This is a genomic window from Streptomyces sp. NPDC085937, assembly GCF_044540535.1.
GTDB lineage: Bacteria > Actinomycetota > Actinomycetes > Streptomycetales > Streptomycetaceae > Streptomyces.
The window spans coordinates 111,883-157,453 of the sequence record NZ_JBITSH010000015.1 but is presented as its reverse complement, the minus strand read 5'-3'; the positions used below and the strand labels follow the sequence as shown (position 1 = coordinate 157,453).

General features: G+C 71.7%; 42 protein-coding genes (1 of these 42 cut by a window edge). 22 read left to right on the top strand and 20 right to left on the bottom strand.

Translation table 11 applies throughout. The features are described 5' to 3' along the window. Positions 1-258: 258 nt before the first annotated feature. Complete coding sequence (locus ACIF8S_RS27520; RefSeq protein ID WP_400002530.1) at positions 259-1,647, bottom strand: cation:dicarboxylate symporter family transporter; 1,389 nt, start codon at positions 1,645-1,647, stop codon at positions 259-261. Between the two features lie 155 nt (positions 1,648-1,802). Between ACIF8S_RS27520 and ACIF8S_RS27515 the strand changes: the two genes are divergently transcribed. The 3 genes from ACIF8S_RS27515 to ACIF8S_RS27505 all read left to right on the top strand — a co-directional run bounded on the left by ACIF8S_RS27515 (position 1,803) and on the right by ACIF8S_RS27505 (position 5,190). Continuing rightward, entirely contained in the window at positions 1,803-3,461 is a 1,659-nt protein-coding gene (locus tag ACIF8S_RS27515) for an ATP-binding protein (RefSeq protein ID WP_400002529.1), read from the top strand. Then, positions 3,458-4,141, top strand: a complete 684-nt coding sequence (locus ACIF8S_RS27510; protein ID WP_400002527.1) for a response regulator — start codon at positions 3,458-3,460, stop codon at positions 4,139-4,141. Before ACIF8S_RS27515 ends, ACIF8S_RS27510 begins: the two co-directional genes overlap by 4 nt. A gap of 317 nt (positions 4,142-4,458) precedes the next feature. Then, the gene (locus ACIF8S_RS27505) at positions 4,459-5,190 is read left to right on the top strand and encodes an XRE family transcriptional regulator (RefSeq protein WP_400002525.1); all 732 of its coding nucleotides are present in this window, start codon (positions 4,459-4,461) and stop codon (positions 5,188-5,190) included. 54 nt (positions 5,191-5,244) lie between these two features. On the opposite strand, the gene ACIF8S_RS27500 is transcribed toward ACIF8S_RS27505, so the two are convergent. Continuing rightward, positions 5,245-6,270, bottom strand: a complete 1,026-nt coding sequence (locus ACIF8S_RS27500; protein ID WP_024884571.1) for an ATP-dependent 6-phosphofructokinase — start codon at positions 6,268-6,270, stop codon at positions 5,245-5,247. A gap of 225 nt (positions 6,271-6,495) precedes the next feature. Between ACIF8S_RS27500 and pta the strand changes: the two genes are divergently transcribed. The 3 genes from pta (at position 6,496) to pyk (ending at position 11,301) form a co-directional block, all read left to right on the top strand. Next, complete coding sequence (pta, locus tag ACIF8S_RS27495; RefSeq protein WP_400002523.1) at positions 6,496-8,592, top strand: phosphate acetyltransferase; 2,097 nt, start codon at positions 6,496-6,498, stop codon at positions 8,590-8,592. Beyond that, positions 8,589-9,800 (top strand): acetate kinase, encoded by a 1,212-nt coding sequence (locus ACIF8S_RS27490; RefSeq protein ID WP_400002521.1) that lies wholly within the window; start codon positions 8,589-8,591, stop codon positions 9,798-9,800. Before pta ends, ACIF8S_RS27490 begins: the two co-directional genes overlap by 4 nt. Positions 9,801-9,873: 73 nt before the next feature. Continuing rightward, positions 9,874-11,301, top strand: coding sequence for a pyruvate kinase (gene pyk / locus ACIF8S_RS27485; protein ID WP_349791073.1), 1,428 nt, complete (start codon positions 9,874-9,876; stop codon positions 11,299-11,301). 102 nt (positions 11,302-11,403) lie between these two features. On the opposite strand, the gene ACIF8S_RS27480 is transcribed toward pyk, so the two are convergent. The 4 genes from ACIF8S_RS27480 to ACIF8S_RS27465 form a co-directional block, all read right to left on the bottom strand. After that, entirely contained in the window at positions 11,404-12,702 is a 1,299-nt protein-coding gene (locus tag ACIF8S_RS27480; protein WP_400002519.1) for a hypothetical protein, read from the bottom strand. Next, positions 12,692-13,261 (bottom strand): DUF6114 domain-containing protein, encoded by a 570-nt coding sequence (locus ACIF8S_RS27475; RefSeq protein WP_024884566.1) that lies wholly within the window; start codon positions 13,259-13,261, stop codon positions 12,692-12,694. Before ACIF8S_RS27475 ends, ACIF8S_RS27480 begins: the two co-directional genes overlap by 11 nt. Before the next feature lie 116 nt (positions 13,262-13,377). Beyond that, on the bottom strand, positions 13,378-14,013 hold the full coding sequence (locus ACIF8S_RS27470; RefSeq protein ID WP_400002517.1) for a DUF6230 family protein: 636 nt from the start codon (positions 14,011-14,013) through the stop codon (positions 13,378-13,380). Positions 14,014-14,669: 656 nt separating this feature from the next. Beyond that, positions 14,670-15,647 (bottom strand): tetratricopeptide repeat protein, encoded by a 978-nt coding sequence (locus tag ACIF8S_RS27465; RefSeq protein WP_400002515.1) that lies wholly within the window; start codon positions 15,645-15,647, stop codon positions 14,670-14,672. A gap of 236 nt (positions 15,648-15,883) precedes the next feature. On the opposite strand from ACIF8S_RS27465, the gene ACIF8S_RS27460 reads away from it, so the two are divergent. Beyond that, the gene (locus ACIF8S_RS27460; RefSeq protein ID WP_400002513.1) at positions 15,884-16,504 is read left to right on the top strand and encodes a TetR/AcrR family transcriptional regulator; all 621 of its coding nucleotides are present in this window, start codon (positions 15,884-15,886) and stop codon (positions 16,502-16,504) included. A gap of 177 nt (positions 16,505-16,681) precedes the next feature. Here ACIF8S_RS27460 and ACIF8S_RS27455 read toward each other — a convergent pair whose 3' ends face one another. Further along, the gene (locus tag ACIF8S_RS27455; RefSeq protein ID WP_400002511.1) at positions 16,682-18,382 is read right to left on the bottom strand and encodes a methylmalonyl-CoA mutase; all 1,701 of its coding nucleotides are present in this window, start codon (positions 18,380-18,382) and stop codon (positions 16,682-16,684) included. Between the two features lie 95 nt (positions 18,383-18,477). Here ACIF8S_RS27455 and ACIF8S_RS27450 point away from each other — a divergent pair, with 95 nt between their 5' ends. Further along, the gene (locus tag ACIF8S_RS27450; protein WP_400002510.1) at positions 18,478-18,819 is read left to right on the top strand and encodes a DUF3817 domain-containing protein; all 342 of its coding nucleotides are present in this window, start codon (positions 18,478-18,480) and stop codon (positions 18,817-18,819) included. 14 nt (positions 18,820-18,833) lie between these two features. Here ACIF8S_RS27450 and ACIF8S_RS27445 read toward each other — a convergent pair whose 3' ends face one another. The 4 genes from ACIF8S_RS27445 to ACIF8S_RS27430 all read right to left on the bottom strand — a co-directional run bounded on the left by ACIF8S_RS27445 (position 18,834) and on the right by ACIF8S_RS27430 (position 20,723). Continuing rightward, a complete protein-coding gene (locus ACIF8S_RS27445) occupies positions 18,834-19,307 on the bottom strand; it encodes a hypothetical protein (protein WP_400002508.1) in 474 nt (157 codons plus the stop codon). Positions 19,308-19,465: 158 nt separating this feature from the next. Beyond that, positions 19,466-19,975 (bottom strand): MarR family winged helix-turn-helix transcriptional regulator, encoded by a 510-nt coding sequence (locus tag ACIF8S_RS27440; protein ID WP_400002506.1) that lies wholly within the window; start codon positions 19,973-19,975, stop codon positions 19,466-19,468. Between the two features lie 113 nt (positions 19,976-20,088). Then, complete coding sequence (locus ACIF8S_RS27435; protein WP_400002504.1) at positions 20,089-20,382, bottom strand: MTH1187 family thiamine-binding protein; 294 nt, start codon at positions 20,380-20,382, stop codon at positions 20,089-20,091. Then, entirely contained in the window at positions 20,379-20,723 is a 345-nt protein-coding gene (locus ACIF8S_RS27430; protein WP_400002502.1) for a DUF3817 domain-containing protein, read from the bottom strand. The genes ACIF8S_RS27435 and ACIF8S_RS27430 overlap by 4 nt, the downstream gene beginning before the upstream one ends. A 227-nt stretch (positions 20,724-20,950) precedes the next feature. Between ACIF8S_RS27430 and ACIF8S_RS27425 the strand changes: the two genes are divergently transcribed. The 4 genes from ACIF8S_RS27425 to ACIF8S_RS27410 all read left to right on the top strand — a co-directional run bounded on the left by ACIF8S_RS27425 (position 20,951) and on the right by ACIF8S_RS27410 (position 23,606). Further along, entirely contained in the window at positions 20,951-21,583 is a 633-nt protein-coding gene (locus tag ACIF8S_RS27425) for an AIM24 family protein (protein WP_145827408.1), read from the top strand. 1 nt (position 21,584) lies between these two features. Further along, positions 21,585-22,235, top strand: coding sequence for an AIM24 family protein (locus ACIF8S_RS27420; protein ID WP_400002501.1), 651 nt, complete (start codon positions 21,585-21,587; stop codon positions 22,233-22,235). Continuing rightward, positions 22,232-23,032, top strand: coding sequence for an AIM24 family protein (locus ACIF8S_RS27415; RefSeq protein WP_400002499.1), 801 nt, complete (start codon positions 22,232-22,234; stop codon positions 23,030-23,032). The genes ACIF8S_RS27420 and ACIF8S_RS27415 overlap by 4 nt, the downstream gene beginning before the upstream one ends. A gap of 97 nt (positions 23,033-23,129) precedes the next feature. Next, positions 23,130-23,606, top strand: a complete 477-nt coding sequence (locus tag ACIF8S_RS27410; protein WP_024884554.1) for a MarR family winged helix-turn-helix transcriptional regulator — start codon at positions 23,130-23,132, stop codon at positions 23,604-23,606. A 14-nt stretch (positions 23,607-23,620) separates the two neighbouring features. Here ACIF8S_RS27410 and ACIF8S_RS27405 read toward each other — a convergent pair whose 3' ends face one another. Continuing rightward, positions 23,621-25,129 carry a sensor histidine kinase gene (locus ACIF8S_RS27405; protein ID WP_400002497.1) on the bottom strand — a complete coding sequence of 503 codons (1,509 nt, stop codon included), beginning with the start codon at positions 25,127-25,129 and terminating at the stop codon, positions 23,621-23,623. Further along, positions 25,126-25,791, bottom strand: a complete 666-nt coding sequence (locus tag ACIF8S_RS27400; protein ID WP_349791091.1) for a response regulator transcription factor — start codon at positions 25,789-25,791, stop codon at positions 25,126-25,128. Before ACIF8S_RS27400 ends, ACIF8S_RS27405 begins: the two co-directional genes overlap by 4 nt. A 121-nt stretch (positions 25,792-25,912) precedes the next feature. Here ACIF8S_RS27400 and ACIF8S_RS27395 point away from each other — a divergent pair, with 121 nt between their 5' ends. Further along, the gene (locus ACIF8S_RS27395; protein ID WP_400002495.1) at positions 25,913-26,566 is read left to right on the top strand and encodes a PepSY domain-containing protein; all 654 of its coding nucleotides are present in this window, start codon (positions 25,913-25,915) and stop codon (positions 26,564-26,566) included. Positions 26,567-26,666: 100 nt separating this feature from the next. Here the strand turns inward: ACIF8S_RS27395 and meaB are convergent, their stop codons facing one another. Together meaB and ACIF8S_RS27385 are read right to left on the bottom strand one after the other, a co-directional pair. Next, a complete protein-coding gene (gene meaB / locus ACIF8S_RS27390) occupies positions 26,667-27,623 on the bottom strand; it encodes a methylmalonyl Co-A mutase-associated GTPase MeaB (RefSeq protein ID WP_400002494.1) in 957 nt (318 codons plus the stop codon). A gap of 40 nt (positions 27,624-27,663) precedes the next feature. Then, positions 27,664-28,887, bottom strand: a complete 1,224-nt coding sequence (locus tag ACIF8S_RS27385; protein WP_400002492.1) for an acetyl-CoA C-acetyltransferase — start codon at positions 28,885-28,887, stop codon at positions 27,664-27,666. A gap of 147 nt (positions 28,888-29,034) precedes the next feature. Here ACIF8S_RS27385 and mce point away from each other — a divergent pair, with 147 nt between their 5' ends. From mce to ACIF8S_RS27350, 7 genes are all read left to right on the top strand, one after another. Continuing rightward, entirely contained in the window at positions 29,035-29,475 is a 441-nt protein-coding gene (gene mce / locus ACIF8S_RS27380; protein WP_349791095.1) for a methylmalonyl-CoA epimerase, read from the top strand. Between the two features lie 227 nt (positions 29,476-29,702). Then, complete coding sequence (gene scy / locus ACIF8S_RS27375) at positions 29,703-33,584, top strand: polarized growth protein Scy (protein WP_400002490.1); 3,882 nt, start codon at positions 29,703-29,705, stop codon at positions 33,582-33,584. Between the two features lie 183 nt (positions 33,585-33,767). Then, positions 33,768-34,706, top strand: coding sequence for a cellulose-binding protein (locus tag ACIF8S_RS27370; protein ID WP_215211564.1), 939 nt, complete (start codon positions 33,768-33,770; stop codon positions 34,704-34,706). 85 nt (positions 34,707-34,791) lie between these two features. After that, complete coding sequence (locus ACIF8S_RS27365) at positions 34,792-35,745, top strand: ABC transporter ATP-binding protein (protein ID WP_400002488.1); 954 nt, start codon at positions 34,792-34,794, stop codon at positions 35,743-35,745. Positions 35,746-35,747: 2 nt separating this feature from the next. Continuing rightward, positions 35,748-36,521 (top strand): ABC transporter permease, encoded by a 774-nt coding sequence (locus ACIF8S_RS27360; RefSeq protein WP_400002485.1) that lies wholly within the window; start codon positions 35,748-35,750, stop codon positions 36,519-36,521. A 120-nt stretch (positions 36,522-36,641) separates the two neighbouring features. Continuing rightward, positions 36,642-37,868, top strand: coding sequence for an ABC transporter ATP-binding protein (locus ACIF8S_RS27355; RefSeq protein ID WP_400002483.1), 1,227 nt, complete (start codon positions 36,642-36,644; stop codon positions 37,866-37,868). After that, a complete protein-coding gene (locus ACIF8S_RS27350) occupies positions 37,865-38,752 on the top strand; it encodes an ABC transporter permease subunit (RefSeq protein ID WP_400002482.1) in 888 nt (295 codons plus the stop codon). Before ACIF8S_RS27355 ends, ACIF8S_RS27350 begins: the two co-directional genes overlap by 4 nt. A 7-nt stretch (positions 38,753-38,759) precedes the next feature. On the opposite strand, the gene ACIF8S_RS27345 is transcribed toward ACIF8S_RS27350, so the two are convergent. Then, positions 38,760-39,092: a hypothetical protein gene (locus ACIF8S_RS27345; RefSeq protein ID WP_024884541.1), complete on the bottom strand. Its 333-nt coding sequence runs from the start codon at positions 39,090-39,092 to the stop codon at positions 38,760-38,762. 241 nt (positions 39,093-39,333) lie between these two features. On the opposite strand from ACIF8S_RS27345, the gene ACIF8S_RS27340 reads away from it, so the two are divergent. Beyond that, positions 39,334-40,362, top strand: a complete 1,029-nt coding sequence (locus ACIF8S_RS27340; protein ID WP_400002480.1) for an LLM class flavin-dependent oxidoreductase — start codon at positions 39,334-39,336, stop codon at positions 40,360-40,362. Positions 40,363-40,448: 86 nt separating this feature from the next. Here the strand turns inward: ACIF8S_RS27340 and ACIF8S_RS27335 are convergent, their stop codons facing one another. Further along, complete coding sequence (locus tag ACIF8S_RS27335) at positions 40,449-40,841, bottom strand: SCO5389 family protein (protein WP_024884539.1); 393 nt, start codon at positions 40,839-40,841, stop codon at positions 40,449-40,451. A 288-nt stretch (positions 40,842-41,129) separates the two neighbouring features. Here ACIF8S_RS27335 and nucS point away from each other — a divergent pair, with 288 nt between their 5' ends. Beyond that, positions 41,130-41,801 carry an endonuclease NucS gene (gene nucS, locus ACIF8S_RS27330; protein ID WP_316040907.1) on the top strand — a complete coding sequence of 224 codons (672 nt, stop codon included), beginning with the start codon at positions 41,130-41,132 and terminating at the stop codon, positions 41,799-41,801. A 91-nt stretch (positions 41,802-41,892) separates the two neighbouring features. Here the strand turns inward: nucS and ACIF8S_RS27325 are convergent, their stop codons facing one another. The 3 genes from ACIF8S_RS27325 to ACIF8S_RS27315 all read right to left on the bottom strand — a co-directional run. Next, a complete protein-coding gene (locus ACIF8S_RS27325) occupies positions 41,893-44,430 on the bottom strand; it encodes an ATP-binding protein (protein WP_400002478.1) in 2,538 nt (845 codons plus the stop codon). A 262-nt stretch (positions 44,431-44,692) separates the two neighbouring features. Continuing rightward, the gene (locus ACIF8S_RS27320; protein WP_019524073.1) at positions 44,693-45,016 is read right to left on the bottom strand and encodes an STAS domain-containing protein; all 324 of its coding nucleotides are present in this window, start codon (positions 45,014-45,016) and stop codon (positions 44,693-44,695) included. Between the two features lie 153 nt (positions 45,017-45,169). Further along, on the bottom strand, positions 45,170-45,571 hold the 3' end of the coding sequence (locus ACIF8S_RS27315) for a 3-hydroxyacyl-CoA dehydrogenase family protein (protein WP_349791102.1). Its footprint extends 447 nt past the window's final position; the window shows 402 of its 849 coding nt (coding positions 448-849); the start codon falls outside the window, past its right edge; the stop codon is at positions 45,170-45,172.

The window sequence follows — 45,571 nt, the reverse complement described above, 5'->3', positions numbered from 1 at the left end:
CGCCCGCCCTCTGGCACTCCGTCTCCAGTATGGTGTTGTGGGCCTCAAACCCGCAGGGGCCCCCCCCCCCGCGGGGGGCCGGGGGGCCGGGGGGCGGGGGGGGGGCCCCCCCCCCCCCGGCGGCGGAGGCCCTGTCGGGGGGGTGGGCCTCGGTGACCGGCCGGCCGGGGCGACGGGGGAAGTGCGTCCCGGCCGGCCGGGGTACGGGGGGCGGCGCCCCCCCCCCTGCCGGGGGCCCGGGGTGCGGCGCCGGCCCGGTCAGGCCTTGGCCAGCTCCTTCTCGCCGCCCGCCCCGGGCGCCGGGACGGAGTCGTCGCGGCCGGCACCGTGGTCGTCCAGCAGCGTCCGCTCGTCGAACGGGGCGCGCCCGGCCAGCACCTCGGCCACCCGCTCCTTGTCGATCTCCTTGGTCCAGGTGCCGATCAGCACCGTGGCGATCGCGTTGCCGGCGAAGTTGGTCAGCGCGCGGGCCTCGCTCATGAAGCGGTCGATGCCGACGATGAGGCCGATGCCGTCCACCAGGGCGGGCTTGTGCGACTGCAGACCGCCGGCCAGGGTCGCGAGGCCCGCGCCGGTGACACCGGCGGCGCCCTTCGAGGCGACCAGCAGGAACAGCAGCAGCGGGATCTGCTCGCCGACCGACATCGGGGTGCCCATGGCGTCGGCGATGAACAGCGAGGCCATGGTCATGTAGATCATGGTGCCGTCGAGGTTGAAGGAGTAGCCGGTCGGGACGGTGATGCCGACCACCGGCTTGCTGACGCCCAGGTGCTCCATCTTCGCGATGAGCCGCGGCAGCGCGGACTCGGAGGAGGAGGTGGACAGGATCAGCAGGAACTCACGGCCCAGGTACTTGAACAGGCTCCACACGTTCAGCCCCGCGACGAGCTTCAGCATCGCGCCGAGCACCACGAAGATGAACAGCACACAGGTGAGGTAGAAGCCGAGCATCAGCACGGCGAGGCTCTTGAGCGCGTCCAGGCCGGCCGAGCCGGTGACCGCGGCCATGGCGCCGAAGGCACCGATCGGGGCCGCCCACATGATCATGGCGAGGACCCGGAACACCAGCCGCTGGATGTGCTCGATCCCGCGCAGGACCGGCTGCCCGGCGTTGCCCATGGCCTGCAGGGCGAAGCCGCACAGCAGCGCGATCAGCAGGGTCTGCAGCACCTCGCCCTGGGTGAAGGCGGACACGATGGTGGTCGGGATGATGCCGAGCAGGAACTCGGTGGTGTCCTTCGCCTCCGCGTCGATCTGCGCGTGGCCGGTCTCCTTGACCGCGTCGGTGATCGCGAGGCCGCTGCCCGGCTCCAGGATGTTGCCGACGACCAGGCCGATGGCGAGGGCGACGACCGACATGACCATGAAGTAGCCGAGCGCGATGCCGCCGACCGCGCCGACCTTGGCGGCCTTCCGCACGGACCCGATGCCCAGCACGATGGTGCAGAAGATGATCGGCGAGATCATCATCTTGATCAGGTTCACGAACCCGGTGCCGATCGGCTTCAGCTCGACCGCGAAGTCGGGTGCGATCAGGCCGACGGCGATGCCGAGGGCGACCGCGATGATCACCGCGATGTAGAGATAGTGCGTGCGGTCCCGCTTGGCCTTGGGTGCGGCAGGTGCCGTATCGGCGGTGCTGGTCACGGCGGCCCTCCTTGACGTCGTCGTCGGCATCACCGGCGTGCGGCTCACGTCCGGGGGATGGTTCGGGGGAACGCGGTGACTATGTCGCGCCTTGTGAGCGTGGTCACCCTTCCGTTCATTTAGTTCACCGGCGAACCGCGAGGCAGACTGGCGGGGTGCGCTTCCCCCTCCCCCGGCCCCGCAGTCTCGCGGGGCAGCTGTTCGCCATGCAGGCCGTGCTCCTCACGGTCGTGGTGGCGGGGTACGCGCTGGCCACCTATCTGAGCCACCGCGGCGAGGCCGAGGAGGCGGCGGGCCGGCAGGCCACCTCGGTGGCGCTCTCGGTCGCCGACTCGCCGTCCGTGCGGGAGGCGATCCGCTCGCCCGACCCGTCGGCGCGGCTCCAGCCGTACGCGCTGGAGGTGGTGCGGGACACCGACGTCGACTTCGTGACGATCATGGATCCGCGGGGCATCCGCTGGACCCACCCCGACCCCGGCCAGATCGGCCTGGTCTTCCAGGGGCACACCGGTCCGGCGCTCAAGGGCCGCACCTTCACCGAGACGTACACCGGCACGCTCGGTCCGTCGGTGCGCGCCGTCGCCCCGGTACGGGACGGCGACCGGATCGTCGGCCTGGTCAGCGCCGGGATAAGGGTCGAGGAGATCGGCCGGCGTGTGCAGGAGCAGCTGACCGCGCTGCTGGTGGTCGCGGCCGGTGCCCTCGGGCTCGGCGCGATCGGCACGTACGTGATCAACGCCCGGCTGCGCCGTCACACCCACGGGATGAACGCCACCGAGCTCAGCCACATGCACGACTACCATCAGGCCGCGCTGCACGCCGTGCGCGAGGGCCTGCTGATGCTGGACGGGCAGTACCGGGTGGCGCTGATCAACGACGGCGGCCGGGTGCTGCTCGGGGTGGACCAGGAGGAGGACGTGGTGGGCAGATCGGTGGCGGAGCTGGGCCTGCCGGCTCCGCTGACGGGCGCGCTGCTCGCCTCGGAGCCCCGCATGGACGAGGTGCACCTGACGGCCGACCGGGTGCTGGTGGTGAACACCTCGCCGGTCAGCGGCGGCCAGCGGCGCGGCTCGGTGGTGACCCTGCGGGACGTGACCGAGCTCCAGTCGCTGATGGGCGAGCTGGACTCGGAGCGCGGCTTCACGCAGGCGCTGCGGTCCCAGGCGCACGAGGCGGCCAACCGGCTGCACACCGTGGTGTCGCTGATCGAGCTGGGCCGCGCCGAGGAGGCCGTGGACTTCGCGACCGCCGAGCTGGAGCTGGCTCAGGCGCTCACCGACCAGGTGGTGGACGCGGTGGGCGAGCCGGTGCTGGCGGCGCTGCTGCTGGGCAAGACCGCGCAGGCCAACGAGCGGGGCGTGGAGCTGGTGGTGTCACCGGACAGCCGGCTCGACGACGGTCTGCTGCCGTACGCCCTGCCCTCCCGCGACCTGGTCACCATCCTCGGCAACCTGATCGACAACGCGGTGGACGCGGCGCAGGGCGGGGTGCGGCCCCGGGTGACGGTGACGGCGCTGACCGAGGAGGACGGCTCGGAGCTGGTCCTGCGGGTCCGCGACACCGGCCCCGGGGTCGCCCCGGACCGCGCGGAGGACGTGTTCCGGCTGGGCTTCACCACCAAGCCGGCCGGTCCGGGCGGCCGGGGTCTGGGCCTCGCCCTGGTCCGGCAGGCGGTGGCCCGGCACGGCGGCACCCTGTCGGTGACCTCGGGTGAGGAGGGCGGCGCGGTGTTCGACGTACGGATCCCGCTGCGGGACGCCCGCCGGGACGCCGGGCACGCCGCGGTCGCGCACGGCACGGGCGGTGCCGGGTGACCGCGCAGCCCATCCGGGTGCTGGTCGTCGAGGACGACCCGGTCGCCGCCGACGCGCACGTGATGTACGTCGGGCGAGTGCCCGGTTTCGAGGCCGTCGGCACGGCGCACACCGGGGCCGAGGCCCGCCGGATCCTCGACCGCACCCCTGTCGACCTGCTCCTCCTCGACCTGCACCTGCCCGATGTGCACGGCCTTCAGCTGGCCCGTTCGCTGCGCGCGGCGGGCCGTCACGCGGACGTGATCGCGGTGACGTCGGCGCGGGACCTGGCGGTGGTGCGCGAGGGGGTGTCGCTCGGCGTCGTGCAGTACGTGCTGAAGCCGTTCACCTTCGCCACGCTCCGGGACCGGCTGGTGCGCTACGCGGAGTTCCGCGCGGCCGCCGGCGAGGCCAGTGGCCAGGACGAGGTGGACCGCGCGCTGGCGGCGCTGCGCGCCCCGCGTCCGGCCGCGCTGCCGAAGGGCCTGAGCGGCCCGACCCTGGAGCGGGTGACGGTGGCTCTGCGGGACGCGGGCGAGGGGCTGACCGCGACGGGCGTCGCGGAGGCGGTCGGCATCTCCCGCATCACGGCCCGCCGCTACCTGGAACACCTCGTCGACGCGGGCCGCGCGGTCCGCCGCCCGCAGTACGGGACGGTGGGCCGGCCCGAGCTGCAGTACCGGTGGGTCACCGGCCGGTGAGCGGCGCCGGCCGGGGTGGTCGCGGGGTGAGCGGCGGGTTTGCGCCGCCGGCCCACGGGCCGGCGGAGGGGCTGAGGGGGCCCGTGTCTCGTACGCCGATACGAGTGACGGGTGCGCGTTCCGGTCCGTGGGCGTACGGGCCGTCAACGCCGGCTTACGCATATGCCTCTTGAGCTTGCCGTTCGGGTGCGGAGGCGTTCCCCGGCGGGCGCGGTCGCCCCGTGACGCCGAAACCCGACCGGCCGGTAGCCGTACCTTCCTACAACGGGTGATCCTGGCCGAACAGACCGTAGTCACCCCCTGCGTACGGGCCTAGCTTGTGGGCCGTGCGCCGACCTCCCCCTCGCAGCGACCGCCATCCGCCCCCGCCGTTCAACGCCCCCGCCGCCCGGCGGCTGCGTGCCGCGCTGGGCCTGGACCCGGACCACGTGGCCCAGGCGTTACGCGTCTCCTACGACCTGCCGTACGTCACGCCGGCCCTCGTCGCCGCGTGGGAACGCGGGAGGGCGTCCCCCTCCCACCCCGAACTGACCGCACTCGCGGGCGTGTTGTGGTGCTCACCGGGCGAACTCATCGGGCGTCCGCGCACCTTGCGGGAACACCGGGTCGCACGGGGCCTGGCCCCCGAGGACGTCGCCCGCGCCGTCGGACACGAACTCCACGTCTACCTGCGGATGGAGGAGACGGGCCGGTGGCGCGGCACCGAACGCCAGTCGGCCGCCCTGGCCCGGACACTCGGCCTGTCCCTGGCCGACGTCATCACCGTCACCGGCCGCGAGGACCAGCTCGCGGAACTGCTGCGCGGCGCGGCGACCACACGCTGGCAGGCGTACGTCCGGCCGGTGTCGAAGATCGCCCCGCTGGAGCGACGGCTGCTGGAGGGCGTGCTGCACCGGCTCCACCAGGACTACCAGGGCCACATGGCCGCCACCCTCAGCTGGGGCGGCGGCCCCGGCGACGCGGGCGACACGGGCCGCGACTTCCTCGCCCGCATCGTCGACCACTTCTGGCACACGGCGGCGGCCGAGGGCGGCCCGGCGCAGGTGTAGCGACGGCGTCCGTGGGGGCCCGGATGCCGGCCCCCACGGGATGAACGGACCGGACTAGAAGACCGACTCCGCCTCGTCCATGCGCTCCTTCGGGACCGTCTTCAGTTCCGTGACCGCCTCCGCGAGCGGCACCATCACGACGTCCGTGCCGCGCAGCGCGGTCATCCTGCCGAAGTCGCCCCGGTGGGCGGCCTCCACCGCGTGCCAGCCGAAGCGGGTGGCGAGGACGCGGTCGTACGCCGTCGGCACGCCGCCGCGCTGGACGTGGCCCAGGATGACCGGCTTGGCCTCCTTGCCGAGCCTGCGCTCCAGCTCGTAGGCCAGCGCCGTGCCGATGCCCTGGAAGCGCTCGTGGCCGAACTTGTCGATCTCGCCCTTGCCGTAGTCCATGGTGCCCTCGGCCGGGTGCGCGCCCTCGGCGACGCAGATCACCGCGAACTTCTTGCCGCGGTCGAAGCGCTCCTCGACCATCTTGACCAGCTGCGCCGGGTCGAAGGGCCGCTCGGGCAGGCAGATGCCGTGGGCGCCGGCGGCCATGCCGGACTCCAGGGCGATCCAGCCCGCGTGGCGGCCCATGACCTCGACGACCATCACGCGCTGGTGGGACTCGGCCGTGGTCTTCAGCCGGTCCATCGCCTCGGTGGCGACACCGACGGCGGTGTCGAAGCCGAAGGTGCGGTCCGTGGAGGAGATGTCGTTGTCGATCGTCTTGGGGACGCCGACCACGGGCAGACCTGCGTCGGACAGCATGCGGGCCGCCGTCAGGGTGCCCTCGCCGCCGATCGGGATCAGCGCGTCGATGCCGAACTCGTGGATCATGTCGGAGGCGTTCTCGCAGGCCTCGCGGAGCCGGTCGCGCTCCAGCCGGGAGGAGCCCAGTATGGTCCCGCCGCGGGCCAGGATGCCGCTGACCGCGTTGAGGTCGAGGGTGCGGTAGCGGCCGTCCAGGAGACCGGAGTAGCCGTCCTCGAAGCCGATGACCTCGTCGCCGTAGTTGTCCACCGCTCGGTGCACGACCGACCGGATCACTGCGTTCAGCCCAGGGCAGTCGCCGCCTGCGGTGAGGACTCCTATACGCATCGTGCTGTGTCTCCTGGTCGCTGTCTCGATACCGGTGAGCCACTGCCGATTCTTTCACGTCCCCCAGGGCACCGCCGACGCCGGATGCACGGGCGTCTTAACCAGCGGCGAAGGTATTGTCAAGAGGGATCCGCTCACTTGTGTGAGCGGCTTCGTGGCCCGGCCGTTGGCCCCGCCGTCGCCTTCGCGGCCCCCGACGAGCCCTCGACGAAACGGAGAGCGCGCGTGACCCGCAGCGTGTACGTGACCGGCATCGACCGCGGCGACGGCCGTCAGGTCGTCGAACTCGGGGTCATGGAGCTGCTGACCCGGCAGGTCGACCGGGTGGGTGTGTTCCGTCCCCTGGTGCACGACGGGCCCGACCGGCTCTTCGAACTGCTGCGGGCCCGCTACCGGCTCACCCAGGACCCCGCGACCGTGTACGGCATGGACTACGCGGAGGCGTCCACGCTGCAGGCCGAGAGCGGCACCGACGAACTGGTGTCCACGCTCGTGGACCGGTTCCACCTGGTCGCCCGCGACTACGACGTCGTCCTGGTCCTCGGCACCGACTACGCGGACACGCAGTTCCCGGACGAGCTGTCGCTGAACGCCCGCCTCGCCAACGAGTTCGGCGCCTCGGTGATCCCGGTCGTGGGGGGCCGCAGGCAGACCGCCGAGTCGGTCCGCGCGGAGACCCGCAACGCCTTCCGCGCCTACGACACCCTCGGCTGCGACGTGCTCGCGATGGTCGTCAACCGGGTGGCGCGCGAGGACCGCGACGAGATCGCCGAGCGGCTCGCCACCCGGCTGCCGGTGCCCTGCTACGTGCTGCCCGACGAGCCCGCGCTGTCCGCGCCCACGGTCTCCCAGATCGCCCACACCCTCGGCGCCAAGGTGGTGCTCGGCGACGACTCGGGGCTCGCCCGCGACGCCCTGGACTTCGTCTTCGGCGGCGCCATGCTGCCGAACCTGCTCGCCGCCCTGACGCCGGGCTGCCTGGTGATCACCCCTGGCGACCGGGCCGACCTGGTGGTGGGCTCGCTGGCCGCGCACAGCGCCGGCACCCCGCCGATAGCCGGTGTGCTGCTGACCCTGGACGAGGTGCCCGGCGAGCGCATCCTCACCCTCGCCGACCGGCTGGCGCCCGGCACGCCGGTGCTGTCGGTGGCCAGCAACAGCTTCCCCACCGCCGAGCAGCTGTTCTCCCTGGAGGGCAAGCTGAACGCGGCCACCCCGCGCAAGGCGGAGCGGGCGCTCGGCCTGTTCGAGCGGTACACCGACACCGCCGAGCTCACCCGCACGGTGTCCGCGCCCAGCAGCGACCGCGTCACCCCGATGATGTTCGAGCACAAGCTGCTCGAACAGGCCCGCTCCGACCTGCGCCGGGTGGTGCTCCCCGAGGGCGCCGAGGAGCGGGTGCTGCACGCGGCGGAGGTGCTGCTGCGCCGGGGCGTGTGCGAGCTGACCCTGCTCGGTGACGTCGACCTGATCCGCAAGAAGGCCGCCGACCTGGGCATCGACCTCGGCGACACCCAGCTGATCGACCCGGCCGTCTCGGAGCTGCGCGACTCCTTCGCGGAGAAGTACGCGGCGCTGCGCGCGCACCGGGGCGTGACCGTGGAGCTGGCCTACGACGTCGTCTCGGACGTGAACTACTTCGGCACGCTCATGGTGGAGGAGGGCCTCGCCGACGGCATGGTCTCCGGTTCGGTGCACTCCACGGCGGCGACCATCCGCCCGGCCTTCGAGATCATCAAGACCCGCCCGGACGCGGACATCGTCTCGTCGGTGTTCTTCATGTGCCTGGCCGACAAGGTGCTGGTGTACGGCGACTGCGCGGTCAACCCCGACCCGGACGCCGAGCAGCTCGCCGACATCGCGGTGCAGTCGGCGGTGACCGCAGCCCGGTTCGGGGTGGAGCCGCGGATCGCGATGCTGTCGTACTCGACCGGCACCTCCGGCTCCGGTGCCGACGTGGACAAGGTGCGCACCGCGACCGGGCTGGTGCGCGAGCGCCGGCCCGACCTGCGGATCGAGGGGCCGATCCAGTACGACGCGGCCGTGGAGCCGTCGGTCGCGGCGACCAAGCTGCCCGGCTCCGAGGTGGCCGGCCAGGCGACCGTGCTGATCTTCCCGGACCTGAACACCGGCAACAACACCTACAAGGCCGTGCAGCGCTCGGCCGGCGCGATCGCCGTCGGCCCGGTCCTCCAGGGGTTGCGCAAGCCGGTCAACGACCTGTCCCGGGGCGCCCTGGTGCAGGACATCGTCAACACGGTCGCGATCACCGCGATCCAGGCCCAGTCCCCGGCCCCGAGCGAGAAGGCAGCCGCCCAGTGAGCCCCTCCCGTGTCCTCGTCCTCAACTCCGGTTCCTCGTCGGTGAAGTACCAGCTGCTGGACATGGGCGACACCAGCCGGCTGGCCTCCGGTCTGGTCGAGCGGATCGGCGAGCGCACCTCCCTGGTGCGGCACACCCCGCTGGCGTCCGGCGGGGAGACCCGGGAGCGGACCGGCCCGGTCGCCGACCACGACGCCGCGCTGAAGGCGATGGCCGAGGAACTGGCCGCCGATGGGCTGGGCCTCGACTCCCCCGAGCTGCTCGCGATCGGCCACCGGGTGGTGCACGGCGGCAAGTACTTCACCGAGCCGACGGTGATCGACGAGCGGGTGCTCGCCGAGATCGAGCGGCTGATCCCGGTCGCGCCGCTGCACAACCCGGCCAACCTCACCGGCATCCGCACGGCGACGACGCTGCGTCCGGACCTGCCGCAGGTCGCCGTCTTCGACACCGCGTTCCACACGACGATGCCGGAGTCCGCGGCCCGTTACGCGATCGACGTGGAGACCGCCGACGCGCACCGGGTGCGCCGCTACGGCTTCCACGGCACCTCGCACGCGTACGTCTCGCGGGCCACGGCCCGGCTGCTCGGGAAGGCACCCGAGGAGGTGAACGTGATCGTGCTGCACCTGGGCAACGGGGCGTCCGCCTCGGCCGTGCGCGCGGGCCGCTGCGTGGACACCTCCATGGGGCTCACCCCCTTGGAGGGGCTCGTGATGGGTACGCGGTCCGGTGACATGGACCCGGCCGTCATCTTCCATTTGATGCGCGTCGGCGGAATGTCCGCCGACGACGTCGACACCCTTCTGAACAAGAAGAGCGGTCTGGTCGGTCTGTGCGGGGACAACGACATGCGGGAGATCCGGCGCCGGATCTCCGAGGGTGACGAACGGGCGAAGCTCGCCTTCGACATCTACATTCACCGTCTGAAGAAGTACATCGGTGCCTATTACGCCGTCCTCGGACGGGTGGACGCGGTGGCCTTCACCGCCGGGGTCGGCGAGAACGCGGCCGAGGTGCGCGAGGCCGCCGTGGCGGGCCTGGAGGGACTCGGCCTGGCGGTGGACGGCGAGCGCAACGCGGTGCGCGGCGGCGGGGCGCGGCTGGTCTCGCCCGAGGGGGCGAGGGTCGCCGTCGCGGTGGTACCCACGGACGAGGAAATGGAGATCGCACAGCAGACATACGCACTGGTCGGAAAGAACAACTGAGCAGCGACTTTCTCATGTGTACATTCCGCCAGACGGAATATTCCGGAGCGAAACAAACCGATAGGATCGCCCCATGCGCCGTTCGAAAATCGTCTGTACTCTCGGCCCCGCGGTCGACTCCCACGAGCAGCTTGTCGCCCTGATCGAAGCCGGCATGAACGTGGCCCGCTTCAACTTCAGCCACGGCTCGCACGCCGAGCACCAGGGCCGGTACGACCGGGTCCGGGCCGCCGCCAAGGAGACGGGCAGGGCCATCGGTGTCCTCGCCGACCTCCAGGGCCCCAAGATCCGTCTGGAGACCTTCGCCGAGGGCCCCGTCGAGCTGGTGCGCGGTGACGAGTTCACCATCACCACCGAGGACGTACCGGGCGACAAGACGATCTGCGGGACCACCTACAAGGGGCTCCCGGGCGACGTCTCCCGCGGCGACCAGGTCCTGATCAACGACGGCAACGTCGAGCTGAAGGTCGTGGACGTCGACGGCTCCCGGGTGAGGACGATCGTCATCGAGGGCGGCGTCATCTCCGACCACAAGGGCATCAACCTGCCCGGCACCGCCGTGAACGTGCCGGCGCTGTCCGAGAAGGACGTCGAGGACCTTCGGTTCGCCCTGCGGATGGGCTGCGACCTGGTCGCCCTGTCCTTCGTCCGGGACGCCAAGGACGTCGCCGACGTCCACCGCGTGATGGACGAGGAGGGCCGCCGGGTCCCGGTCATCGCCAAGGTGGAGAAGCCGCAGGCGGTGGAGAACATGGAGGACGTCGTGATGGCGTTCGACGGCGTGATGGTCGCCCGCGGTGACCTGGCCGTCGAGTACCCGCTCGAGAAGGTCCCCATGGTGCAGAAGCGCCTGATCGAGCTGTGCCGGCGCAACGCCAAGCCGGTGATCGTGGCGACCCAGATGATGGAGTCGATGATCACCAACTCCCGTCCGACCCGCGCCGAGGCCTCCGACGTGGCCAACGCGATCCTGGACGGCGCCGACGCGGTCATGCTGTCCGCCGAGTCCAGCGTGGGCGCGTACCCGATCGAGACCGTGCGGACGATGTCGAAGATCGTCCAGGCGGCCGAGCAGGAGCTGCTCTCCAAGGGACTTCAGCCGCTGGTGCCGGGCAAGAAGCCGCGCACCCAGGGCGGTTCGGTGGCCCGCGCCGCCTGCGAGATCGCCGACTTCCTCGGCGGCAAGGGCCTGGTGGCCTTCACCCAGTCCGGCGACACGGCCCGCCGGCTGTGCCGTTACCGCGTCGCGCAGCCGATCCTGGCGTTCACCACGGACGAGTCGACCCGCAACCAGCTGGCGCTCAGCTGGGGTGTCGAGCCGTACGTGGCGCCCTTCGTCAACAGCACCGACGAGATGGTCGAGCTGGTGGAGCAGGAGCTGGTCCGCCTCAGCCGGTTCAACGAGGGCGACATCGTGGTGATCACCGCCGGTTCGCCGCCCGGGGTCCCCGGCACGACCAACATGGTCCGCGTCCACCACCTCGGCGAAGCGACCTCCTGACCGGACACCCGGCCCACAGGTCCGAGGGCGCCCCCTGCGAGCAGGGGGCGCCCTCGGTGTGTCGCGGCTCCCGGAAGGGTCCGGTGTGCGGCCCGCGGCCGGTCAGTCGGTGACGTACTGGTGCAGGCCCGGGATGTGCAGGGTCCCGCCGAACTGACCCGCCTGCTGCACCGTCACCTTGGTGAAGTAGATCAGCGGGATGTTCAGCGGCGGCGGGTTCTCCGGGTCGAACGTGATCGGGATCAGTCCGAGCAGGTTGCCGGAGATGCTCTCGGTGTACATCACCGTGTCGCCGTCGCGGATGGTGGACGTCGACCCCTTGGCCGCCTGCACGTGGTACGTCTTGCCGGACTGCTCGTCCTTGACCGTCTGGTGCAGGTCGCCGATGTCGGTGCCGTCGGATATGACGTACTTCAGCACCTTCTTGGTGGTGCCGTTGGCGGTCCGCACCTCGACGATGCCCTTGTAGTCGGCGCCCTTCAGCAGCAGCGAGCTGGCGTTCAGGTACCACGGGTCGTCGGGCAGCGGGACGTTGTTGTCGACCCCGCCCTCGGCGTCGGTGGCGACCGGGCAGTCCTCCAGGTCGACGCCGGACGACTCCGGCGGGCTCGGCGACGCGGTGGCCTCCGGCTCCTCGGACTCCTCCTCGACGGCCTCCTCGGCCTTCTCCGTGGCGTCCTCGACCGCCTCGCCGGTGCCGGCGGTCTCCGCGGCCTGGCCGGAAGGCTTCTGCGGGGACTCCTCGCCCTTGTCGTCCTTCTCCTGCGACCCGCTCGCGGGAGCGGACTCGGACACGGACGGCGTGGGACTCGGGGTCTCCTCCTCCTTGTCGCCCGGGGTGAAGACGTCCTTGATGGCGTCCCCGATCTGCTCCAGCAGATTCCGGTCGGTCTCGGAGGGGGAAGGCGTGGGCTCGGTCCGCTCCGCGGCCTGTCCGCCCGTGGTCGCGGACGGCGTCGGCGTGGGGTCGGGCTTGTCGTCGGAACCTGAATCCGGCGAAGAGTCCGAGCCCTTGTCCGCGTCCTGTGCGGGGGCCGAGGCGGTCGGGTCCGCCGAGGGCTCCTTGTCGTCCTCGGAGGCGCCCTCGCTCGCGGTGGCGGACGGTGTGGGCGACGTGCTCGCGTCCTCGCCCTTCTCCGCCTTCTCGATGGCCTCCAGGCACTCCTTGAACTCGTCGGCCGTGAGGTTCCTCGACGACGGCTGGTCGTCGGCCTGGGCGAGTGTCGGGGTGAAGCCCATCCCCATCAGCACCGCGGTCGGCATCGCCGCGAGGGCTATCGCCTTCCCCGCGGGCATGTGGAACCTGGTGAACAGCGGCTTCTTGGGTGCCGCGTGTCGCGGCCCGGTTCTCACACGGGATGCCTCCACATCAGCCCCGTGGGTCACCTCGTCAGCCGGCACTGTGCCTCCCGTTCGCCCCGTTCGCCGGGCTCGTTCCTGACAGATCCTTCGGCTCACCCGTCGCCGCGGCGCCCTCTGCGGGGCCGGTGACCGTGGTGTCGGGGAGGGCGCCCTCGGGTGCGCCGCCGTACCCGGCCTCGTCCGCCGGCGGCTCCTGCGCCGGCGGGTCGCCCGGCACCCACGACACCGCCATCGCCCCGCCCACGAGGGCGAAGAGGAAGCCGATGAGGAAGCCACCGAGGTTGGACACGGGGATGGACACCAACGCCAGCAGGATCGCCGCGACACCCGCGAACACCCGGATGTGCTTCTGGAACCAGAGGCTGATGCCGAGGACGACGAGCAGCACGCCGATGATCAGGGACCCGGCGCCCGCGGTCGTCGCCATCGCCAGGGTCAGATGACCGATCCGCAGGTTCGCGTACGGGAAGTAGGCGATGGGGAGTCCGCCGAACATGATGAACAGACCGGCCCAGAACGGCCGCTGGCCACGCCAGGCGCGGAACTGCAGCCGTCGGCGGGTGAACTGGCCGGAGGCGGCAGGAGTCTCGGCGCTCATGAGAAACAGCTCCCTGGATGGCGTTGCTGTGGTGGTGATGTGCGCCGCGCGTGAAAGCACGGCGGGAAGGTGGACGGGCGGGGGCGCCACCGGCTCCCCCGCCCGTCAGCGAGTGCTTAGTAGCACTCCTTGACGCCCGTCGAGAGCGACATCTTCAGGCCGCTGAGCTTGAAGGTTCCGGCGGTGGTCGCCCACGCCGTCTGCTTCACGTCCTTCAGCACGGCCTTGTCGGCCTGCTGCGCGAACCCGAAGGGGTTGGCCTGCTCGCCCCCGCCCTTCATGCCCGGACCCTTCTTGGCGTCCTTGGCGGCCACACCGATGTCGATGTTCGTGAACGTCGCGTCGGCGTTCAGTTCGGCGACGTCGATGTACAGGTTCTCGGCCTTGACCGGCTCGGCGCCGTCGCCGGCCCGAAGGATCAGGCTGACGTTGCCGAACACGGGGATGTTCGGGGTGACGACCGACTGGCACAGGCTCTTGATGGTCGCCGTCTTGAACGCCGACACCGCGACGGGGTGAGCCGTCTGCTTGCCGTCCGCGGTGTAGCCCTCGTCGATGGCGCCGTACTGCGAGAAGCCCTCGCCGACGAGCTCCTTCGTGGTCACCTTGAACGACTGGCCGGAAACGCTGAACGACGCCGCGAGGGCGCCCTGCGCGAGAGCGACACCTATGCACGCCGTGGCGGCGACGCTGGGCACCATGACCACAGCGAACCGCTTCCATCTGGTCCCGCCACGCACCTGGGACTCCATATTTCCTCCTTCTCGGACGTACATCTCCTGTCCTGACTCGCCGCCATGAACGGCGGCTCAGCCGGGCAGGGATGGGAGAAGTGCTACGTCCTCGGGAAGGAGAGCGCCCGCACTCGGCGGCGCGGAGAACGCGCCCGAATCACCGGCGATCACCCCCGAGCGACAACCACTGGTCGCGCCTGACACGCATCACGCACAACCCTGCTGGACAGGCTTCACCCGCGGGCGAAGACCCCCCTGTCCAAGGAACGCCGTCCTTGCCGGCGCTCCTGCTCGGTGGGGACCCAGGAGTTCCCGTGGCCCGACCGGCTGTCGGGGTGCGGGTAATGGACCGAGCGTCGCCGATCGTGGTGCATTCTCGCCGCCCGCACAAGGGGGTTCGTTACTCGCTAGTAACGGCCGGATAACCGCGGGGCGACCCGCCGGACCCGAGCGGCGACGCTGGGTGCACCGGCAGGGGGGTACATACCTGTTGATCGCCGGACAGAACCAGACGGATCAACGCCTGCGACTTACTAGCAGTAACAGCGGCCGCGATTACCAAGATTTGGTAAAGCGCGGCCGCTTCGGCCTCCGTCGACCAAGAGGCACCTCGGGTCCCACCGATCCCCGGATCGGGCAGAACGGGGGTTAACGGGCGCCCGGGTGCGGGTGGTTCAGAACAGGGCCCGCGCCAGGGCCCGGCGCGCGGCGACCACGGCCGGGTGGTCGGCGCCTACCACCTCGAACAGCTCCAGCAGCCGCAGGCGCACGGTGTCCCGCTCGTCGCCCGTCGTGCGGGCGACGGTGTCGATGAGCCGACCGAAGGCGTCCTCGACATGACCGCCCGCCAGATCCAGGTCGGCGGCGGCGATCTGCGCGTCGATGTCCTTCGGCTTCTCGGCGGCGTCCTTGCGCACCTGCCTCGGGTCCATGCCCCGCACCCGGCGCAGCAGTTCGGACTGGGCCAGCCCCAACTTCGCCTCGGGGTTGCCCGGGTCGTCGGCGAGCACGTTCTTGTAGGCCTGGACGGCGCCGTCGAGGTCGTCGGCGTCCAGCGCGCGGGCGGCGGCCTCGAGGAGGGCGTCGTAAGGGCCGACGGGGGCCTCGGCGGTGGCCGGAGCGCCGCCGCCCGGCTCGGCGTCGGGGTCGACGACGAGTCCGGTCAGGCCGAAGCGCTCCTCGGCGACCTGCACCAGCTGGTCGAGGGTCTGACGGATCTGCGCCTCGCCCGCGGCACCCTGGAAGAGCGGCAGGGCCTGTCCGGCCACCACCGCGAAGACCGCCGGGATCCCCTGGATCCCGAACTGCTGCATCAGCATCTGGTTGGCGTCGACGTCGATCTTGGCGAGGAGGAAGCGCCCGTTGTACTCGACGGCGAGCCGCTCCAGGACAGGGCTCAACTGCTTGCAGGGCTCGCACCACTCGGCCCAGAAGTCGATGACGACCGGGACCTCGGTGGACCGCTGCAGGATGTCGCGCTCGAAGCCGGCTTCGTCGACGTCGATGACGAGATCGGCCGGGGAGATCGCACCTCCGCCGCCCCGCCGTGCCGTCTCGGCGCGCGCCTGCTCCGCCTTCGCCTTGGCCTCCTGGGCCGCCTTCACCGCGGCGAGGTCGACGACCCCGCTCATGGACATGTTCCGTGGCTGCATGCGTCTATCCTCCCCCGTACTCCGCGCGAGTGTGAAAAGCGCCCGGGAAAGCCAGGCGTACGTGTGGTGCGGTGCGCCGGGTCCCCACCCGGCGCGGTGGTCGTCGCTCGGGCACGCCGGGTCTCCGGCGCGCTTTCGCTACGAGTCGTAGCGTAATGGCAGGGGGCGGGTACGGGGCATCGCTTTCCGGTGATCTCCCTCACCAGCGCACGGAATCCGCCGGTTATGGTCGTGCCATGCAGCGCCGCAACCCAGCCAGCCGCACCGGGCGCCCCCGCAGCGCCACGGCCGACGCCGCGATCCTCGACGCGACCCGGCAGGCGCTGGTGGACCTCGGGTGGTCCAAGCTCACCCTGTCGGACGTCGCGGTGCGCGCCGGGGTCGCCAAGACCACGCTGTACCGGCGCTGGTCCGGCAAGAACGAACTCGTCGTGGACGCCGTCGCGGAGCTGTTCGACGAGCTGACGCTGCCCGACCGGGGGTCGCTGGCCGCCGACGTAGAGGGCGTGGTGCTGCAGTTCGCCGCGATCCTGGCGCGTCCCGAGGCCCGGAGCGGGCTGATGGCGGTGGTCGCCGAGGCCACCCGGGACGAGGCGCTGCGCGAGCGGATCCGGGCGTCGATCGTCGACCGGCAGAAGCGGCTGGTGGTGGCGGGGCGGGCCCGCGCCCAGGAGCGGGGGGAGCTGCCGCCCGAGTCCGACGCGCTGCGGTCCGCCCGCGCGGTCGACCTGATCTTCGACATGGTGGCGGGCGCGGTGGTGCACCGGACCCTGGTCAGCAACCAGCCGGCCGACGAGGAGTGGGTGCACGGGCTGACCCGGGTACTGCTGTCGGGCCTCGCCGCGAGCGCCCGTTGAACGCATGCCGGGCGGGGCGCGCGGCCCCGAATCCGCCACGGTCGGCCGACAGTCGCCTGTCACCCTCCGGTCGCGCGCTGCGACGGTCCTGATCGGGGCGGCCGCCCGCACGCCCTGATCGCGCCGCGCCCCGGCGGGCGGGGGGCCTGCCGGGGCGGTGCGTCGTCCGGGAGCGGCTCAGAAGCCGGCGGGCTCGGTGTACACGCCCCACTCGTCACGCAGGACACCGCAGATCTCGCCGAGGGTGGCCTCCGCGCGCACGGCGTCGAGCATCGGCTCGATCATGTTGGCGCCGGAGCGGGCCGCCGCGACCATGGCGTCGAGGGCGCCGCGTACCTTCGCGTCGTCACGGGCGGCCTTGCGCTCGCCGAGCAGCCGTACCTGCTCGCGCTCGACCTCGTGGCTGACCCGCAGGATCTCCAGGTCGCCGGTGACGGACCCGGTGTTGACGTTCACCCCGACGACCCTCTTGTCACCCTTCTCCAGCGCCTGCTGGTAGCGGAACGCCGACTCGGCGATCTCGCCGGTGAACCAGCCGTCCTCGATGCCGCGCAGGATGCCGGAGGTGATCGGGCCGATGGGGTGCTTGCCGTCCGGGTGCGCCCTGAGGCCCCGCTCCTTGATCTGCTCGAAGATCTTCTCGGCGTCCGCCTCGATCCGGTCCGTCAGCTGCTCGACGTACCAGGAACCGCCCAGCGGGTCGGCGACGTTGGCGACGCCGGTCTCCTCCATGAGCACCTGCTGGGTGCGCAGGGCGATCTCGGCGGCCTGTTCGCTGGGCAGCGCGAGGGTCTCGTCGAGGGCGTTGGTGTGCAGGGAGTTGGTGCCGCCGAGCACCGCCGCGAGCGCCTCCACGGCGGTCCGCACCACGTTGTTGTACGGCTGCTGCGCGGTGAGCGAGACACCGGCGGTCTGGGTGTGGAACCGCAGCCACTGCGCCTTCTCGCTCCGCGCGCCGTACACGTCCCGCATCCACCGCGCCCAGATGCGGCGGGCGGCGCGGAACTTGGCGATCTCCTCGAAGAAGTCGACGTGCGCGTCGAAGAAGAAGGACAGTCCCGGTGCGAACACGTCGACGTCGAGTCCGCGGCTGAGGCCCAGCTCGACGTAGCCGAAGCCGTCGGCGAGGGTGTACGCCAGCTCCTGCGCGGCCGTCGAGCCGGCCTCGCGGATGTGGTAGCCGGAGACCGACAGCGGCTTGTAGGCGGGGATGCCGGCCGCGCAGTGCTCCATCAGGTCGCCGATCAGGCGCAGGTGCGGCTCGGGCTGGAAGAGCCACTCCTTCTGGGCGATGTACTCCTTGAAGATGTCCGTCTGGAGGGTGCCGTTGAGCACGGCCGGGTCGACACCCTGGCGCTCGGCGGCGACGAGGTACATGCAGAAGACGGGCACGGCGGGCCCGCTGATGGTCATCGAGGTGGTGACGTCACCGAGCGGGATGTCCTTGAACAGGACCTCCATGTCGGCCGCCGAGTCGATCGCCACCCCGCAGTGGCCGACCTCGCCCAGGGAGCGCGGGTCGTCGGAGTCGCGGCCCATGAGCGTCGGCATGTCGAAGGCGACGGAGAGGCCGCCGCCGCCGTTGCCGAGGATCATCTTGTAGCGCTCGTTGGTCTGCTCGGCGTTCCCGAACCCGGCGAACTGCCGGATGGTCCACGTCCGCCCCCGGTAGCCGGTCGGGTACAGCCCGCGGGTGAAGGGATACTCCCCCGGCCAGCCGATCCGCTCGAACCCCTCGTAGCTGTCCCCGGGCCGGGGCCCGTACACCGGCTCCACGGGGTCGCCGGAGAGCGTGGTGAAGTCTGCGTCGCGCTTGCGCGCGGCGTCGTACCGGGCCTGCCAGCGACGGCGGCCCTCCTCGATGGCGTCAGCGTCCATACCCACGAATTTACTAGGACGTCCAAGTAAATGACAGTGGGGCAGGCCAGGAGGCGGACACGGGGCGGTACGGGGCACCGGCTACCCTCGACGGCATGAAGAAGAGCGTCCTGACCCGCTACCGGGTGATGGCCTACATCACCGCGGTCCTCCTGGTGCTGCTGACCCTGGGTGTGATCGGCAAGCGCCTGTTGGACCTGAGCGGTTTCGACAGCTTCGTCACCGTGGTCGGCATCGCCCACGGCTGGCTGTACGTGCTGTACCTGATTTTCGCCTTCGATCTGGGCAACAAGATGAAGATGCCCGTGGGACGCCAGCTCTGGGTGCTGCTCGCCGGCACCATTCCCACCGCGGCCTTCTTCGTCGAGCGCCGCGTCACGCGTGAGGCCGAGCCGCTGCTCGCGCGGGAGGCCGGCACCACGCCCGCCGCGGCCTGACCCCGGCGCACGCCCTACCGCGTGATGAAGTGGCACTGCGTGGCGCGGGACTTCCCGTTCACGAACAACCTCGCGCACGCCTTGCCGTAGTGCGGCAGCGTCTGCGGAGCCGCACGCCGTAGCGGCGCCCCTTCGCACTGCGCGCGGGTGCGTCCCCGTGACGTGCGGTACGTCCGGTTGTCGGTGTCGGCGTAGGTGAAGTCGATCCTCCAGTTGCAGAACCTGGAGAACGTGGCCGCGACCCCGACGCAGTCCACCCCGGACAGCTGACTCTCGATCTTCTTGCCCGAGCCCGAGATGCTGTGCGTCAGGAAGCAGCCCACCGGAACCTTCACCGTGGTGCCGCGCAGCTCGTAGGTGAACGTGCCGATGGCCGTGGAGCCCGTGGCACTCGCGTGCGCCGGGGCCGCCGTACCCACGATGGCGAGGGACAGTGCACCGATGGCTGCCGGCATTCCACGCATCAGCTGGCGAAGACGAAGACGCATACCGAGACTCCCACTGGATCGATCCGCCGACGCCCACAGGACGGGGACGCCGGCCGATCAGACTTCCAGCAGCGCGTGTTCGACCAAGCGTTTCTGCAGGTCATCAGGGTGAGAAAACCACCGTGACGAGGGAGCCCGCGGTCGACCGCTGACGCCGCTCACTCCGCCTCGAAATCCCCCGCCGCCAGCCGCAGCGGGCGGAGGATGGCGAAGAGTTCCGAGCATTCCTCGGCGTCGTAGGCGCTCAGGCCGAAGTCCATCGCCATCAGGTCGCGGGTGGCCGACTCGACGACCTCGCGGCCCTTGTCGGTGATGGACGCGAGGGTGCCGCGACCGTCGTTGGGGTTGGGGCGCTTGGCCACCAGACCCGACCTGACCAGCCGGTCCACGGTGTTGGTCACCGACGTCGGATGCACCATCAGCCGCTCGCCGATCTTGGACATCGGCAGCTCGCCGGACTTGGAGAAGGTCAGCAGGACCAGCGCCTCGTACCGCGCGAACGTGAGCCCGTACGGTTTGACCACCGCGTCGACCTGGGCCAGCAGAATCTGGTGGGCCCGCATGATCGAGGTGATCGCGGCCATCGACGGCACGCTTCCCCAGCGCTGCTTCCAGAGCTCGTCGGCACGGGCGATGGGATCGAACGAGAGACTGAGCGGCTTCGGCACGGACCAGACCCTACCGGCGGGTCAGATGCCGGTCAGCCCCGTCTCGCCCTTCGGTCCATGGGGCGGACGGCACGGCGGTCACACCGCTGCCGCCCACCCCACCCCGTACGGGGTCAGTCGGCGAGGTGCCGTTCGACGGTTTCCACCTTGGACGTCAGGCCGTCCCGCACACCCGGGCGGATGTCCGCCTTGAGGACGACGGAGACGCGCGGCGCGCGGGCCTCCACGGCGGCCACGGCGCGCTTGACCACGTCCATGACCTCGTCCCACTCCCCCTCGATGGAGGTGAACATCGCGTCCGTCCGGTTCGGCAGCCCGGACTCGCGCACCACGCGTACGGCGTCGGCGACGTACTCCCCCACGTCCTCGCCGACACCCAGCGGCGTCACGGAGAAGGCGACGATCACGCGTTCACGATCCCTTCGTTACGGGCGCGGGAGGCGATCACCGCGTCCTCGGCCTCACGCCTCAGCCGCCGCTCGGCGAAGAAGCCGCCGGTCGGCAGCACGGACATGACGAAGTAGTACGCCGCGGTGCCCAGCGACCACTTCGCGCGGTTCCAGGCGTCCGCCCAGAAGATCACGTAGAGGACGAACAGGATGCCGTGGACCGCGCCCATGACCGGGACGGCATTGAAGTCGGTGGTCCGCTTCAGGACCGAGCAGACGAGCAGCAGCAGGAACGAGATCGCTTCGGGGCCCGAGACCAGGCGGAGGCGGCGGAGGGCGGAGGCGGTCTTGATGTCCACGGGTCACCTTCGAAAGGGAGAGACGTCGGCGTCGACGTGCGGTCGGCTTGTGAACGCGCGCACAAGCGTAGCCATTGTGGCAAACCCCGTGGGCGATCACCGCAGGGGGTCGGCTGGGTGGGCTCCCTAGGGGGCCACGGTGGGCCCGTGCGGGTCGGATCAGGGTGCGACTCCCCCTCCGGGACCTGTCGGCGGGGCGAAGGGGCCGCTAACGTCGCAATGTGGCGATGTTCCGACTTCAGAGCAGCAAGGTGCTCGCCGTCGACATGACCGGGGACGCCGTGAAGGCGAAGAACGGCTCCATGGTCGCGTACGACGGGCAGATGGCCTTCAAGAAGCTGACGGGTGGCGGTGAGGGCCTGAGGGGGATGGTGACCCGGCGGCTCACGGGCGAGCAGATGACGCTCATGGAGGTGAAGGGCCACGGGACCTGCTTCTTCGCGGACCGCGCCTCCGAGATCAACCTGGTCACCCTCAACGGCGACAAGCTGTACGTCGAGTCCAGCAACCTGCTGGCGACGGACGGCGGCCTGCGCACGGGCACGACGTTCACGGGCCTGCGCGGCGCCTCCCAGGGCAACGGGCTGTTCACGACCACGATCGAGGGGCACGGCCAGGCCGCGATCATGTCGGACGGCCCCGCCGTACTGCTGCGGGTCGGCCCGCAGTACCCGCTGACGGTCGACCCGGGCGCGTACGTCGCGCACCAGGGCAACCTGCGCCAGTCCTTCCAGTCGGGCGTGACCTTCCGCACGTTCATGGGCGAGGGCGGCGGCGAGGCCTTCCAGATCCGCTTCGAGGGCGACGGGGTGGTCTACGTCCAGCCCAGTGAGCGCAACACCATCGCGGGGGACGTCTGACATGGGCTTCCGGGAGATCAACTCCAAGATGATCGAGGCGACGGTCGCGCCCGGCCAGCGGCTGTTCAGCCAGCGCGGCGCGATGCTCGCGTACAAGGGCGAGGTGGGCTTCACCCCGAACCTGCGCGGCGGCCAGGGCGGGGTGATGTCGATGATCGGCCGGCGCGTGGCGAACGAGGACACGCCGCTGATGACCGTCGAGGGCAACGGCACCGTGCTGTTCGGGCACGGCGGCCACCACATCCAGGTGATCAACCTCTCCGGGGACACCCTCCACGTCGAGGCGGACCGGCTGCTGGCCTTCGAGGGGACGCTGGAGCAGGGCACGGTGTTCCTCGGTTCCCAGGGCGGGGTGATGGGCATGGTCCGGGGCCAGGTCTCCGGTCAGGGCCTGTTCACCACCACGCTCAAGGGACACGGCGCGGTCGCCGTGATGGCCCACGGCGGAGTGATCGAGGTGCCCATCACCCCGCAGCGCCCGGTGTACGTCGACCCGCAGGCCTACGTCGCCCATCACGGCGACGTACGCAACAAGCTGTCGACGGCGCTCGGCTGGCGGGACATGGTGGGCCGGGGCTCCGGGGAGGCCTTCCAGCTGGAGCTGAGCGGCAGCGGCGCGGTCTACGTCCAGGCCTCGGAGGAGAAGCTGTGAGCACCTACGGAACGCCGGGCGCCGGGACCGCGGCCTTCGACCCGATGACACTGCCCTCCGACGACAACGTGAACGACTACACCTTCTGCGTGGAGCTCAAGGGCACCCAGTGGTTCATGCAGAAGGGGAAGATGATCGCCTACTACGGCGCCATCGAGTTCAACGGCATCGGGCACGGGCGACTCGACCGACTTGTCCGTACGGCGTTTCATTCGCCACTGCACGCGAGCGACTGGGTGGTGGCGGAGGGTTCGGGCAAGATGCTCCTCGCCGACCGGGCCTTCGACGTCAATTCGTACGATTTGGACGAGGGCAATCTGACCATTCGCTCAGGCAACTTGCTCGCTTTCCAGCCAAGCTTGTCGCTGAAGCAGTCGATCGTGCCGGGTTTTCTGACACTGATCGGAACCGGAAAGTTCGTGGCGGCGTCCAACGGACCGGTGGTGTTCATGGAACCGCCGATCAGGGTGGACCCGCAGGCGCTGGTCGGCTGGGCGGACTGCCCGTCCCCGTGCCACCACTACGACCACACCTACATGACCGGCCTCCTGGGCGGTCTACGTGCGATGACGGGCCTGGGCGGAGCATCCGGCGAGGAGCACCAGTTCGAGTTCGTCGGCGCCGGCACGGTGCTGCTGCAGTCGACCGAGGCGCTGATGGCGGAGCAGGCCGTCGGGGCGCCTCCGCAGCAGCCCGGGGTGCCAGGAGGGGGCGGACCTGCGCGGTCCGGACCGGCCGGAAGCGGACAGCGGCTTCCCGGACAGCTGGGAGACCTCCAGCGTCGCTTCGGGCTGTGAGCGGTAATGTGCGGGGTGTGACATCGAACGCCTGCACGTGATGTCACACGGAAGCCCTATTAGTTCGCCTTTCAACTTCCTTAGGTAGACTTCATTCATGGAGACCGAGACGGCCACCCGCTGGCTGACCAATGCGGAGCAGTGCGCCTGGCGCACCCACCTGGAGGTCAACAAGCTGTTGACCTACCAGCTCGAGAAGGATCTGCAGCCGTTCGGCCTGACAATGAACGACTACGAGATCCTGGTGAACCTGTCCGAGTCGGAGGACCGGCGGATGCGCATGAGCGACCTCGCCTCCGCCACCATGCAGTCCAAGAGCAGGCTCTCCCACCAGATCACCCGGATGGAGAACGCCCACCTGGTCCGCCGGGAGAACTGCGAGTCCGACCGCCGCGGACTGTATGCCGTCCTCACCGAGCACGGCATGGAGACGATGCTGAAGGTCGCGCCGCACCACGTGGCGTCGGTGCGCCGGCACTTCATCGACCTGCTCTCCCCCGAGGCGCTGATCGAGCTCGACAAGGCCCTCAAGCCCATCGCCGAGCACCTGCGGGGCCAGCGGGGACGGCTCTGAGCTCCTCCTGACGCCTACGACCGGGGCGTGCCCCGGTCCGCGCCGGCGAGCGGCAGGCGGAGTTCGAAGAGGGCTCCGCCCGCCGGCGCCGCGCCCGCGGTGAGCGTGCCGCCGTGCCGTACGGCGACGTCCCGTGCGATGGCCAGGCCCAGACCGGCTCCGCCGTCGTCCCGGCTGCGCGCCGCGTCCAGCCGTACGAAACGCTCGAAGATCCGTTCCCGGTCCGCCTCGGCCACGCCCTCGCCGTCGTCGGCGACCGCGAGCACCGCCCAGGCGCCCTCACGGCGCACGGTCACCGTGACCCGTGCGCGGGCGTGCCGCGCGGCGTTGTCGAGCAGGTTGCCGAGCACCCGCCCGAGCTGACCGGGCGACCCGGACACCTCCACGGACTCCGCGTCCACCGTCACCCCCGCGCGCCCCGCGGCCCCCTCCCGGGCCAGGGCGGCCAGGTCCACCCGGGTGCCGGCGGGCCGCTCCCCCGCGTCGAGGCGGGCGAGCAGCAGCAGGTCGGCGGCGAGGTTCTGCAGCCGCACGGTGTCCTCGACCGCGCCGTCCAGGTCGAGGAGTTCGGGGTGGGCGGCGGCCACCTCCAGCTGGGTGCGCAGGGAGGCGATGGGGCTGCGCAGCTCGTGCGAGGCGTCGGCGACGAACCTGCGCTGCCGCTCCACGGACGCCTCCAGGGCGGTGAGCGTGGCGTTGGTGGTGCGGGCGAGCCGGGCGACCTCGTCGTGCGTCGCCGGTTCGGGGACGCGGCGGCCCAGGTCCTCGGAGGCGGTGATCGCGGCCATCTCCCGGCGGATGCCCTCCACCGGGCGCAGGGCACGGCCGGTGACCAGCCAGGTCACCGCGGCGACGACACCGAGCAGCAGCGGGAAGCCGATGAGCATGGCGGTCAGCGCGGTGTCCACGGCGCTGTGCTCGGCGGCGAGCGGGGCGCCCGCGTGCACGGTGAGCCGGCCCCGGTCGGGGGTCTCCACCTCCACGGCGGCGAAGCGGTAGTCCTCGGTGTCGCCGTCGACGGTGGCGGAGCCGTTGACGAAGGTCGTCCCGCGGTCGATCTCGCCGGGGGCGAGGGGGTCGTCGTCGTCATCGTCGTCGGAACGGCCGGAGTCGCCCTGGGAGCGGCCGGAGTCGTCGGCGCGGTCGTCGCGGGCGTCGTCACCGTCGTCGTCGCGGGCGTCGCCCCCCGCGGGACCCGTCGGCGCGGGCGTCACCTCGGCGGTGCCCGTCCCGGTGATCCGTTCCAGGTCCTCCGAGGCGGCGACCAGGGTGCCGTCCTCGTCGACGATCTGCACCGGCGCGTCTTCGGCGTCCAGACCGGAGAGCTTGTCCAGCGGTGTGCGGACGGCCAGTTCGGAGGCGACGGCCTGCGCGGAACGCTCCGCCCGGGTGCCCGCCTCACCGGTCAGGTTGGCCCGCAGGGACAGCAGGACGGCGGTGCCGGCGGCGACCAGGGCCACGGCGACGACGAGGGTGGCGCCGAGCGTCGCCCGGGAACGGACCGAGCCGAACAGGCGGCTCACGGCGCCGTCTCCAGCCGGTAACCGGCGCCGCGCACGGTGCGGATGAGGTCCGCGCGCAGCTTGCGGCGCAGAGAGCTGACATAGACCTCGACGATGTTGGGGTCACCCTCGTAGGCGAAGTCCCAGACGTGCTCCAGGATGTCCGCCTTGGACACCACCTCGCCGGCCCGCAGCACCAGGTGCTCCAGCACCGAGAACTCCTTGGCGGTCAGCTCGACCTCGTCGCCGCCGAGCCACACCCGGCGGGCGGCGGTGTCCACCTTGAGGTCGCCGTGCACATGGACCGGGGAGGCGCCCGCGGCCGGCCGGCGGCGCAGCAGCGCCTTCACCCGGGCGACGAGGACCACGTACGAGAAGGGCTTGGTGAGGTAGTCGTCGGCGCCGGTGTCCAGTCCCTCGGCCTCGTCGTACTCGCCGTCCTTGGCGGTGAGCATGAGGATCGGCACGTCGTGCCCGGCGGCGCGCAGGGCGGCGCAGACCCGGTAGCCGTTGAGGCCGGGCAGCATGATGTCGAGGATCACCAGGTCGTACGGTTCGGTCGTGGCCCGGTCCAGCCCTTCCCTGCCGTCGTGCACGACGTCGACGGCGTAGCCCTCGGCGGTGAGGCCCTTGGCGAGGGAGAGGGCGAGGCGCTTTTCGTCCTCGACGATCAGGAGTCGCATGCGGTCCAGGGTCGCAAAGGGAAGCTGAAGATCACTTCAGGCTGCTTCAGCTTCCGCTCAGCGTCGGTGGGCGACATTGATGTCGTACAGCGCGAAGCACACCGACTCGGGAGGAACGTACATGAAGCGCAACATCGTGATCGCCGTTGTCACGGCCGCGGCTCTGGTGGGCGGGGGCACGGCGACGGCCCTCGCGGTCGCGGGGGACGACGACGACTCGACGTCGGTGACGCGGACGGACGACGACAGGGACGACCGCGGTGAGGACAGGTCGGACGACGACTGGGACGACCGCGGTGAGGACAGGTCGGGCGACCGGGACGACCGCTCCGGCGAGGACGACGACGCGAGCCGCGCCGCCGTCCCCGGTGACGTGACCGCCGCCGAGGCCATCGCCGCCGCGCTCGAGCACACGCCGGGCACGGCCGTCTCCGCCGAACTGGACGACGGCTCCTGGGAGATCGACGTCCTCGGCAAGGGCGACACCTGGCACAGCGTCAGGATCGCCCCGGACACCGGCAAGGTGCTCGGCGCCCAGAAGGACGACGAGGACGACGCCGCGGAGGTGCGCGCCGCGCTGAAGAACGCCTCGGTGACGGCCGAACAGGCCGCGAAGGCGGCGCAGTCCAAGGGCACGGTGGTCTCCGTCGACCTGGACGACGACGGCGACGACCGCGCCTGGGACACGGAGACCCGCGCCTCCGGCGGGGACGAACGGGACTGGAAGGTGGACCTGCGGACGGCCTCCGTCACGGCCGACCGCGACGACGACTGACACGGGGCTCCGCCCCGGACCCCGCTCCTCGAACGCCGGAGGGGCTGATGTCGGCCCGTCCGGCGTTCGAGGACGAGGCCCGCCAGGGCCGACAAGGGGGTCAGTTGCCGGTGAGTCCTTCCACCAGTTCGTCCGCCGCCCGGTACGGGTCCAGCCGGCCCGTGACGATGCGCTCGGCGAGCGCCCCCAGGCGGCGGTCCCCGTGGAGGTCGCCGATGCGTTCGCGGAGGGCCGTGACCGCGATCGTCTCGACCTCGCGGGCGGCGCGCGCCTGGCGGCGTTCCGCGAGGACCCCCCGCTCCTCCATCCAGGCACGGTGCTTCTCCAGCGCCTCGACGACCTCGTCGACGCCCTCCTGGCGGGCGGCGACCGTCTTGACGATCGGGGGGCGCCAGTCGCCGGGACCACGGGACTCCCCGAGGCCCAGCATGTGGTTCAGCTCGCGGGCGGTGGCGTCCGCCCCGTCGCGGTCGGCCTTGTTGACGACGTAGACGTCACCGATCTCCAGGATTCCGGCCTTGGCCGCCTGGATGCCGTCGCCCATGCCGGGGGCGAGGAGGACCACGGAGGTGTCGGCCTGGGAGGCGATCTCCACCTCCGACTGGCCGACGCCCACCGTCTCCACCAGGATCACCTCGCAGCCGGCCGCGTCCAGGACGCGGATGGCCTGCGGCGCGGCCCATGCAAGGCCGCCGAGGTGGCCGCGCGTGGCCATGGAGCGGATGTAGACGCCCGGGTCGGAGGCGTGCTCCGACATCCGGACGCGGTCACCCAGAAGGGCGCCCCCGGAGAAGGGGGAGGACGGGTCGACGGCCAGGACGCCGACCCGCTTGCCCTGTTTGCGGTACGCGGTCACCAGCGCCGAGGTGGACGTCGACTTGCCGACGCCAGGGGAGCCGGTGAGGCCGACCACGTAGGCGTTGCCGGTGAGCGGCGCGAGAGCCGCCATGACCTCCCTGAGCTGCGGGGACGCCCCCTCCACCAGGGAGATCAGCCGGGCCACGGCCCGCGGCCTGCCCTCTCTGGCCTGGGCCACCAGAGTGGAGACGTCCTGCATCACAGCTCCGTTCACGTAAGGGAAGTCGGCAACAACCGGTTCAGGCCTTGGGTACCCGCACGATCAGCGCGTCACCCTGGCCGCCGCCACCGCACAGGGCCGCGGCGCCGACGCCGCCGCCCCGCCGCTTCAGCTCCAGCGCCAGGTGCAGCACCAGCCGCGCGCCGGACATCCCGATCGGGTGGCCGAGGGCGATGGCGCCACCGTTGACGTTCACCTTTTCGGAGGAAACGCCCAGGTCCTTCATTGACTGGACGGCAACCGCGGCGAAGGCCTCGTTGATCTCGATCAGGTCGAGGTCGGAGACCTCCAGGCCCTCCTTCTTCAGGGCGTGGCGGATGGCGTTCGACGGCTGCGACTGGAGCGAGTTGTCGGGGCCGGCCACGTTGCCGTGGGCGCCGATCTCGGCGATCCACTCCAGGCCCAGCTCCTGCGCCTTGGCCTTGCTCATCACGACCACGGCGGCGGCGCCGTCGGAAATCTGCGAGGAGGAGCCGGCGGTGATGGTGCCGTCCTTGGCGAACGCCGGGCGGAGCTTGCCGAGGGACTCCGCGGTGGTGTCGCCCCGGATGCCCTCGTCCTTGCTGAAGAGCACCGGGTCGCCCTTGCGCTGCGGGATCTCGACCGGGGTGATCTCGGCCTCGAAGACGCCGTTCTTCTGCGCGGCGGCGGCCCGCTGGTGGGACAGGGCGGCGATCTCGTCCTGCTCGGGGCGGGCGATGCCGAGGCGGGTGTTGTGCTTCTCGGTCGACTCGCCCATGGCGATGTTCTCGAAGGAGTCGGTCAGACCGTCGTGCGCCATGGCGTCGAGCACCTGCACCGCGCCGTACTTGTAGCCCTCGCGGGACTTCGGCAGCAGGTGGGGGGCGTTGGTCATGGACTCCTGGCCGCCGGCCACGACCACGTCGAACTCGCCCGCGCGGATGAGCTGGTCGGCCAGCGCGATGGCGTCGAGGCCGGAGAGGCACACCTTGTTGATGGTGAGCGCCGGGACGTTCATCGGGATGCCGGCCTTCACGGCCGCCTGGCGCGCCGGGATCTGGCCGGCGCCGGCCTGGAGCACCTGCCCCATGATCACGTACTGGACCTGGTCGCCGCCGATCCCCGCACGGTCGAGGGCGGCCTTGATCGCGAAGCCGCCGAGGTCGGCTCCGGAGAACGACTTCAGCGAACCGAGCAGCCGACCCATCGGGGTGCGGGCGCCCGCGACGATGACGGACGTCGTGCCGTTCGTTGCGGATGATGCAGAAGATGCAGAAGTCATGAGCTGCGGTCCCCTTCCGGCTGCACAGCCGAGGAGTGAACGAGGGTTTACTTCGAATGTACTGACGTGCGGTGGACCCCGTCATCGGCCTTTCGGTGTGATCGCGCGCACGTTGCGTAACCGCCCCGGGGACGCTGCACTGATTCCATGCTGACGCGAATCGACCACATCGGGATCGCCTGCTTCGACCTCGACAGGACCGTCGAGTTCTACCGCTCCACCTACGGCTTCGAGGTGTTCCACTCGGAGGTCAACGAGGAGCAGGGCGTGCGCGAGGCCATGCTCAAGATCAACGAGACCTCGGACGGCGGGGCCTCCTACCTGCAGCTCCTCGAGCCGACCCGCGAGGACTCCACCGTCGCCAAGTGGCTCGCGAAGAACGGCGAGGGCGTCCACCACATCGCTTTCGGTACGGCGGATGTGGACGCGGACGCGGCCGACGTCAAGGAGAAGGGCGTACGCGTTCTGTACGAAGAGCCCCGGCGCGGCTCCATGGGGTCACGGATCACCTTCCTGCACCCGAAGGACTGCCACGGCGTACTGACAGAACTGGTCACTTCCGCGCCCGTTGAGTCGTCCGAGCACTGACCCACGTACATAAGGGCCGGTAGGGTTGGGTCTGGTCGCCGCTCCATGCGTGGTGACCGAGTCCCGTCGTGTTCGGCGACGGGATCGCCGGGGTCCGGGTGGCGGGGGGCGAGCGCGGGGCAGCAGCCCATGCTCCGCCGATGATCTGACACCATTCCCCGGGGGCTCCGTTCGGGATGGGCGGAGCTCGGCCAGACTTGCGACCAGGGGACGGATGGGACCGCGCAGTGCGGGGCTACGAGAGCCAGGAGCGAGAGCCGGCGGCTGACGTCGACCACCTCTCTCGGTTCGAAGCCGAGATGAAGCGGCTGAAGACCGAGCGGGAAAAGGCGATCCAGCACGCCGAGGACCTCGGCTACCAGGTCGAGGTGCTGCGCGCCAAGCTGCACGAGGCGCGGCGCACCATCATGTCCCGGCCCGCCTACGACGGCGGCGACATCGGCTACCAGGCCGAGCAGTTGCTCCGCAACGCGCAGCTGCAGGCCGACCAGCTGCGCGCGGACGCCGAGCGGGAGTTGAGCCAGGCGCGGGCGCAGACCCAGCGCATCCTCCAGGAGCACGCCGAGCAGGCGGCCCGTCTCCAGGCGGAGCTGCACCAGGAGGCGGTGACCCGGCGCCAGCAGCTCGACCAGGAGCTGGCGGAGCGCCGGCAGACCGTCGAGTCGCACGTCAACGAGAACGTCGCGTGGGCGGAGCAGCTGCGGGCCCGCACCGAAGAGCAGGCCCGCCGCCTGATGGAGGAGACCCGCGCCGAGCGGGAGCAGGCGCTGGCCGCGGCCCGCGAGGAGGCGGAGCGGCTGACCGCCGAGGCCCGCCGCCGGCTGCAGAGCGACGCCGAGGCTGCCCGCAGCGAGGCCGAGCAGCTGCTGCGCCGGGCCCGCGCGGACGCCGAGCGGCTGCTGAACGCCGCGTCCACGCAGGCGCAGGAGGCCACCGAGCACGCCGAGCGGCTGCGCACCTCCACGGTCAGCGAGTCGGAGTCGGCGCGCCGTCAGGCGCAGGAGCTCAGCCGGGCCGCCGAGGAGCGGATGGCCGAGGCCGACACCGCGCTGCGCGAGGCCCGCTCCGAGGCGGAGAAGGTCCTCACCGAGGCGAAGGAGGCCGCCGCCAAGGCGCTCTCCTCGGCCGAGGCCGCCAACGAGACGCGGACGCGCACCGCCAAGGAGCAGGTGGCGCGGCTGGTCAGCGAGGCCACCAAGGAGGCCGAGTCCACCAAGGCGGACGCCGAGCAGCTGGTCGCCGACGCCCGCGCCGAGGCCGAGAAGATCGTCGCGGAGGCCGCCGAGAAGGCCCGCACGCTCACCGCGGAGGAGTCCGCCACCCAGCTGTCCAAGGCGGCCAAGACCGCGGAGGACGTGCTCAACAAGGCCTCGGAGGAGGCCAAGCAGACCACCCGCGCGGCGGCCGAGGAGGCCGAGCGGATCCGCCGGGAGGCCGAGGCCGAGGCGGACCGGCTGCGCGCCGAGGCGCACGACATCGCCGAGCAGCTCAAGGGCGCGGCGAAGGACGACACCAAGGAGTACCGCGCCAAGACGGTCGAGCTGCAGGAGGAGGCGCGCCGGCTGCGCGGCGAGGCCGAGCAGCTGCGCGCCGACGCGGTCGCCGAGGGCGAGAAGATCCGCGCGGAGGCCCGCAAGGAGGCCGTGGCGCAGATCGAGGAGGCGGCCAAGTCCGCCGAGGAGCTGCTCGCCAAGGCCAAGGCGGACGCCGACGAGCTGCGTTCCACCGCGCAGACGGACAGCGAGAAGGTCCGCACCGAGGCCATCGAGCGCGCCACGACGCTGCGCCGGCAGGCCGAGGAGACCCTGGAGCGCACCCGCAAGGAGGCCGAGCGGCACCGCGCGGAGGCGTCGGAGCAGGCCGACGCCCTCAAGGAGGACGCCGAGCGGGCCGCCCGAGAGCTGCGTGAGGAGACCGAGCGGGCCGTCGAGGCGCGCCGCGCGGAGGCGGCCGAGGAACTGACGCGGCTGCACACCGAGGCGGAGGAGCGGCTCGCCACCGCCGAGCAGGCGCTGAGCGACGCGCGCGAGGAGGCCGAGCGGATCCGCCGCGAGGCGTCCGAGGAGAGCGAGCGGCTGCGCACCGAGGCCGCCGAGCGGATCCGTACGCTCCGTCAGCAGGCCGAGCAGGAGGCCGAGCGGCTGCGCGACGAGGCCGCCGCGGACGCCTCGGCGTCCCGCGCGGAGGGCGAGGCCGTGGCCGTGCGGCTGCGGTCGGAGGCCGCGGCGGAGGCGGAGCGGCTGAAGTCGGAGGCGCAGGACAGCGCCGACCGGGTGCGCGCGGAGGCGCAGGCGGCCGCCGAGCGGATCGGCACGGAGGCGTCCGAGACGCTGGCGGCGGCGCAGGAGGAGGCGGCCCGGCGGCGCCGGGAGGCCGAGGAGCTGCTCGGTGCGGCCCGCGAGGAGGCCGACCAGGAGCGCGGGCGGGCCCGGGAGCAGAGCGAGGAGCTGCTGGCTTCGGCGCGTACCCGCGTCGAGGAGGCGCAGGCCGAGGCCGTACGGCTGGTCGAGGAGGCGGACCGGCGCGCCACGGAGATGGTGTCGGCGGCCGAGCAGCACGCCCAGCAGGTGCGGGACTCCGTCGCGGGGCTGCACGAGCAGGCACAGGAGGAGATCGCCGGGCTGCGCAGCGCCGCCGAGCACGCGGCGGAGCGCACCCGTCGCGAGGCCGAGGAGGAGGCGGACCGGGTCCGCACCGACGCCTACGCGGAGCGGGAGCGGGCGAGCGAGGACGCGAGCCGGCTGCGGCGCGAGGCGCAGGAGGAGACGGAGGACGCCAAGGCGCTCGCCGAGCGGACCGTCTCGGAGGCGATCACGGAGGCCGACCGGATCCGTTCCGAGGTCTCCGAGCACGCGCAGCGGATGCGTACCGAGGCGTCCGACGCGGTCGCCGAGGCCGAGCAGGCCGCCGCGCGCACCCGGGCGGACGCCCGCGAGGACGCCAACCGGATCCGTTCGGACGCGGCGACGCAGGCGGACACGCTCATCACCGAGGCGCGCAGCGAGGCGGAGCGGCTCACCGAGGACACGATCACGGAGACCGACCGGCTGCGTACCGAGACGGTCGCCGAGGCCGAGCGGGTGCGGTCGGAGTCGGTCGCCAAGGCGGAGAAGCTGATCGCGGACGCCACCGGTGACGCGGAGCGGCTGCGCGCCGAGGCCGCGGAGACGGTCGGGTCGGCGCAGCAGCACGCGGAGCGGATCCGGCGGGACGCCGAGCGGGTCAAGGCGGACGCGGAGACGGAGGCCGAGCGGCTGGTGTCCGGTGCGCGCGAGGAGGCCGAGCGGACGCTGGACGAGGCCCGCAAGGAGGCCAACAAGCGGCGTTCGGAGGCGGCCGAGCAGGTCGACACCCTCATCACGGAGACCACCGCCGAGGCGGACAAGCTGCTCACCGAGGCGCAGCAGCAGGCGCTGAAGACCACGGCCGACGCCGAGTCGCAGGCCGACACCATGGTGGGCGCGGCTCGCAGCGAGGCCGACCGGCTGGTGTCCGAGGCCCGGGTCGAGGGCAACTCGTTGGTGGAGAAGGCGCGTACGGACGCCGACGAGCTGCTGGTCGGCGCGCGCCGGGACGCGACGCAGATCCGGGAGCGCGCCGAGGAGCTGCGCGACCGCATCACGAGCGAGATCGAGGAGCTGCACCAGCGGGCCCGCCGCGAGTCGGCGGAGACGATGAAGTCCGCCGGCGACCGCTGTGACGCGCTGATCAAGGCGGCCGAGGAGCAGCTGGCGAAGGCGGAGGCCAAGGCGAAGGAGATCGTCTCCGAGGCCAACTCCGAGGCGGGCAAGGTGCGGATCGCCGCCGTGAAGAAGGCCGAGGGGCTTCTGAAGGAGGCGGAGCAGAAGAAGGCCACGCTCGTGAAGGAGGCCGAGGAGCTGAAGGCCGAGGCGGTGCGCGAGGCACGGCGCACGGTCGAGGAGGGCAAGCGCGAGCTGGAGGTCCTGGTGCGGCGCCGCGAGGACATCAACGCGGAGATCTCGCGCGTCCAGGACGTCCTGGAGGCCCTGGAGTCCTTCGAAGCCCCGGGCGGCGGCAAGGACAACGGCGTCAAGGCGGGGGCCGCGGCGGGCGCTACCCGTACGGGTGGCAAGTCAGGCGACAGCTAGTAAACCGGGCGAATTCCCTTGTACGGTGAGGGCTTTGACCATGGCTTTGGCAAGGCTTCCGGCGGCGAGCCACTCAAAAGGGGTGTCATCTTCCGTATCAAACGTGCATCCGCTCGATGACACAGCGCTTCGGCCCCTAGGATTCCACCTATCACCTCACCGGTCTCATTCGACAGGAACCCCATGAGCGACACTTCCCCCTACGGCTTCGAGCTTGTGCGGCGTGGGTACGACCGCGCTCAGGTGGACGAACGTATCTCCAAGCTCGTCTCCGACCGTGACAGCGCTCTCGCCCGCATCACCGCTCTGGAAAAGCGCATCGAAGAGCTCCACCTCGAGACGCAGAACGCCCAGGCCCAGGTCAACGACGCGGAGCCGTCGTACGCGGGTCTCGGCGCGCGCGTGGAGAAGATCCTCCGCCTCGCCGAGGAGGAGGCGAAGGACCTGCGCGAGGAGGCCCGGCGCGCGGCCGAGCAGCACCGCGAGCTCGCCGAGTCGGCCGCCCAGCAGGTACGGAACGACGCCGAGGCCTACGCCGCCGAGCGCAAGTCCAAGGCGGAGGACGAGGGCGTCCGGATCGTCGAGAAGGCCCAGGGCGAGGCTTCCCAGCTGCGTTCCGAGGCGCAGAAGGACGCCCAGTCCAAGCGCGAGGAGGCGGACGCCCTCTTCGAGGAGACCCGCGCCAAGGCCGCCCAGGCCGCGGCCGACTTCGAGACCAACCTCGCCAAGCGGCGCGAGCAGTCCGAGCGCGACCTGGCCTCGCGTCAGGCCAAGGCGGAGAAGCGTCTCGCGGAGATCGAGCACCGCGCGGAGCAGCTGCGACTGGAGGCCGAGAAGCTGCGCACCGACGCCGAGCGCCGGGCCCGCCAGACGGTGGAGACCGCCCAGCGCCAGGCCGAGGACATCGTGGCCGACGCCAACGCCAAGGCCGACCGGATCCGTTCGGAGTCCGAGCGTGAGCTCGCCGCGCTGACCAACCGCCGCGACTCGATCAACGCCCAGCTGACGAACGTCCGCGAGATGCTGGCGACCCTCACGGGTGCCGCGGTCGCCGCCACCGGCGCGCCCGCCACCGAGGACGAGCCGATCTCCCGCGGCGTCCCGGCCCAGCAGTCCCGGTAACACCCCCGGACCGGGCCACCGGACACCGGCGAAGCCCTCTGCCACTGAGGTGGCAGAGGGCTTTGTCCCGTTTTAGCGTGGCCGCATGATCGAGCTCGAGGGGCTGACCAAGCGGTACGGCGAGAAGGTGGCGGTGGACAGCCTGACCTTCACCGTCAGGCCTGGCATCGTCACGGGCTTCCTCGGTCCGAACGGCGCCGGCAAGTCGACCACCATGCGGATGATCCTGGGTCTCGACCACCCCACGTCCGGGGACGTGCGCGTCGACGGCGCGCACTACGACCGGCTGAAGGACCCGCTGACGAACATCGGCGCCCTGCTGGAGGCCAAGGGCGTGCACCCGGGGCGCAGCGCCTACAACCATCTGCTGTGGCTCGCGCAGAGCAACGGCATCCCCGAACGGCGGGTCCGCGAGGTGCTGGACACGGTCGGGCTGACGGCGGTGGCGCGGAAGAAGGCCAAGGGCTTCTCGCTCGGCATGGGGCAGCGCCTCGGGATCGCCGCCGCGCTCCTCGGCGACCCGCGGATCCTGATGTTCGACGAGCCGGTCAACGGGCTCGACCCCGAGGGCATCCACTGGATCCGCACGCTGATGAAGTCGCTCGCCGCGCAGGGCCGCACGGTCTTCGTCTCCTCCCACCTGATGAGCGAGATGGCGCTGACCGCCGACCACCTGGTGGTCATCGGTCAGGGCCGGCTGCTCGCCGACACCTCGATGGCGGAGTTCATCCAGCGCAACTCCCGCTCCTACGTCCGGGTGCGCAGCCCGCAGCGGGAAATGCTGCTGGACCTGCTGCACGGGGCCGGCATCACCGCCGTGGACGGCACGGACGGAACGCTGGAGGTGGACGGCTCCAGCGCGGAGACCGTCGGGGAGCTGGCCGCCCGCAGCGGCGTCGTGCTGCATGAACTGAGCCCGCAACAGGCCTCCCTGGAAGAGGCGTTCATGCAGCTGACGGCCGAGTCGGTGGAGTACCACGCCCACACGGGCGTGCCCGTTCCCCCGCAGCAGTGGGGCGAGACCTGGACGAAGGGCTGAGCATGGCGACGACCCAGGCCGTACGGTCGGAGTGGACCAAGATCCGGTCGGTGGCGTCCACCGTGTGGACGCTGTCGACCGCGGTGGTCGTCACCATCGCCCTCGGCATGCTGATCTCGGCCCTGTCGAAGAACGAGTTCGGCAACCTGAGCGAGCGGGAGCAGCTCTCCTTCGACCCGACGTTCATCAGCTTCGCCGGCACCAGCCTCGGCCAGCTCGCGATGATCGTGTTCGGTGTGCTGGTGGTGTCGAACGAGTACAGCACCGGGATGATCCGCGCCTCGCTGGCGGCCGTGCCCAAGCGCGGCACGTTCCTGTTCAGCAAGCTGGCCGTGGCCACCGCGCTGGCGTTCGTGGTGGGCATGGCCACCAGCTTCGCCACCTTCTTCCTGGGCCAGCTGATGCTCGGCAGCCTCGGCACGTCGATCGGCGACGACGGGGTGCTGCGCGCGGTCATCGGCGGCGGGCTCTACATGACGCTCATCGCGCTGTTCTCCATGGGCGTCGCCGCGATGCTGCGCTCCCCCCTGCTGTCGCTGGGCATCCTGATGCCGTTCTTCTTCCTGATCTCCAACATCCTCGGCAACGTCAGCGCCACGGAGAAGGTCGGCCGGTTCCTGCCCGACCAGGCGGGCAGCCGGATCATGCGGGTGGTGACCCCGGTGGACGACGACACCCCGTACGGCCCCTGGGGCGGCCTCGGGATCATGGCGCTGTGGGTGATCGCGTCGGTCGCCGGCGGATACGTGCTGCTGAAGCGGCGTGACGCCCAGTGAGCGACCGCACCGGACCGGTTCTCGCCCGGCCTTGAGCGGAACCGTCAGTGTCCCGATAAGCTCCTAACCCTTACGGGGGCGTGCGCCCTGCTGTCCTGAACCTTTCGATGGGTGCGGAGCATGATCGAGGCAGTCGGCCTGACCAAGCAGTACGGCGACAAGACCGCTGTGTACAACCTTTCCTTCCAGGTGCGTCCCGGTGCCGTCACCGGCTTCCTGGGCCCCAACGGCTCGGGCAAGTCGACGACGATGCGGATGATCCTCGGTCTGGACAACCCCACGGCGGGCCGGGTCACGATCGGCGGCTACCCCTACCGCAAGCTGCCGAACGCCCCCCGTCAGGTCGGCGCGCTGCTGGACGCCAAGGCGGTGCACGGCGGCCGGACCGCCCGCAACCACCTGCTGAGCCTGGCCCAGCTGTCGGGCATCCCGGCCCGCCGGGTGGACGAGGTGCTGGGCGTGGTCGGCCTGCACGAGGTGGCCCGCCGCAGGTCCAAGGGCTTCTCCCTCGGCATGGGGCAGCGCCTCGGCATCGCCGCCGCGCTGCTCGGCGACCCGCAGGTGCTGCTGTTCGACGAGCCGGTCAACGGCCTCGACCCCGAGGGCATCCTCTGGGTGCGCAACCTGATGAAGTCGCTCGCCGCCGAGGGCCGCACCGTCTTCGTCTCCTCGCATCTGATGAGCGAGATGGCGCTGACCGCGGACCACCTCATCGTGATCGGCCGCGGGCAGCTGATGGCCGACATGAGCGTGAAGGACTTCATCTCCGCCAACTCCGCCGGCTTCGCCCGGGTGCGCACCCCCGACAGCGAGCCGCAGCAGCGGGAGAAGCTGTCGGCGGCGATCACCGAGGCCGGCGGCCATGTGCTGCCGGAGCAGGACGGCGCGCTGCGAGTGACGGGACTGGCGCTGCCGCGGATCAGCGACCTCGCCCACGAGCACGACGTACGGCTGTGGGAGCTGTCGCCGCACCAGGCCTCCCTGGAGGAGGCGTACATGCGGATGACCCAGGGCGCCGTCGACTACCGCTCCACCATCGACCAGAAGGAGGGGCTGCAGCAGCCGCTGCCGCCCGGCGCGCAGCCGCCGCTGCCGGTGCCGGGGCAGGGACAGCCCGGCTGGTACGCCCCGCCGCCGCCCCAGCAGGGCGGGCAGCCGTTCACCCCGCCGCAGGGCGCCCCCGCGGGCCCCTACGGCGCACCGGCGGCCCCGGGAGCCGCTCCGGGCGCCGCCGCGCCGAACCCGTACGCGCAGGCGCCCCAGGGCCCGGCTCCGGCCGCTCCCCCGGCCGCCGCGCCCCAGTCCGCCCCCTCCGCCGAGCCGACCGAGTCCGAGGACGCCCGATGAGCACGCCCCAGCCCCCGATGCCGCAGAGCGCCTCACCCGAGTGGCAGGCGGCCCCCGGTACCGCACCGTCCGCGCCCCCGTATCCCGGCTACACGTCGCCGATCCCGGTGGTGCGCACCCACCTGGGGCACGCGCTCGCCTCCGAGTGGACGAAGATCAAGTCCGTGCGCTCGACCCTGTGGACGACGGGCGTGTTCGTCGCGCTCGTGGTCGGCATCGGTGCGCTCACCGGCCTGGTGGTCGCGAGCGCCGACCCCGACCTGGGTGGCGAGAGCCCGCTGTCGCTCGGCTTCTTCGGACTGCTGCTGGGCTCGATGTGCCTCATCACCCTCGGCGTGCTCACCACCGCCTCCGAGTACGGCACCGGCATGATCCGCACGACGATGGTCGCCTGCCCCACGCGTGGCCGGGTGCTCGCGGCGAAGGCCCTGGTGTTCTTCGTGCTCGCCTTCGTGGTGACGCTGGTGTGCGCCACGCTCGTCGGCCTGGTGCACGTGTCGCTGCTGGAGGAGTACAACGCCAAGTCCCCCTCCGGCGAGGAATGGCTGAAGGGCACGGTCGGCGTCTCGCTCTACCTGGCGCTGCTGGGCACCCTGTCGCTGGCGATCGGGTCGATCGTGCGGCACTCGGCGGGCGCCATCACCATCATGATCGGCGCGGTACTCGCCCCGCTGGTGATCGCGCTGTTCATGTTCTCCACCTCGCTGCAGGACGTGCAGCAGGCGCTGTTCGAGTACTCCATCCCGAACCAGATGAGCATCTTCTACGCCAACTCCCTGTCGGACTCCGGTCCGTCGGGGTGGGACCCGCTGTGGATCATGCTGGTCGTCACCGCTGCCGCGCTCGGCGGGGCCTTCGCCCTGCTGCGGAAGCGGGACGTCTAGGAACCGCTCAGAACCTCGGCGCGTTACGGGACCGCTGCACCCGCGTGGTGCGGCGGTCCTTCGCGTTCCAGCAGGCCTTGTGCCAGTGCCGGCGCTCGTCGACGCCCGAGTGCTCCGGCCAGGCCACCACGTGCGGCACCCCGTCCGGGATCAACTGGTCGCAGCCCGGGCAGCGGTAGGCCTTCCCCTGGGCGCTGGCGCCGGCCACGTGCCGCACGCTCCAGGACTCGCCGTGCCAGTCCTCCGAGGACTGCCAGCCGCCGTAGCGCCCGGAGCGGTCGTCCTCGGCGCTCCGGCCGGACGAACCGGCTCCCTTGGGTCGGTTGCGACGCGGGGACACAGGACACCTCACGGGGCTATACAGGATGCACGGACCGCGTCCAGCCTACGCGGCGGACGCGGGGGTACGCGTACGGCACCATTCGTCACAAGTCACTCCGTGGCACGGGGCGGCCCCTCGTGAGCGGCCCATTCTGCAGACAATCCGCAAAATCGCCCGCCCGGCCGTGTCCTCGGCACGTGTCGGGCGGTTATGCCCTGCGGGGGAGCTCCGCGTCGGAGCCAAGGAAGCAGGAAAAGCAATGCGCGTTGGAAGTTTCGTGTTGGCCGCCCAGTTCCCCGGGCAGGGCGAGGGGGAGGCGCTGCACCGCGCGGTCCGCTCGGCCGAGGTGGCCGAGGAGTCGGGGCTCGACACGGTCTGGCTGGCCGAGCACCACTTCGTGCCCTACGGCACCTGCCCGTCCGCCGTCACCCTGGCGGCGATGCTGCTCGGCCGCACCCGCAGGCTGCGCGTCGGCACGGCGGTCAGCGTGCTGCCCACCGTCCATCCCGTCGCGCTCGGCGAACAGGCCGCGCTGCTGCACGTCGCCAGCGGCGGACGGTTCTCCCTCGGCCTCGGCCGGGGCGGGCCGTGGGTGGACCTGGAGGTGTTCGGGGCGGGCCTGGAGGCGTACGAGAAGGGGTTCCCGGAAGCACTCGATCTGCTGATGCGCTGGCTGCGCGAACCGTCCGTCGGGGCGGACGGCGAGCGGTACAAGTTCCGCGAGGTCCCCGTGGTCCCCCGCCCGTCGGAGGCGCTCACGGAGACCGGGGGCCCGGAGGTGGTGGTCGCCTGCACCTCCCCGTCGAGCGTACGGCTGGCCGCCGAGCGCGGGCTTCCGATGCTGCTCGGCATGCACGTCGGGGACGAGGAGAAGGCCGAGATGGTCGCCCTGTGGCGGCGCCACGCGCGCGCCTGCGGGCGGCCCGCCGCGGAGATCGACGCCGCGGCCCACGTCTCGGCCGGGGTCTGCCAGATCGCGGACCGGCGCACGGACGCGGCGGAGGCCCTCATGAAGGCGATGCCGGGCTGGCTGAAGCAGGGGCTGGAGGCGCATGTGACGGTGGACGGACGGGAGCGCCGGATGCGCGACCCGCTGGCGTACACCGAACTCCTCTGCGGGCTGCACCCGGTGGGCACCCCGCGGCTGTGCGCGGACCGGCTCGCCGCGACCAGCGAGCGGACCGGGATCTCCCGCTTCGCCCTGCTCGTCGAGGGCTCCGGTGACCTCGCGGCGACCGAGGAGAACGTACGGCGGCTGGGGGCCGAGGTGCTCCCCCAGCTCGCCTGACGATCATGGACGTTCCCAGGGATGCTTGCCGCCCCGGTACAAACCGCACCTCCCGCGTACGGAGCGGCAAGCTGTTCGACGGAGCGTCAGCAGTCGCGAAGTTCCGGCGACTGGTTGAGCAGTTGGTTGCGCACCGAGGTGAAGCGGGCCAGCGTCTCGTCGACCGAGGAGTCAAGCGGGAACACGGCCACCCGGTGGCAGTTCTGGAAGGCCAGCCGGACACCGAAGTGCCGTTGCAGCGCGCCGCGTATCGCGTCACTCGCGAGCGCACGCAGCAGCTGACCGCGTGCCTGCTCGTCCGGCGGAGGCGTCTGGTTGTCGGCGAAGGCTCCGCCGTCGACCTTCAGCTGGGCCACCAGGGAGCTGATCATCTCCCACGCATAGGGCAGGGAGGTCCGGACGCAGTCGACGAAGTCAGCTTCGTCGACCTCGCCTCGCTCGGCCTGTTCGAGTAGGGCCGGTGAGACGTCGAGCGACATGGGTTCTCCTCTCGCACCCCCAACGCACAGGGGTTGCCTGACAGATAAGGGAGTGCGCGAAAACGGGCACGCTGCGTACACAGTTCGCGACCTCCCGTTCAATACCGTAAGCAACGGACCGTGACCGCACCAGGAGAATGCTCGGATGCGGAACTTCCTGTGGGCCGGTAATCGGCCATTGCACAACACGCGTTTTCCAGGAGATACAGGACGCGCCCCGCGAGCCCGGCGGGGCGCCTGTGAGGGCGGATCGCGCCGACCCCGCCCGGTCGAGTAGCGTTGCCGACCATGCGTCTCGTCATTGCCCGCTGCTCCGTGGACTACGCCGGGCGGCTCACCGCGCACCTGCCGTCGGCACCCCGTCTGATCCTGGTCAAGGCGGACGGCAGCGTCTCGATCCATGCCGACGACCGGGCCTACAAGCCCCTCAACTGGATGTCGCCGCCCTGCACCCTGAAGGAGGGAACCGGCGAGGAGGAGGGCGTCTGGACCGTCGTCAACAAGGCGGGCGAGAAGCTCATCATCACGATGGAGGAGGTTCTCCACGACTCCTCGCACGAACTCGGCGTCGATCCCGGCCTGATCAAGGACGGCGTGGAAGCACACCTTCAGGAGCTGCTCGCCGACCGCATCGAGACCCTCGGCGAGGGCTACACCCTGATCCGCCGCGAGTACATGACCGCGATCGGACCGGTCGACATCCTGTGCCGGGACGCCGAGGGGCGGACCGTCGCGGTCGAGATCAAGCGGCGCGGCGAGATCGACGGCGTGGAACAGCTCACCCGCTACCTGGAGCTGCTGAACCGCGACCCGCACCTCGCGCCGGTGCGCGGCGTCTTCGCCGCCCAGGAGATCAAGCCGCAGGCCCGGGTGCTCGCCACCGACCGGGGCATCGGCTGCCAGGTCCTCGACTACGACGCGCTGCGCGGCATCGAGGACGACAAGCTCCGCCTGTTCTGAGCGGCGGGCCACGACGACAGGCCAGGGGGCCGGGTTCCGTACGGGAACCCGGCCCCCTGGCCTGTCCGGCGGGTCTGGCCCGTCCGGCGGGTCAGATCAGCGTCTCGGTACCGTCGGGCGTGCCCGGGTCGGTGCTCTGGTCCGCGCTCGCGGAGGTCTCGACGGGGGCGGAGGACGCGGGACCGCTGGCGGAGTCGCTGGTGCTCGGCTCACCCGGGGTGGTGCCCGGGTCCGTCGGCTCCTCGGTGTCGGGGGACGACGGCGAGCCGGTCGGCTCCTCGGTCTCCGTCTCCGACTGCGACGGGTCGGGCGAGTTCGACGTGGGCGGCTTCTGCGACGGGGTCGGCTCGGTGCCCGGCGAGGTGGACTTCGTCGGCCCACCCGGCTTCTTGGTGCCGGTCTCCTCGTCCGTCGGCTCGCCGGCGTCGGTCGCCGTCGGCGTCGGGTCGTCCGCGGTGCCGAGTGTGCCGTCCGGGCCCGGGTCGGACGGCCGGCTGGTGGCCCGCCCGGTGTCGCCCTCGTTGCCGGAGGCCGGGTCCGCGTCGAGGCTGCCGTCGTCGTCGGCGCCCTGGCTGGCCGAGGGGTTGACGCCCACGTTCTCGGACGGGGTCGCCGGGTCGTTCCCGGAGGTGGCGCCGAGGGTGACGACGGTGCCCAGCACGGCGACCAGCAGCGCGCCCGCGCCGGCCGCGACCAGGTTGCGCCGGGCCAGTCCCCTCAGCCCGCCGCCGACGCCCGCCTTGTCCGCCGGCGGGGGTGCCGCGGCCGGCACCCCGCTGGTGACGACCAGGCCGGTGTCGGCCGGGGGCTGGAGGTCGGGGAAGGCCATCGGCACACCGCGGGGCGGGGAAGCCGACTCCTCGACATGGGCCTCGGGCACCTCCTCCCCCGCGGTCGGCGCGAGCGCGAGCGGGACGCCGGAGCGGTCGGCGACCAGGGCCAGCGCCCTGCGTCCCGCGACCGTGCCGCGCTTGTCGGCGAGGGCGCCGCGCAGGCCGATGGAGGCCTCCAGTTCGGCACGCGCCCGGTCGAGCTGTCCGGCGCACAGGGCGTGGATGCCGAGCTCGTGGTGGAAGTAGGCCTGTTCCGCCACGTCCCCGGCGATCCGCGCGGCCTCCGCACCGGCGCGGAGCGCCCGTTCCCAGGCGCTCCAGTGCATGCCCGCGGCGAAGGCGGGCGCGGCGGTGCGGGCGAGCTGCACGGCCGTGCTCGGCTCCCCCTCGGCGGAGCCCGGGGCGAGCGGGGAGAGGGCGGTGAGCGCGGCGAGGACCGCGTCGGACTCCGCGCAGACCCGTTCCGGGGTGACCGAGGGGTGACCGGTCCACCAGGCGTAGTGCTGTGCGGCGGCGCGGGCCTGCTCGTCGGCGTCGTCGCCGTACCCGGCGGCCTCCAGCTGGGCCGGCACGCCGGCGGCCAGCCGGTGGCGGGCGCCGACCGGGGAGACCAGTCCGCAGGCGACCAGCTCGCCGAGGGCGGCGTCGGCGTGGGTGTCGCCCACCAGGGCGGGCAGGTGCGCCTGGTGCGGCACCTCGCCGCCGAGCGCGACGGCGAACCGCAGGGTGGCGCGGGCGGAGGCGCTGAGCCGGGAGGCGAGCAGCGGCGCCGGGGCCGCGGCCTCGCCGAGCGCGGGCAGCGGCACCTCGTCCTCGTCGACCGGGTCGTAGGGCGCCTCGTCCGGCCGTACGTCCTCGAAGACGCCGAACTCGTCGACGGCACCGGCGCCGGCCCGCAGCCGGTCGCGCTGCCGCAGCAGGGCGCCGGCCTGGACGAAGCGCAGCGGCAGCCCCTCGGACTCGAACCACAGGTCGCCCGCCCAGGTGGCCTCCTCGTCGGTGAGGCCGCGGCCGACGGCGTGGCCGAGCAGGTCGAGGCCGGCCGCGCGGTCGAGCCCGGACAGCTCGACGTCCTCGACACCGGCGTCGGCGGAGGGGGCGGCCACGTCCGGGGTGACGGCGAACAGGAAGGCGCACTCGGGGGTGGCGTCCAGCAGCTGGTCGAGCGCGGCCCCGCCGAACTCCAGGTCGTCCAGGACGACGACGGCGCCGATCTCACGCACGAGGGTGAGCAGTTCGTCGCGGTCCGGACGGTGCAGGGGGGCGTCGTGGACGGCGTGGAAGAGGTCGTACAGCACGTCGTCGGAGGAGCGCCGGTGGCCGCTCAGGCGGACGACGCCGTCAGGTGCCAGGTCGGCGCAGTCCTCGGCGACGACGTCGAGGAGCCGGGTGCGGCCCGAGCCCCCGGGGCCCACCAGGCGCACCGAGCGGCCCCGGGCGAGCAGCCGCACCAGGTTCTCCCGCTCGTCCTGCCGGGCCAGCAGCGGCAGCGCGGGCTGCGCCGGGCCGGGGGGGACGGGCGGGGTCGCGGCGCGCTCCACCTCGGCGCGTTCGGCCTCGGTGAGCTTCGCGGGCCGGTCCGGTCGCTCCGCGGGCGGGCAGGGCTCGATCTCGCTGCCGTCGACGGGGTTGACGGTCAGCAGGAAGTCGCCGGAGACGAGCTGCACCGTGCGGGCGGGCACGGGCGTGTGCTGTCCGAAGTCTGACGTGAGGGATTCCCTGGGAGCGCGCTGGCGCGGCGCGTCGCCGTCACCGCCGTGGCCGTACTCCTCGGGTCCCGTGTGGTTCGGGTCCATAGGTCCTAGCCCCCCAAAAGCGTCGTGGCTGAAGCCCTCCCCCGGCCTCGCTGCACACCGCGCTGTCGCTTCTGGTCCGGGCCCGCTCGAGGGTTGCAAGGCAGCGGGCAGCCGAACCCTAAACCTTCGGTCAGTATCCACGACAGTCCGGGGTGCCCGGGCGTCCGAGTGGTCACGGTCTCGTGAGGATTGTGCGCGCGGGGAGGGGTTCGCGGGCGTCGACCCGGGTCCTTCCGCTCGTCCTGTGCGCCCCCGTACGCCCTTACACGCGGGGCAGCGTGTCCACCCCGATGCCCCCCTCGATCGCCAGGATCCGGTGCAGCCGGGTGGCCACCAACAGGCGCTGCATCTGCGGCGGTACGTCGCGCAGCACCAGGCGTCGGCCGCAGCGGCCGGCCCGTCGGTGGGCCCCCATGATCACCCCGAGTCCGGTGGCGTCCCAGGAGTCCAGTTCGGACAGGTCCAGCACCAGGTCGCCGACGCCGTCGTCGACGGCCGAATGAAGGACCGTACGGGCGTCCGCCGCGCTGCGGACGTCGAGGCGGCCCCCGACGACCAGCTCGGCGTGGTCGCCCCTGATGTGCATATGCGCTCCCCGTGATGCGTCTCGTGCTCCGCGGTGTTCTGTCGGCCGGTATTGCACCCTCTGACTGCGTAACGACCGCTGAGGTTGCTACCTGTGAGCGAACCGATACCGAATTCACCCCGGCGTGTGACGCACGCCGGGGTGATCGCGGTCTCAGTGCTCGTAGAAGCCCTGCCCGCTCTTGCGCCCGATGTCACCGGCGTCAACCATCCGGCGCATCAGCTCGGGAGCTGCGAACTTCTCGTCCTGCGACTCGGTGTAGATGTTGCCCGTGGCGTGCAGCAGGATGTCCACGCCGGTGAGGTCGGCGGTGGCCAGCGGGCCCATGGCGTGGCCGAAGCCCAGCTTGCAGGCCAGGTCGATGTCCTCGGCGCTCGCCACGCCCGACTCGTACAGCTTGGCGGCCTCGACGACGAGGGCGCAGATGAGGCGGGTGGTGACGAAGCCGGCGACGTCGCGGTTGACCACGATGCAGGTCTTGCCGACCGACTCGGCGAACTCCCGCGCCTTGGCGAGGGTTTCGTCGCTGGTCTTGTAGCCGCGGACCAGCTCGCA

Bases quoted from the DNA above. Each gene is read 5' to 3' on its own strand.
- pyk (WP_349791073.1), top strand. From the start codon at position 9,874: ATGCGCCGTTCGAAAATCGTCTGTACTCTCGGCCCCGCGGTCGACTCC.
- ACIF8S_RS27410 (WP_024884554.1), top strand. From the start codon at position 23,130: ATGGAGACCGAGACGGCCACCCGCTGGCTGACCAATGCGGAGCAGTGC.
- ACIF8S_RS27500 (WP_024884571.1), bottom strand. From the start codon at position 6,270: ATGCGTATAGGAGTCCTCACCGCAGGCGGCGACTGCCCTGGGCTGAAC.
- ACIF8S_RS27355 (WP_400002483.1), top strand. From the start codon at position 36,642: ATGATCGAGGCAGTCGGCCTGACCAAGCAGTACGGCGACAAGACCGCT.
- ACIF8S_RS27365 (WP_400002488.1), top strand. From the start codon at position 34,792: ATGATCGAGCTCGAGGGGCTGACCAAGCGGTACGGCGAGAAGGTGGCG.
- ACIF8S_RS27475 (WP_024884566.1), bottom strand. From the start codon at position 13,261: ATGAGCGCCGAGACTCCTGCCGCCTCCGGCCAGTTCACCCGCCGACGG.
- ACIF8S_RS27320 (WP_019524073.1), bottom strand. From the start codon at position 45,016: ATGCACATCAGGGGCGACCACGCCGAGCTGGTCGTCGGGGGCCGCCTC.
- ACIF8S_RS27425 (WP_145827408.1), top strand. From the start codon at position 20,951: ATGTTCCGACTTCAGAGCAGCAAGGTGCTCGCCGTCGACATGACCGGG.
- ACIF8S_RS27335 (WP_024884539.1), bottom strand. From the start codon at position 40,841: ATGTCGCTCGACGTCTCACCGGCCCTACTCGAACAGGCCGAGCGAGGC.
- nucS (WP_316040907.1), top strand. From the start codon at position 41,130: ATGCGTCTCGTCATTGCCCGCTGCTCCGTGGACTACGCCGGGCGGCTC.
- ACIF8S_RS27325 (WP_400002478.1), bottom strand. From the start codon at position 44,430: ATGGACCCGAACCACACGGGACCCGAGGAGTACGGCCACGGCGGTGAC.
- ACIF8S_RS27445 (WP_400002508.1), bottom strand. From the start codon at position 19,307: ATGCGTCTTCGTCTTCGCCAGCTGATGCGTGGAATGCCGGCAGCCATC.
- ACIF8S_RS27340 (WP_400002480.1), top strand. From the start codon at position 39,334: ATGCGCGTTGGAAGTTTCGTGTTGGCCGCCCAGTTCCCCGGGCAGGGC.
- ACIF8S_RS27350 (WP_400002482.1), top strand. From the start codon at position 37,865: ATGAGCACGCCCCAGCCCCCGATGCCGCAGAGCGCCTCACCCGAGTGG.
- ACIF8S_RS27370 (WP_215211564.1), top strand. From the start codon at position 33,768: ATGAGCGACACTTCCCCCTACGGCTTCGAGCTTGTGCGGCGTGGGTAC.
- ACIF8S_RS27360 (WP_400002485.1), top strand. From the start codon at position 35,748: ATGGCGACGACCCAGGCCGTACGGTCGGAGTGGACCAAGATCCGGTCG.
- ACIF8S_RS27465 (WP_400002515.1), bottom strand. From the start codon at position 15,647: ATGCAGCCACGGAACATGTCCATGAGCGGGGTCGTCGACCTCGCCGCG.
- ACIF8S_RS27400 (WP_349791091.1), bottom strand. From the start codon at position 25,791: ATGCGACTCCTGATCGTCGAGGACGAAAAGCGCCTCGCCCTCTCCCTC.
- ACIF8S_RS27470 (WP_400002517.1), bottom strand. From the start codon at position 14,013: ATGGAGTCCCAGGTGCGTGGCGGGACCAGATGGAAGCGGTTCGCTGTG.
- ACIF8S_RS27395 (WP_400002495.1), top strand. From the start codon at position 25,913: ATGAAGCGCAACATCGTGATCGCCGTTGTCACGGCCGCGGCTCTGGTG.
- ACIF8S_RS27385 (WP_400002492.1), bottom strand. From the start codon at position 28,887: ATGACTTCTGCATCTTCTGCATCATCCGCAACGAACGGCACGACGTCC.
- meaB (WP_400002494.1), bottom strand. From the start codon at position 27,623: ATGCAGGACGTCTCCACTCTGGTGGCCCAGGCCAGAGAGGGCAGGCCG.
- ACIF8S_RS27420 (WP_400002501.1), top strand. From the start codon at position 21,585: ATGGGCTTCCGGGAGATCAACTCCAAGATGATCGAGGCGACGGTCGCG.
- ACIF8S_RS27450 (WP_400002510.1), top strand. From the start codon at position 18,478: ATGAAGAAGAGCGTCCTGACCCGCTACCGGGTGATGGCCTACATCACC.
- mce (WP_349791095.1), top strand. From the start codon at position 29,035: ATGCTGACGCGAATCGACCACATCGGGATCGCCTGCTTCGACCTCGAC.
- ACIF8S_RS27460 (WP_400002513.1), top strand. From the start codon at position 15,884: ATGCAGCGCCGCAACCCAGCCAGCCGCACCGGGCGCCCCCGCAGCGCC.
- ACIF8S_RS27455 (WP_400002511.1), bottom strand. From the start codon at position 18,382: ATGGACGCTGACGCCATCGAGGAGGGCCGCCGTCGCTGGCAGGCCCGG.